The sequence below is a fragment of the Peribacillus sp. NPDC097284 genome, from assembly GCF_044761765.1.
In the GTDB taxonomy this organism is placed as follows: Bacteria; Bacillota; Bacilli; order Bacillales; family DSM-1321; genus Peribacillus.
This window is the reverse complement of record NZ_JBIWCZ010000002.1, coordinates 1-57,671: the sequence shown is the minus strand read 5'-3', so window position 1 is coordinate 57,671 and position 57,671 is coordinate 1. Positions and strand designations below refer to the sequence as shown.

General features: G+C 40.3%; 59 protein-coding genes, 1 tRNA gene and 1 pseudogene (1 of these 61 running past the window's edge). 23 read left to right on the top strand and 38 right to left on the bottom strand.

Annotated elements, in window-relative coordinates; genetic code table 11:
* On the top strand, nucleotides 1–212 hold the final stretch of the coding sequence (locus ACIQXU_RS06025) for an MBL fold metallo-hydrolase (protein ID WP_402987515.1). It extends 760 nt beyond the left edge of the window; the window shows 212 of its 972 coding nt (coding positions 761–972); the start codon falls outside the window, past its left edge; the stop codon is at nucleotides 210–212.
* A 188-nt stretch (nucleotides 213–400) separates the two neighbouring features.
* On the opposite strand, the gene ACIQXU_RS06020 is transcribed toward ACIQXU_RS06025, so the two are convergent.
* Both ACIQXU_RS06020 and ACIQXU_RS06015 read right to left on the bottom strand, forming a co-directional pair.
* The gene (locus ACIQXU_RS06020) at nucleotides 401–1,354 is read right to left on the bottom strand and encodes a TRM11 family SAM-dependent methyltransferase (protein WP_402987512.1); all 954 of its coding nucleotides are present in this window, start codon (nucleotides 1,352–1,354) and stop codon (nucleotides 401–403) included.
* Between the two features lie 205 nt (nucleotides 1,355–1,559).
* Complete coding sequence (locus tag ACIQXU_RS06015; RefSeq protein WP_402987509.1) at nucleotides 1,560–2,651, bottom strand: CotH kinase family protein; 1,092 nt, start codon at nucleotides 2,649–2,651, stop codon at nucleotides 1,560–1,562.
* 152 nt (nucleotides 2,652–2,803) lie between these two features.
* Between ACIQXU_RS06015 and ACIQXU_RS06010 the strand changes: the two are divergent.
* A pseudogene (locus ACIQXU_RS06010) lies at nucleotides 2,804–2,881 on the top strand (CotG/ExsB N-terminal domain-containing protein); the annotation flags it as partial.
* A gap of 88 nt (nucleotides 2,882–2,969) precedes the next feature.
* Entirely contained in the window at nucleotides 2,970–3,425 is a 456-nt protein-coding gene (locus ACIQXU_RS06005) for a hypothetical protein (protein ID WP_402988027.1), read from the top strand.
* A 180-nt stretch (nucleotides 3,426–3,605) separates the two neighbouring features.
* On the opposite strand, the gene ACIQXU_RS06000 is transcribed toward ACIQXU_RS06005, so the two are convergent.
* Genes ACIQXU_RS06000 through ACIQXU_RS05990 form a run of 3 tightly spaced genes read right to left on the bottom strand, consistent with a single transcriptional unit; the run spans nucleotide 3,606 to nucleotide 6,347 of the window.
* Nucleotides 3,606–3,917 (bottom strand): DUF3870 domain-containing protein, encoded by a 312-nt coding sequence (locus ACIQXU_RS06000; RefSeq protein WP_402987507.1) that lies wholly within the window; start codon nucleotides 3,915–3,917, stop codon nucleotides 3,606–3,608.
* 22 nt (nucleotides 3,918–3,939) lie between these two features.
* Entirely contained in the window at nucleotides 3,940–5,145 is a 1,206-nt protein-coding gene (locus ACIQXU_RS05995) for an acyl-CoA dehydrogenase family protein (RefSeq protein WP_402868543.1), read from the bottom strand.
* Between the two features lie 14 nt (nucleotides 5,146–5,159).
* Complete coding sequence (locus ACIQXU_RS05990) at nucleotides 5,160–6,347, bottom strand: CaiB/BaiF CoA transferase family protein (protein WP_402987504.1); 1,188 nt, start codon at nucleotides 6,345–6,347, stop codon at nucleotides 5,160–5,162.
* Nucleotides 6,348–6,769: 422 nt separating this feature from the next.
* Between ACIQXU_RS05990 and ACIQXU_RS05985 the strand changes: the two genes are divergently transcribed.
* Nucleotides 6,770–7,708 (top strand): DHH family phosphoesterase, encoded by a 939-nt coding sequence (locus tag ACIQXU_RS05985; RefSeq protein ID WP_402867837.1) that lies wholly within the window; start codon nucleotides 6,770–6,772, stop codon nucleotides 7,706–7,708.
* Between the two features lie 61 nt (nucleotides 7,709–7,769).
* Here the strand turns inward: ACIQXU_RS05985 and ACIQXU_RS05980 are convergent, their stop codons facing one another.
* The 7 genes from ACIQXU_RS05980 to xylA form a co-directional block, all read right to left on the bottom strand.
* Nucleotides 7,770–8,783, bottom strand: coding sequence for an aliphatic sulfonate ABC transporter substrate-binding protein (locus tag ACIQXU_RS05980; RefSeq protein ID WP_402867836.1), 1,014 nt, complete (start codon nucleotides 8,781–8,783; stop codon nucleotides 7,770–7,772).
* A 35-nt stretch (nucleotides 8,784–8,818) separates the two neighbouring features.
* Nucleotides 8,819–9,577, bottom strand: coding sequence for an ABC transporter permease (locus tag ACIQXU_RS05975; RefSeq protein ID WP_402867835.1), 759 nt, complete (start codon nucleotides 9,575–9,577; stop codon nucleotides 8,819–8,821).
* Nucleotides 9,510–10,352: an ABC transporter ATP-binding protein gene (locus ACIQXU_RS05970; protein ID WP_402955924.1), complete on the bottom strand. Its 843-nt coding sequence runs from the start codon at nucleotides 10,350–10,352 to the stop codon at nucleotides 9,510–9,512. The genes ACIQXU_RS05975 and ACIQXU_RS05970 overlap by 68 nt, the downstream gene beginning before the upstream one ends.
* A gap of 317 nt (nucleotides 10,353–10,669) precedes the next feature.
* Entirely contained in the window at nucleotides 10,670–12,772 is a 2,103-nt protein-coding gene (locus tag ACIQXU_RS05965; protein WP_402987501.1) for a YhgE/Pip family protein, read from the bottom strand.
* A gap of 203 nt (nucleotides 12,773–12,975) precedes the next feature.
* On the bottom strand, nucleotides 12,976–14,478 hold the full coding sequence (xylB, locus tag ACIQXU_RS05960; protein ID WP_402987498.1) for a xylulokinase: 1,503 nt from the start codon (nucleotides 14,476–14,478) through the stop codon (nucleotides 12,976–12,978).
* Between the two features lie 87 nt (nucleotides 14,479–14,565).
* Entirely contained in the window at nucleotides 14,566–15,954 is a 1,389-nt protein-coding gene (xylE, locus tag ACIQXU_RS05955) for a D-xylose transporter XylE (protein WP_402987496.1), read from the bottom strand.
* Nucleotides 15,955–16,130: 176 nt separating this feature from the next.
* A complete protein-coding gene (gene xylA, locus ACIQXU_RS05950) occupies nucleotides 16,131–17,453 on the bottom strand; it encodes a xylose isomerase (protein ID WP_402987493.1) in 1,323 nt (440 codons plus the stop codon).
* Nucleotides 17,454–17,624: 171 nt separating this feature from the next.
* Here xylA and ACIQXU_RS05945 point away from each other — a divergent pair, with 171 nt between their 5' ends.
* Entirely contained in the window at nucleotides 17,625–18,788 is a 1,164-nt protein-coding gene (locus ACIQXU_RS05945) for an ROK family transcriptional regulator (RefSeq protein WP_402987491.1), read from the top strand.
* A 56-nt stretch (nucleotides 18,789–18,844) separates the two neighbouring features.
* Here ACIQXU_RS05945 and ACIQXU_RS05940 read toward each other — a convergent pair whose 3' ends face one another.
* The 3 genes from ACIQXU_RS05940 to ACIQXU_RS05930 all read right to left on the bottom strand — a co-directional run bounded on the left by ACIQXU_RS05940 (nucleotide 18,845) and on the right by ACIQXU_RS05930 (nucleotide 20,844).
* Nucleotides 18,845–19,369, bottom strand: coding sequence for a type 1 glutamine amidotransferase domain-containing protein (locus tag ACIQXU_RS05940; RefSeq protein ID WP_402867828.1), 525 nt, complete (start codon nucleotides 19,367–19,369; stop codon nucleotides 18,845–18,847).
* A 163-nt stretch (nucleotides 19,370–19,532) separates the two neighbouring features.
* Complete coding sequence (gene murB / locus ACIQXU_RS05935) at nucleotides 19,533–20,441, bottom strand: UDP-N-acetylmuramate dehydrogenase (RefSeq protein ID WP_402867827.1); 909 nt, start codon at nucleotides 20,439–20,441, stop codon at nucleotides 19,533–19,535.
* A 331-nt stretch (nucleotides 20,442–20,772) separates the two neighbouring features.
* Nucleotides 20,773–20,844: transfer RNA gene (locus tag ACIQXU_RS05930), tRNA-Val, on the bottom strand.
* Nucleotides 20,845–21,059: 215 nt separating this feature from the next.
* On the opposite strand from ACIQXU_RS05930, the gene ACIQXU_RS05925 reads away from it, so the two are divergent.
* Nucleotides 21,060–21,281 (top strand): hypothetical protein, encoded by a 222-nt coding sequence (locus ACIQXU_RS05925; RefSeq protein WP_402867826.1) that lies wholly within the window; start codon nucleotides 21,060–21,062, stop codon nucleotides 21,279–21,281.
* Nucleotides 21,282–21,320: 39 nt separating this feature from the next.
* Here the strand turns inward: ACIQXU_RS05925 and ACIQXU_RS05920 are convergent, their stop codons facing one another.
* Nucleotides 21,321–21,878 (bottom strand): phosphatidylglycerophosphatase A family protein, encoded by a 558-nt coding sequence (locus tag ACIQXU_RS05920; RefSeq protein ID WP_402867825.1) that lies wholly within the window; start codon nucleotides 21,876–21,878, stop codon nucleotides 21,321–21,323.
* 175 nt (nucleotides 21,879–22,053) lie between these two features.
* On the opposite strand from ACIQXU_RS05920, the gene ACIQXU_RS05915 reads away from it, so the two are divergent.
* The 5 genes from ACIQXU_RS05915 (at nucleotide 22,054) to ACIQXU_RS05895 (ending at nucleotide 24,931) form a co-directional block, all read left to right on the top strand.
* The gene (locus tag ACIQXU_RS05915; protein WP_402987488.1) at nucleotides 22,054–22,776 is read left to right on the top strand and encodes an alpha/beta hydrolase; all 723 of its coding nucleotides are present in this window, start codon (nucleotides 22,054–22,056) and stop codon (nucleotides 22,774–22,776) included.
* 78 nt (nucleotides 22,777–22,854) lie between these two features.
* Complete coding sequence (locus ACIQXU_RS05910; RefSeq protein ID WP_402867823.1) at nucleotides 22,855–23,370, top strand: YjcG family protein; 516 nt, start codon at nucleotides 22,855–22,857, stop codon at nucleotides 23,368–23,370.
* Nucleotides 23,371–23,374: 4 nt separating this feature from the next.
* Nucleotides 23,375–23,803, top strand: a complete 429-nt coding sequence (locus ACIQXU_RS05905; protein ID WP_402987485.1) for a GNAT family N-acetyltransferase — start codon at nucleotides 23,375–23,377, stop codon at nucleotides 23,801–23,803.
* Between the two features lie 143 nt (nucleotides 23,804–23,946).
* Nucleotides 23,947–24,210 (top strand): hypothetical protein, encoded by a 264-nt coding sequence (locus tag ACIQXU_RS05900; protein ID WP_402987482.1) that lies wholly within the window; start codon nucleotides 23,947–23,949, stop codon nucleotides 24,208–24,210.
* A gap of 229 nt (nucleotides 24,211–24,439) precedes the next feature.
* A complete protein-coding gene (locus ACIQXU_RS05895) occupies nucleotides 24,440–24,931 on the top strand; it encodes a spore coat protein (RefSeq protein ID WP_402867820.1) in 492 nt (163 codons plus the stop codon).
* A gap of 54 nt (nucleotides 24,932–24,985) precedes the next feature.
* On the opposite strand, the gene ACIQXU_RS05890 is transcribed toward ACIQXU_RS05895, so the two are convergent.
* Entirely contained in the window at nucleotides 24,986–25,282 is a 297-nt protein-coding gene (locus tag ACIQXU_RS05890) for a hypothetical protein (RefSeq protein ID WP_402955906.1), read from the bottom strand.
* 149 nt (nucleotides 25,283–25,431) lie between these two features.
* Here ACIQXU_RS05890 and ACIQXU_RS05885 point away from each other — a divergent pair, with 149 nt between their 5' ends.
* On the top strand, nucleotides 25,432–27,705 hold the full coding sequence (locus ACIQXU_RS05885) for an ATP-dependent helicase (RefSeq protein WP_402987479.1): 2,274 nt from the start codon (nucleotides 25,432–25,434) through the stop codon (nucleotides 27,703–27,705).
* Between the two features lie 56 nt (nucleotides 27,706–27,761).
* Here the strand turns inward: ACIQXU_RS05885 and spoVIF are convergent, their stop codons facing one another.
* The 9 genes from spoVIF to ACIQXU_RS05840 form a co-directional block, all read right to left on the bottom strand.
* On the bottom strand, nucleotides 27,762–28,016 hold the full coding sequence (gene spoVIF, locus ACIQXU_RS05880; RefSeq protein WP_402867817.1) for a sporulation-specific transcription regulator SpoVIF: 255 nt from the start codon (nucleotides 28,014–28,016) through the stop codon (nucleotides 27,762–27,764).
* A gap of 112 nt (nucleotides 28,017–28,128) precedes the next feature.
* Nucleotides 28,129–28,293: a YjcZ family sporulation protein gene (locus tag ACIQXU_RS05875; RefSeq protein WP_402987476.1), complete on the bottom strand. Its 165-nt coding sequence runs from the start codon at nucleotides 28,291–28,293 to the stop codon at nucleotides 28,129–28,131.
* 108 nt (nucleotides 28,294–28,401) lie between these two features.
* Complete coding sequence (gene spoVAE / locus ACIQXU_RS05870) at nucleotides 28,402–28,758, bottom strand: stage V sporulation protein AE (RefSeq protein WP_402987473.1); 357 nt, start codon at nucleotides 28,756–28,758, stop codon at nucleotides 28,402–28,404.
* Between the two features lie 16 nt (nucleotides 28,759–28,774).
* A complete protein-coding gene (gene spoVAD / locus ACIQXU_RS05865) occupies nucleotides 28,775–29,800 on the bottom strand; it encodes a stage V sporulation protein AD (protein ID WP_402867814.1) in 1,026 nt (341 codons plus the stop codon).
* Between the two features lie 3 nt (nucleotides 29,801–29,803).
* A complete protein-coding gene (gene spoVAC / locus ACIQXU_RS05860; RefSeq protein ID WP_402867813.1) occupies nucleotides 29,804–30,274 on the bottom strand; it encodes a stage V sporulation protein AC in 471 nt (156 codons plus the stop codon).
* A 19-nt stretch (nucleotides 30,275–30,293) separates the two neighbouring features.
* A complete protein-coding gene (locus ACIQXU_RS05855; protein WP_402867812.1) occupies nucleotides 30,294–30,791 on the bottom strand; it encodes a YhcN/YlaJ family sporulation lipoprotein in 498 nt (165 codons plus the stop codon).
* A gap of 293 nt (nucleotides 30,792–31,084) precedes the next feature.
* Nucleotides 31,085–31,450 carry a DUF1360 domain-containing protein gene (locus ACIQXU_RS05850; protein ID WP_402987470.1) on the bottom strand — a complete coding sequence of 122 codons (366 nt, stop codon included), beginning with the start codon at nucleotides 31,448–31,450 and terminating at the stop codon, nucleotides 31,085–31,087.
* A gap of 18 nt (nucleotides 31,451–31,468) precedes the next feature.
* Nucleotides 31,469–32,044 (bottom strand): hypothetical protein, encoded by a 576-nt coding sequence (locus ACIQXU_RS05845; RefSeq protein WP_402987467.1) that lies wholly within the window; start codon nucleotides 32,042–32,044, stop codon nucleotides 31,469–31,471.
* Between the two features lie 10 nt (nucleotides 32,045–32,054).
* Nucleotides 32,055–32,366, bottom strand: a complete 312-nt coding sequence (locus ACIQXU_RS05840; RefSeq protein ID WP_402987464.1) for a hypothetical protein — start codon at nucleotides 32,364–32,366, stop codon at nucleotides 32,055–32,057.
* A gap of 225 nt (nucleotides 32,367–32,591) precedes the next feature.
* Here ACIQXU_RS05840 and ACIQXU_RS05835 point away from each other — a divergent pair, with 225 nt between their 5' ends.
* The 3 genes from ACIQXU_RS05835 to ACIQXU_RS05825 are packed head-to-tail and all read left to right on the top strand — an operon-like array spanning nucleotide 32,592 to nucleotide 36,386.
* Nucleotides 32,592–33,725: a GerAB/ArcD/ProY family transporter gene (locus tag ACIQXU_RS05835; protein ID WP_402987461.1), complete on the top strand. Its 1,134-nt coding sequence runs from the start codon at nucleotides 32,592–32,594 to the stop codon at nucleotides 33,723–33,725.
* The gene (locus tag ACIQXU_RS05830; protein WP_402955896.1) at nucleotides 33,685–35,208 is read left to right on the top strand and encodes a spore germination protein; all 1,524 of its coding nucleotides are present in this window, start codon (nucleotides 33,685–33,687) and stop codon (nucleotides 35,206–35,208) included. The genes ACIQXU_RS05835 and ACIQXU_RS05830 overlap by 41 nt, the downstream gene beginning before the upstream one ends.
* Nucleotides 35,205–36,386 (top strand): Ger(x)C family spore germination protein, encoded by a 1,182-nt coding sequence (locus ACIQXU_RS05825; protein ID WP_402987458.1) that lies wholly within the window; start codon nucleotides 35,205–35,207, stop codon nucleotides 36,384–36,386. The genes ACIQXU_RS05830 and ACIQXU_RS05825 overlap by 4 nt, the downstream gene beginning before the upstream one ends.
* Before the next feature lie 116 nt (nucleotides 36,387–36,502).
* On the opposite strand, the gene fabI is transcribed toward ACIQXU_RS05825, so the two are convergent.
* Together fabI and mgtE are read right to left on the bottom strand one after the other, a co-directional pair.
* Nucleotides 36,503–37,276: an enoyl-ACP reductase FabI gene (gene fabI / locus ACIQXU_RS05820; protein ID WP_402867805.1), complete on the bottom strand. Its 774-nt coding sequence runs from the start codon at nucleotides 37,274–37,276 to the stop codon at nucleotides 36,503–36,505.
* Nucleotides 37,277–37,408: 132 nt separating this feature from the next.
* Nucleotides 37,409–38,770, bottom strand: coding sequence for a magnesium transporter (mgtE, locus tag ACIQXU_RS05815; protein WP_402868540.1), 1,362 nt, complete (start codon nucleotides 38,768–38,770; stop codon nucleotides 37,409–37,411).
* Between the two features lie 120 nt (nucleotides 38,771–38,890).
* Between mgtE and prpE the strand changes: the two genes are divergently transcribed.
* Complete coding sequence (gene prpE, locus ACIQXU_RS05810; RefSeq protein ID WP_402867804.1) at nucleotides 38,891–39,634, top strand: bis(5'-nucleosyl)-tetraphosphatase PrpE; 744 nt, start codon at nucleotides 38,891–38,893, stop codon at nucleotides 39,632–39,634.
* A gap of 53 nt (nucleotides 39,635–39,687) precedes the next feature.
* Here the strand turns inward: prpE and ACIQXU_RS05805 are convergent, their stop codons facing one another.
* From ACIQXU_RS05805 to yjbM, 3 genes are read right to left on the bottom strand one after another with little or no spacing between them, the layout of a single operon-like run.
* On the bottom strand, nucleotides 39,688–40,587 hold the full coding sequence (locus ACIQXU_RS05805; protein ID WP_402987455.1) for an RluA family pseudouridine synthase: 900 nt from the start codon (nucleotides 40,585–40,587) through the stop codon (nucleotides 39,688–39,690).
* Between the two features lie 17 nt (nucleotides 40,588–40,604).
* Complete coding sequence (locus tag ACIQXU_RS05800) at nucleotides 40,605–41,399, bottom strand: NAD kinase (protein ID WP_402867802.1); 795 nt, start codon at nucleotides 41,397–41,399, stop codon at nucleotides 40,605–40,607.
* 51 nt (nucleotides 41,400–41,450) lie between these two features.
* The gene (gene yjbM / locus ACIQXU_RS05795) at nucleotides 41,451–42,071 is read right to left on the bottom strand and encodes a GTP diphosphokinase (RefSeq protein WP_402867801.1); all 621 of its coding nucleotides are present in this window, start codon (nucleotides 42,069–42,071) and stop codon (nucleotides 41,451–41,453) included.
* Between the two features lie 315 nt (nucleotides 42,072–42,386).
* Here yjbM and ACIQXU_RS05790 point away from each other — a divergent pair, with 315 nt between their 5' ends.
* The 4 genes from ACIQXU_RS05790 (at nucleotide 42,387) to ACIQXU_RS05775 (ending at nucleotide 45,159) form a co-directional block, all read left to right on the top strand.
* Nucleotides 42,387–42,965 (top strand): CYTH domain-containing protein, encoded by a 579-nt coding sequence (locus ACIQXU_RS05790; protein WP_402867800.1) that lies wholly within the window; start codon nucleotides 42,387–42,389, stop codon nucleotides 42,963–42,965.
* Between the two features lie 24 nt (nucleotides 42,966–42,989).
* Nucleotides 42,990–43,652, top strand: a complete 663-nt coding sequence (locus ACIQXU_RS05785; RefSeq protein WP_402987452.1) for a lytic transglycosylase domain-containing protein — start codon at nucleotides 42,990–42,992, stop codon at nucleotides 43,650–43,652.
* Nucleotides 43,653–43,861: 209 nt separating this feature from the next.
* Nucleotides 43,862–44,266: a globin domain-containing protein gene (locus tag ACIQXU_RS05780; protein ID WP_402867799.1), complete on the top strand. Its 405-nt coding sequence runs from the start codon at nucleotides 43,862–43,864 to the stop codon at nucleotides 44,264–44,266.
* On the top strand, nucleotides 44,263–45,159 hold the full coding sequence (locus ACIQXU_RS05775; protein WP_402867798.1) for a ClpXP adapter SpxH family protein: 897 nt from the start codon (nucleotides 44,263–44,265) through the stop codon (nucleotides 45,157–45,159). Before ACIQXU_RS05780 ends, ACIQXU_RS05775 begins: the two co-directional genes overlap by 4 nt.
* A gap of 1,307 nt (nucleotides 45,160–46,466) precedes the next feature.
* On the opposite strand, the gene pepF is transcribed toward ACIQXU_RS05775, so the two are convergent.
* The 6 genes from pepF to ACIQXU_RS05745 form a co-directional block, all read right to left on the bottom strand.
* Entirely contained in the window at nucleotides 46,467–48,284 is a 1,818-nt protein-coding gene (gene pepF, locus ACIQXU_RS05770; protein ID WP_402955883.1) for an oligoendopeptidase F, read from the bottom strand.
* A 185-nt stretch (nucleotides 48,285–48,469) separates the two neighbouring features.
* A complete protein-coding gene (locus tag ACIQXU_RS05765; RefSeq protein WP_402987448.1) occupies nucleotides 48,470–49,681 on the bottom strand; it encodes a competence protein CoiA in 1,212 nt (403 codons plus the stop codon).
* Between the two features lie 91 nt (nucleotides 49,682–49,772).
* Nucleotides 49,773–51,278 carry a cardiolipin synthase gene (gene cls, locus ACIQXU_RS05760; RefSeq protein WP_402987445.1) on the bottom strand — a complete coding sequence of 502 codons (1,506 nt, stop codon included), beginning with the start codon at nucleotides 51,276–51,278 and terminating at the stop codon, nucleotides 49,773–49,775.
* A gap of 111 nt (nucleotides 51,279–51,389) precedes the next feature.
* The gene (mecA, locus tag ACIQXU_RS05755; protein ID WP_402955874.1) at nucleotides 51,390–52,058 is read right to left on the bottom strand and encodes an adaptor protein MecA; all 669 of its coding nucleotides are present in this window, start codon (nucleotides 52,056–52,058) and stop codon (nucleotides 51,390–51,392) included.
* 427 nt (nucleotides 52,059–52,485) lie between these two features.
* Nucleotides 52,486–52,881, bottom strand: a complete 396-nt coding sequence (gene spxA / locus ACIQXU_RS05750; protein WP_402867793.1) for a transcriptional regulator SpxA — start codon at nucleotides 52,879–52,881, stop codon at nucleotides 52,486–52,488.
* Between the two features lie 563 nt (nucleotides 52,882–53,444).
* Nucleotides 53,445–54,011 carry a GNAT family N-acetyltransferase gene (locus tag ACIQXU_RS05745; RefSeq protein ID WP_402867792.1) on the bottom strand — a complete coding sequence of 189 codons (567 nt, stop codon included), beginning with the start codon at nucleotides 54,009–54,011 and terminating at the stop codon, nucleotides 53,445–53,447.
* A gap of 93 nt (nucleotides 54,012–54,104) precedes the next feature.
* Here ACIQXU_RS05745 and ACIQXU_RS05740 point away from each other — a divergent pair, with 93 nt between their 5' ends.
* Nucleotides 54,105–54,296, top strand: a complete 192-nt coding sequence (locus tag ACIQXU_RS05740; RefSeq protein WP_402867791.1) for a hypothetical protein — start codon at nucleotides 54,105–54,107, stop codon at nucleotides 54,294–54,296.
* A gap of 51 nt (nucleotides 54,297–54,347) precedes the next feature.
* On the opposite strand, the gene ACIQXU_RS05735 is transcribed toward ACIQXU_RS05740, so the two are convergent.
* Complete coding sequence (locus tag ACIQXU_RS05735; RefSeq protein ID WP_402867790.1) at nucleotides 54,348–55,526, bottom strand: putative glycoside hydrolase; 1,179 nt, start codon at nucleotides 55,524–55,526, stop codon at nucleotides 54,348–54,350.
* Nucleotides 55,527–55,979: 453 nt separating this feature from the next.
* Here ACIQXU_RS05735 and trpS point away from each other — a divergent pair, with 453 nt between their 5' ends.
* Together trpS and ACIQXU_RS05725 are read left to right on the top strand one after the other, a co-directional pair.
* Nucleotides 55,980–56,966: a tryptophan--tRNA ligase gene (gene trpS / locus ACIQXU_RS05730; RefSeq protein ID WP_402867789.1), complete on the top strand. Its 987-nt coding sequence runs from the start codon at nucleotides 55,980–55,982 to the stop codon at nucleotides 56,964–56,966.
* A 118-nt stretch (nucleotides 56,967–57,084) separates the two neighbouring features.
* Nucleotides 57,085–57,671, top strand: a 587-nt coding sequence (locus tag ACIQXU_RS05725; protein ID WP_402987998.1) for a transposase, incomplete at its 3' end; no start/stop codon positions are given.

Genomic DNA, 57,671 nt, shown 5'->3' with positions numbered 1-57,671 from the left:
ACATTGAAACAAAATCCAAGAAAATCCTCGCTTTAATTGAAGCTGGAATAACAACAGGGAATGAGTTAGCAAAAAACTATTACAAAGAAAAATATTTAAAAGAGTTCCCACTTGTCATGTCGGAGATCATCGGACATTTAGATTACTTGGAGTACCAAGGAAAAATCGACAAATACTCTAGTGGAAATGTGATTCACTATACCGCTAGATAAGGGTAATATCCTGGTCATCCGGTCTTGGCAACCTAGAGCACCGAATGCAAGGATGCTTTCGGCCGTTTTCGATTGATGGCTACCGATTCATATAAAAAAGGAAGAGTATGCACCACTCTTCCTTTTCTTATTCATTACCTTCTATAGACAACTTGATTAGGAATCCTTCTACATCTCCAACGAGGCTCTTAGACGCACACAACGATCTGCCTAGAAAATACCCCTTTTTTCGCTAGACAACGATCAGCAATTTCAAAGCCCGCTTCATGAATCATATCATCCATCGTATCGATGGTTACTACAACCACCTTGTCCGCAAAACGACGAGCATGTTTTAGAATCGAAAGTTGGTCTTCCGGCGTTGCATGTGTATAAAGATTATACGGCATATCTATAATGGCCACGTCATAGTGCTCCATAACCTCTGAAATCGGTCCTGTTGTAACATCGCCTTCCAGTCCGAAGAAAGCAATATTTTCCCTTGAACCATCCGTGACTAGAGGGTTGATGTCACGGCCAACGATATTGATTCCCATGGATAATGCCTCCACCAATACCGTCCCGATTCCGCAACATGGATCAATGGCTTTTACCCCCTCTGGATGTGGTACCGCAATATTGGCAATCGCTCTTGCGACCCGGGTACTAAGTGCCGTTGAATACTCACGGGGTTTCTTCAAATGGTGTAACCAAACCGGTTCGGGTTTGACGAATTCCCCAAAGTACCAACGTCCTTCGAATGGCACAATGCCATAAGTTAAATCCGGATTGCGCACATCTGCCTTGCTCTGGATATGCCAGCCAATTTCCCTCTCAATGGCACGTTGTCCCTCATAATCAATTTTTTCTTCTATATTTAAATCATTTATTTTAATGAATAGGACTTTAAATGTTGAATCGGTAATCGGAAGTTGCTTTACCTGTTCAACGATTTCAGATATGCTTTCCCCTTCGTACATAATATCGACGCGTCCCTTGATAAAAGGGCTTCTGCTCGGATCAATTTTGATGTCACTTTTTAAAATATTGACTTCGGTCTTACAACCAAAGAGCGAACGCGTTTCCATATTACATAATGAACGTTCGTCTGGAGTGCACGTAAAAGTATATATATACGCCGGTATACGGCTTTCATTGTTCAAACTATTCCCATCCTTCATCACTTAAGATTATATCTTTCTATCAAACATAGCCGTAAGTGGATAGAAATGCAAATGAAAAAAATAGCAGGAATACTGATTTTTCAGTGTTCCTGCTATTTTAATAAATACGTTACCATTCCACTTGCTGTAAGAATGGAAGGTGGAAAATAACCTTGCCTAACCCCAACAAATTTACACTATCCATTTAATCTAACTTATGCAATTGACTACGAATATATTTTGCCCGAGCCTCTATATATTTTAAAATAAAATTAGGTTCATTCTCAAATGCCTCGATATTGTCCCTGACATATCTATCTCTTGGAACATACGGTTTGATCAGGCTATGCATTCCCTGAATGATGGGTTCCATATATTCAACATTGAACTGGTTGTTCATGATCTCTTTTAAAAGGCTTTGGTAACGTTTACGGAATGTATTTATATCAAGAATTCTTGCGGTCAATGTATTGAAGCCTCTAATTCCAACATAATCTTCTTCCATCACTTTACCATTTACATCCCTGCCCCATGTCGCATCGTAATCCCAAGGGATGATTTCGAAAAGTCCGGTTTCTCCATTCCGGTATAAAGCATAATTATGGACAAATCCATCGTAGTTCTGTGTAAATACGACACCTGCCAACCAGCGGAGATACTTTTCCACATTGACGTACTTTCCAATTTCCTTCTCAAAATCCGCTCTTGGTATCGTATTGATTTTTATTATTAGCTCGTGTAAGTACAAATCATCCTGAGCTGTCCCACATTTTCTTTCATACCCGATATCCAGGGATTTCTTAACTTCCTTATCCAAATCACTCATCAATGAAAAATTAGCATCGCCATCCACTGCATAAAAAATGGATCCTTCAGGCAAATTGCTGTTCCTCAAGTAATGTTCATCCACAGATTCCAATTCTAAATAAATCCCTTCATCCTTTCCATTAAGATTAAGGAAAACGAATTGGGACCTCGGTGATAAAGTTCCGATATCTGCGAAAAAGTCTAAAGATAGTTTATTCCTCAGCAGAGATTTATCCTTATATTCAGCATTCAGATGAACTTCTTTAGCCTTTCGGTACATACTCGGTTTATAAAAAGCCACATGATAGGACTTCTTCCGGAAACCCCGGATGTGGGAGCCACGATAAACGATATCGACATCCAATTTTTTCTTTTCTATCGATAATTTTGCAGGGACGGGGTCATTACTCCAAATATCCCTACGAAGCTCGATTAAGTTTACAGGGGGAATAAAAAGATGGTAAACCGGTAGATTCTTGTCAGTATTCATTAAAACCTTCCCTTTCATTTTCATTTTACTTTATGAAAAAAAACGAAGGATGCCACTAAAGCCATCAATTTATTTTGGAAATATGTGTGTTTACCATAAGCACTTTTCGTACAAGCCGCATATTTTAGCTAGTGAAAAGGGGGAATGAATGTATGTCAACTAAATTTATAGAAATTCAAAAAGCGGTGGAAATGGTGAATTCGTTTGGGTTAGATGAATTCCTATTCCAAGACCCACGTTCAAAAAACCGGTCATCACGGAAGAAGAATAAGAAAAACAAGAAAAATAATAAAAAGCGTAGTACTAGACGTTCAACACGTGGTACCCAACGCCGCACTAGCCGGAACCGCTCTACTTGTGGTACTCGTCGTCGTACTAGCCGGAATCGCTCTACTTGCAGCACTCAACGTCGCACTAGCCGGAATCGCTCTACTTGCAGCACTCAACGTCGCACTAGCCGGAATCGCTCTACTTGCAGCACTCAACGTCGCACTAGCCGGAATCGTTCTACTTGCCGCTCTACACGTCGTTCTAGCAGAAATCGTTCTACTTGCCGCTCTAACCGTCGTTCTAGCCGGAACCGTTCTACTTGCCGCTCTACACGTCGTTCTAGCCGGAACCGTTCTACTTGCCGCTCTAACCGTCGTTCTAGCAGAAATCGTCGTTCCACTAGGAACCGCAGATTCCATGGCAAAGGTTCTTTCGATTTCCACAAGAACTGGAAATGGAAATTCTGATTACAGGCAATTAATCAGAAGTAATATAGATCATTGAGACCCATTTTTGAAAGGTGATAGATTTTTTATCACCTCTTTTTACATAGTCATACAGCTCCATGAATGTTTTATATGTAGCTGAGTGAAAGCATGAACCTAAACATTGAATGTGCCATACCCTTACATTAAAAAAAGATGGATTCACCAGATTACTAACCTGGAAAACCCATCTCATTCCTTATTTAACGGAGATCAATTCGAACTGAACATAAACATCTTTCAGACCTGCTTGAATGGCTTGACCTGCCTTCCCCCGATAATACAATTGCACGCGTTCAATCAATTCATCAATTCCATCATTTAAACAATAACCACGAAGTAACTGGCGGATGAATTCCCTGCCATGTTCTGTAGCAAGCGTACAGGAGGCATCGACAATTACGCCATATTTAAGGTCCAGTTCTACCGTAATCGTGATGGAGTCATAGAGATTTCTTGCCGCCATACCTTGTGGGAGTTTAGCATGCCCTGCAATAAAATATGTGTTCATCATCTGATCTCCTTATTTGTAATTAATGGACAGAAACCTGCTCAAATGGCCATGCAGGCAATTGCTTGCGAAGTTCTTTATCCTGTCTGTATCCCAATGCATATTCTCCTTGCATGACCGTATGGATTTCTCGTGTTCCTTCATAAATGACCGGAGCTTTTGAATTCCTTAGGAACCGTTCCACTGGATATTCATCTGAATAACCATAGGCTCCATGGATCTGCACCGCATCATTCGCCGCTTCATTTGCTGCATCACATGAAATCCATTTAGCAAGTGACGTTTCTTGTGTATTTCGCTTTCCTTGATTTTTTAAAGTCCCTGCTTTAAAGACCAATAATCTAGCAATTTCTAAATTCGCTGACATTTTGGCTATCATCTGTTGTACAAGCTGATGCCTGCCGATCTCTTTACCAAATGTACTGCGCTCATGGCAATACTTTAAGCTCGCTTCCAGACTTGCGCCAATCAGGCCTACTGCGCCGGCAGCTACCGTAAACCGTCCATTGTCCAAGGCAGACATGGAAATTTTAAACCCTTCCCCTTCTTCGCCCAATCTATTGGCAACCGGAACTTTAACATCCGTTAAAAAGACTTCACCTGTATTACCGGCACGAATCCCTAGCTTTCCTTTGATTGCTTTCGATTCAACGCCATCAAACGTACGCTCAACGATAAATGCCGTAATTCCTTTGGAGCCTAGGTCATGATCCGTTTTCGCAAAAATGAGGAAATGGTCCGCATAATCGCAAAGAGAAATCCATGTTTTTGATCCATTTAAAATGTAATAATCACCATCTCGTTTAGCCGTTGATTTCATGGCTGCAACGTCTGACCCAGCATTAGGCTCAGTGAGGCCGAAAGCACCAATCTTCGTGCCTTTTGCTTGTGGCACTAAATACTTCTGTTTTTGTTCTTCGGTTCCCCACTGCAACAGTGTCATGCTATTTAACCCGGTATGTACGGACACCGCAGTCCGGTAAGCCGTGTCGCCACGCTCCAATTCCTCACACACGATGGCGAGTGTATTATAATCCATGCCGACTCCGCCATATTCTTCAGGAATGCACACACCCATCAATTGCAATTCAGCCAATCTCTTTAAAATATGTGGTTGAAACTCTCCTTGTCGGTCCCATTCTTGAATATATGGAATGATTTCCTTATCAACAAATTTCCTTACCACTTTTTTTACACTTTTCTGTTCTTCTGTTAATTCGAAATGCATCATCTAAATTCCTCCTAAATAATTTTATTTTGTTTGAATTTGGTTATGTCTTCCGGGTTATACCCCAATTCGGCTAAAATGGATTCTGTATGCTCCCCATACAGCGGTGGATGCTTTCTCATCGTGACCGGTGTTTTTGAAAGTTTTAAAGGCGACCCAGTCATTCTAAGGTTGTCAACTTTTGGGTGTTCCATCTCCACTAACATTTCCCTTGCCTGTATTTGAGGATCCTCGAACATTTCGGCAATGGTTTGAATAGGGCCATTAGGGATCCCGGCTATATCCAATTGCGTTTTCCACTCATTCTTCGTCTTGCTTTTTAATAAAGCTTCTATAATCGGTATTAATTCCTCTTTATTCTGCAAACGATCTTTATTGTGCATAAAAGGCTCATGATCCGCCAATTCCGGCCTTCCTAAAACCGTCGTGAATCTCTTAAATTGCTCATCATTCCCAACAGCGACGACTAGTTCCCCATCACTTGCGTGGAAAACTTGATAAGGGACGATATTGGGATGTTGATTTCCCATTCGCTTAGGAGATATATCATTGAACAAATAATTGCTGGCGACATTCACTAAGGAAGCTACTTGACAATCCATCAATGCAATGTCGATCTCCTGACCTTCCCCCGTATTGTTCCGATGATGCAAGGCTGATAAAATTCCAATGCAAGTATATAATCCGGTCAATACATCGGCTATCGCCACCCCCACTTTCATGGGGCTTCCATCACTCTCGCCCGTGATGCTCATCAGGCCGCTCATCGCTTGAATGATATAATCATAGCCTGGTAAATCTTTATAAGGACCGGTTAATCCGAATCCTGTGATTGACGCCATAATCAAATGAGGATTCACTTCTTTTAATTGTTCATATCCCACACCCATTTTTTCCAGTGTGCCTGCCTTGAAGTTTTGAACGACAATATCCCCTGTCGATACTAGCTTACGAAATATTTCTTTCCCCTGTTCAGACTTTAAATTCAATGTCATACTTTCTTTGTTGCGATTGGCACATAAATAGTAAGCGCTTTCTCCCCCGGCGAAAGGTGGACCCCATCCTCTCGTTTCATCTCCTGATTCATGATGTTCCACTTTGATAACTTCCGCTCCCAAATCACCAAGAATCATCGAGCAGAACGGTCCCGCCAATACACGAGAGACGTCAATGATCCTTATTCCTTCCAAGGCCCCTTTCATCACCTCACCCCTTTCCGATTGTTGAAATATACAAAAAGAGCCAGTAAAACAAACAATGTGATTACATTGTACGTTTCACTGACTCTTATCCATGGCTTGTCTTCCGACAAAGGAAGATCAAGTGAACAAAGTCAATTTTATAAATACTCTTTTAAAACAAGCCGGCCATGCAGCAAGGTAAGTCACTGTCATCGGTTTGGTAAATTAAGTATAAGATAGTTATTTGAATTTTGCAATGATTATATTCAGATTATGGATATTGATCGTTCGCAAATTTATCATGATTGTTGTTCTCCTCCCCCTTTACACTAAAGGTATGGAGAATGAAGCTCTGGCCTTGCTTCTTTCCCCTTCTGTCTATAAAATTTAAAGATATAAACGCTTAGTTCGACAAGTCCATTAATGGTAAGGGGGATTTAACAGTGGACGATATAAAGAAAGAAATCGTTGAAGCCATCAAGCAATATTCAACGATTATCATTCACCGCCATCTTAATCCAGACCCGGATGCACTGGGGTCTCAAATCGGACTTCTACACGTGATAAAGCACTCATATCCATCCAAGGTTGTTCATGCAGTGGGAGAAGAAGTAGGTCGGCTCCAATTCATTGGAAGGATGGATGTTATCCCCGATGATGTTTATAGAGATGCATTAGTGGTTGTGTGCGATACCGCTAATCTTTCACGCATTAGTGATTCACGATACAAAATGGGGAAAAGGTTGATTAAGATCGATCATCATCCCGATCAAGAGTCCTTCGGCGATCCTTCGTGGGTGGATCCTTCTTTCAGCTCAGCAAGTGAGATGCTTGTTGACCTATGTTTGGGTTTCCCTGATGACCTTAAATTAAACAAAGAAGCTGCCCGTGCCTTTTATACCGGCATCATTGGTGATACCGGTAATTTTCAAAAAGGCAAAATATCTCCCGGGACTTTAGAAATCGCATCGATATTACGGTCGTATAATTTTCAGCCAGAAAGAATCCACAACTTCTTGAATATAAAAACCAAGCATTCTTCCCATCTTCAAAGGGATATTATGATGAGCTATAAGAGGACCGATAAAGGGGTAGCCTACTTCGTCATGACTGAGGAGATGTTAAGCAAGTATGATATAGACCGGACCGAAGCCTCGAATTTAATTAATACTCTTTCCGGGTTAAAAGGAGTGAGGATTTGGGTGTTCTTCATAGAATATCCCGAAGAAATCCGGGTCAGGATCCGTTCACGAAACACCCCGATTGATTCAGTTGCACGCATGTTTAATGGGGGAGGGCATCCCTTTGCGTCCGGAGCGAACATCCCTACTTGGGAGGCAGTTGATCAGGTCATACACGCTTTGAACCAAGTTTGTCCCTGAGTTGGTTGGTGAAAGAAGCGTAAGAGAAACGCCCGAGCCATATGGCCCGGGCGTTATGTTTTTATTTCGATACTTCTTCAAGAGTCGATAAATCGATCATCCCTTTAATATCGGCGCTAGGAATGTATCCAGCCTCTTTACTAATATCAGCCATTTCCTGAATGACGTCCTCATTAACATTCGTTGTCACTTCCAAGCGTGAAAAGGCAGCGGCCACCTCTTCCTTGCTTAATTCTTTTCCAGTCAAGTCCTTAAGATGCTTAATGACTAGATCTTGGCTTTCTTCCGGATTGTTTTGGATGAAATCAACCGCTTTTTTGTGGGCTTTCAAATAGGCAGTGGAAAGACCTTTTTTATCTAAGAACTTCTGGCTTGCAGCCACCACTGTGTTTGGTGAATCTTTGCCCCAAGCAAATTCATCCCAGTTAAGCAATAGCTTCCCGTTTGCTTGATTTTCCAAAACGTATCCCCAAGGTTCCTGAGTAGCAGCTGCATCCACTGTTTTTTGGACAAAAAGTGCTGCTGTGTCAGCAGGTGCTGATGCAAATAACTCCACTGTACCACCATTTGTAGTCGGTTTAAGGCCAACATCTTTAAGGGCCTTTCTAAGCATGACATCCTGTGTGCTTCCGATGACAGGAATCGCAACTTTTTTACCGTCCAGATCTTTTAAATCCGAAATTTTACTGCTTTCACCTGACACAAGAACTGCTCCACCGTTTACAGCCCCGGAAATTAAGTGGTATTCCGGATTTTTCACGTAAAAGTTAAGTAACGGACCAGGACCGGTTGTTCCGACATCGATAGCTTTCGTAGCCATCGCTTCCATAAATAGCCCACCGTTGGCCACTGTTTTCGTTTTAATGGTTACATCTTCACCGAATTCTTCTTTAAAGTAGCCCTTTTCAAGCGCAATGATTGTTGCACTATGAGTCAAGTTAGGGAAATACCCGATATTCACGGTTTGTTTTTCTGAATCTTTTCCTTCTTCGTTATTCGAAGATTCTGTGCAACCACTTACTATCCCAATTAACAATACGGACATAATAAGAGTAAATAATGATTTTTTCAGCATCTGTCTCTCTCCTCTTAACCTATTATTTTATTAACCTACCTTTGATTAACTCCCCATTTAACTTGAACATTACGTTCCAAGCGGGAGAAAACAACGTTATCTACAATGGTTCCAATAATCGCAATGATGATCATGACGGAAATAACCAGGTCCATTTGACCGAGCGATCTTCCCATTTCCAGAAGCTGCCCGAGACCTCCGCCTCCTCCGAGTAACTCACCTGCCATTAATGCACGCCAAGAGAATGCCCAAGCGATTCGAAGACCAGAAATGATTTGTGGGACAGATGCGGGCAGAATCACGGTTCTCAAGAAATGAAATCCGCTTGAACCATAAGTTTTAGCCACTCTTTGATATAGCTGGGGCACATTTTTGAACCCGCTTGTTGCATTGACTGTCATCGTCCAGGTCGCGCCGATGGTAACGATAAACAGGATGGAAAAATCATTCAAGCCAAACCAGATGATCGCTAACGGGAACCATACGATACTTGGTATCGATTGTAAGGCTGTTACAACAAAACCAAGCGTATCTTCTACAAGCTTATAACGCCAAATGAAGTATCCTAAAATAAGACCGATAATGATGGCGATGGTGAACCCAATCAAGATGCGTCCCATGCTCTTTCCGACAGCTTCGGTGATTTGTCCACTCACTATTCCATTAAACAGGGTTTCAAGGACCTGAGTCAGGCTAGGAAACATGAAATCCGGAAGGCTTGATAATCTAGATGTGACTTCCCATATCCCCGCTATCATCGCGATGAATATGATTCGTCTTAAAGCTGTAATCATTCCCCATTTCCTCCTTCAGCACTTTTTCAATTTCCTCCTGTAAAATCGATAATACCCTTTGTTCGGTGTTCAACGTCACACTATCCGGCATGACCCCATCTTTCATGGAAGGAACGGAAATCGTCTCTTTGATTTTTCCCGGGCGGGTTGCAAAAACTACGATTTTCTCCGAAAGCTGAACTGCTTCACGAATATTATGCGTGACAAAAAAGATCGTCACTTTTGTTTTTCTCCAGATTTCAAGTAACTCTTTATGCAATACCATTCTCGTCTGCTCATCAAGTGCAGAAAATGGCTCATCCATCAATAGAATATCCGGTTCCATCACAAGTGCTCTGGCGATGGCGACTCTCTGCTTCATTCCACCTGAAAGCTGATGTGGATAGGAGTCTACATAGCGACTAAGATGAACCATTTTTAAAATATCCAACGCCTTTTCTTTCGCTTTTTCTTTAGGCATTTTCTTCAACTTCAACCCGTACGTGACATTTTCAAGCACCGTCAACCAGGGAAATAACCCTGCTTCTTGAAATACAACCACTCGTTCGGGTCCCGGCTTCGAAACCTTTTTTCCAGCCACCCGGATGTCGCCTGAATCTGCTTTATCGAGACCGGCTATTAAATAAAGAAGGGTCGATTTGCCACAACCTGACGGCCCAACGATTGAAACAAAGCTTCCCTTTTCAACCTCTATATTGATATCATCGAGTACCTTTATACTTTCTTTCTTTTCATTCATAAAGCTTTTTTCAATTCCGTCTACTGTTAAATACACTGAGACACCCCACTTTTAAATCACACTAATTGACTAGACATTATTCCTTAATAATGATTAATCCAATCGTTTTTGTCAACTATAAAAATGCAAGAATTCTAACTTTTTTGTATTTTGTTCTCGCCCGCCAAATAATGGAGATATACTACAATACTACATATTTTAGTAAAATCTATTTTTTAATATGATGAGCAAGGAAAAACAACTTCCCCTATAGGTAAATCGACTATTTTAAAATAATAATCCACTGCCTATGTATACAAAAAAAGGTTCCTGCGTCCAGAAACCTTTTCTTTATTTCATATGCAAAGGATGATTTAAAAAAGTCTGCTTCGATATAATTTATCTTTCATTTTTTGTGTTCGACGGTGAAAAGGCTTCTTCAGGATCACACCCAATAAAAGGGTGACCAAGATAAAGAGTAACAACACCAGAATATCTTTTGTAGCAGTAGTCCAAGTGATTCCACCGACAGCTTCACGAAGTAAGCTAACGGCATAGGTAAATGGCAAGAAAGGATTGATATGTTGAAAAAAAGGCGGTGTCACTTGAATGGGGAAGGTCCCACCGGAACTTGAAATTTGAAGGACCATCAAAATCACGCTGATCCCTTTGCCTACATTTCCAAGAACGGATACAAATGTGTATACAAGTAGTGTAAATACTGCACTAATCAATACAGAAAACAAGACATACTCCCATTTATCCGAAACATATACTTCGAGAAGAAGAAGATTCCCTATGGATACGATTAATGCCTGCATGCATCCAATAATTAAGAAAATTAGGTACCTTCCTATATATATCTGATATGGACTATACACTTGTTGAGAAATATCCACGCTCAGTATCGAGATTAATACTGTCCCCCCTACCCAAAGCGAAAGAGCTGTGAAGAATGGCGACATCGCCGAACCGTAGTTAGGAATTGGGAAAAGACTATGTTGATTAAGAAGGACGGGTTCTGAAAAAAAGTCACTTTCTTTCTCAATATCATTTCGCAAAAAGCGAATGACCTCCTCGATATTATAACTCTTGTCTATCTCTCTCATTTTATTAGCAAGCCCTCGGATTTTGTTCTCAACCTCTGGAAAGTTATTCTGTAACCTATCGATTTCCTCTGTCCGTGATAATAAGGTTTGATTGCTCTCTCCCAATAGTGCTTTAACCTCAGGAAGGGCTTGTCCCCCTTCCTCCAGTGTCATTTCCACTTTTTCTAAAAGTGCATGTGCTTCATTCCCTAGCTTTTCAAATTTCACCCCTGTATCGTCTTGATAATCGGTTTGCAGTTCGTTCAATACACTAAGGTTGCTTTCCCCATGACCAGTAAGTGAATCAAAGGCTTGTTCATTCAATGCCTGCAGTTGGTTTGACGTATTTTCGCGCAACTCATTTACGGAATATATCTCTGGTTGTAACACGTTTTTCCCATTGAACTGATTGACCCTCACCAATAGATTATAGATACTTTCTAATAAGTACCTATCCTTTTTCAGTCTACTTCTTCCTTCTTCTGTCAGTTCATATACTTCATCGTCGGTTAAACCTTGCTCCTTCAATCGGTCGGCTATTCCTATAACCGATTCATTATCACTCCTTACTATTGCAAGGTCATCTTCTAGGAGTGGATTAATGGCATGAAAAGCCGCTTGGGCTGAATCAACATAAACGGAAACATTGGATACCATTTGTTCTTTTTGTGATGTAATATTTTCTACCGCTTTCAGACTATCGTTGACCTTTACAATTATGTCCTCAGCTTTAGTCACATGCTTATGGACTGTGTTAATACTTTGTTCAAGCTCGGGCAACTCCCCTTCTAAAACGTACACCATATTCTTCATTTTTTGGATCGTCGGAAGCTCGTTTTGCAACGTGATTCCCAGTTCATTAAAAATGGAGAGTATACTTCCACTGGCCGTCTTAACGAAGCTTTTGCTGACATTGTCCACAATGCTATTGGCTCCTGCCGCCGTCATTTTCGGTGCGATGCTATTGATTTTTTCGTTTACGTAATAATCGATTTCGGCCTTGATGGGATCCTCCGTCATGATGGTCGCTATATGCTCAGAGAAGTTTTCTGGAATGATGATAGATGCGTAGTAATCCCCATTCTTCACTTTTGAAATTGCTTCCTCCTCCGTCGTGAATCTCCAGCCAAGGTCTGAATTTCCCTTTAACCCTTGCACCACTTCTTCTCCTATATTTATCGATTCACCATTCAACTCCGCTCCCCTATCGTTATTGGCAACCCCTACGAGGATTCCTCCCGTATTTGCGTATGGGTCCCAAGAAGCAACAATATTAAACCAAGCGTAAATGGAAGGAATCAACATAAGAAAAATGATAACGATACACACAAATAAATTTTTATAAATACTTTTTATATCATCTATGAAAATTCCCCAAATCTTTCTCAAGACAGACCTCCGGTATTCATTTTCCATAGTAGTATGGGGGTAGGAAGATGCTTCAATACCATGTAAACATATCCATCCTTTCACATAAAAAGAAGTAGCTATCAAATGACAGCTACTTCTTTCAGGATTATTCATTTTTTCTTCTATATAAAGCGAAAGAATACCTCTTCCTGGAAGAATTGACCTCGTTCGCTCATTCTGGACTAATGATTGCGGAAAATCTTCAGCTCTTCATTCAGTTCCTTTGTCTGATTATATACCTTTTTGTACACATCAAATAGCAAGGCATACTTTTCGACATTAGCCGTTATCGGCTTATAGGACTTTTCTTCTGAAATGAATACCTCTGCACATGCTTGCAACGAATCATACCAGCCGCTACCATATGCAGCAAGCATTGCAGCACCAACTGCCGGGCCCTGTTCACTTGATAATTTAACGATAGTCGCATTGAAAACATCAGCCTGCATTTGTAGCCACGTTTCATTTTTTGCTCCTCCACCAATGGATATGACCGTATCGATCAACTTCCCGTTTTTTCTGAATATGTCGATGGATTCATTCAAAGAGAAAGTAATGCCTTCAAGGACAGCCCTAGCAAAATCAATTCGCTTATGAGAAGAATCCATGCCAATAAAGCTTCCACGAATGGTCGCATCGGGATATGGTGTCCTCTCGCCCGATATATATGGGGTAAATAATAGACCATTTGCCCCTATTGGAACGTTAGCAACACCCTCCAGAACCGTATCGAATTCTTCCCCACTTGCAAAAGTATCCTTAAACCAGCTTAAGCTATGCCCTGCAGATAAGGTCACACCCATTGTGTAAAAAGTATTTTCTTCACCATGATTAAAATAATGAACTTTTCCTCCAAAATCACGGTCATTCTTTTCTTCATAGGAGAGAACCACACCAGAAGTACCGATACTGCAAAGCGTTTTCCCCTCGGAAAGGATGCCCGACCCGATTGCACCACATGCATTGTCGGCCCCTCCGGCAAACACTTTTGTTTTTTTCGCCAAACCCGTTTGGACTGAAAAGTCTGCTGTGATTTCTCCGACACACTCACTCGATTCTACCAAAGGCGGACATAGTGTTACGTCGACACCGACAAGTTCACAGATTTCACCGCTCCATTGTTTTTTTGCCACATCCATTAGAAGAGTTCCGGCAGCATCGGAATATTCACTATGTATTTTTCCTGTCATCGCATAACGAACATAGTCTTTTGGTAGCAGGAAGACATCTGCTTGATGATAGATTTCCGGTTCATATTGCTTGACCCAAAGCAATTTCGGTAGGGTAAATCCTTCAAGCGCCTGATTTTTTGTGATTTCCAATAGCCTTTTCTCGCCAATACATTCATAAATTTGACGGCATTGTTCCGTTGTTCTTGTATCATTCCATAGAATCGCATTTCGAAGGACATTCCCCTCTTGGTCCAATAAAACAAGACCGTGCATTTGCCCGGAAAAACTAATTCCTTCAATGTCATTTGTGTCCCCATCGAATTTCCTGACTAACTCACTGAGCGCTTCTGTCGTCTTATCAACCCATCCCTTGGGATCTTGTTCATTGAACCCTGGTTGTACCTGTATGAGGGGGTATGACTTTGAAATCTCGTCGCACACCTTTCCTTGTTGATTCATCAATAAAACCTTTACCGCACTCGTCCCTAAATCCACGCCGATGACATATTTCATGTTCCACCATCCTCTACTCAATTTAGAAAAATGTGCTGGAAATCCTTTTGGGACCCAGCACATCATAATGAAACGTATTCTTTATTGTCAAGCCGATTTCGTCCAGATATTTTCCATATCCTCCAACGTCTTTCCTTTCGTTTCCGGTATGAACTTCCATACGAAAATGGCCGAAAGAACACTCATTAAACCATAGAACCCATATGTTAAAGCACCACTGTACTCCATCATCATAGGATATGTGGCAGATATTAAGTAATTGGCGATCCATTGGGCTGCAACAGCGATGGCAACGGCCTGGCCTCGAATTTTGTTCGGGAATATTTCTGAAATCAATACCCAGCAAATAGGTCCCCACGACATCATGAATGAAGCCGTATATACAATAATGAATACTAACGTGCTAATCCCAATCACATTGGCGTACGCTATTCCTGCTACTCCAAACATTCCTATGGCCATTCCTATGGAACCGACTACGAGTAATGGTTTTCGTCCCCATTTATCCACGTTCATGATGGCAATAACAGTAAAGATAACGTTTACAATTCCCATAATGATGGTTTGCATCATCGAAGCATCTTTTCCTGCTCCCATGCTTTCAAAAATGCGCGGAGCATAATACAAAGCAACATTAATGCCGACAAATTGTTGGAAAACAGATAGGAGAATGCCTATGACGATTACTAGTTTACCGTAAGATAATAATTTCCCACTGGATACATTCACCGTTTGTTTAATATCATTAAAAATGGACTTTGCCTCAACAGCTCCATTAATCTTTGTTAATATTGCCAGTGCTTTATCATTTTGATGTTTCAACGCTAGATATCGTGGTGTTTCTGGAACAAATATCAGGAGTAGACCAAACAATAGAGCCGGAATTGCTTCCGAAGCGAACATGTATCTCCAACCGATGTCATTGATCCATTCTACTGATTGCCCATTAGCGATGGCCCAGTTAACGAAGTACACGACTAACATCCCAAGAATGATGGCAAATTGATTAAAGGATACCAATTTACCTCGGATATCAGCAGGAGCAATCTCCCCTATATACATAGGGACGATTGCTGAAGCCAAACCCACTCCAATGCCGCCTATAATCCGATATACGTTAAACGTGAGCAATAACGCTAGCGTCGGTTCGCCTTTTGTGAAAAATAAAAACTCCGGATAAGCGGACCCTAAAGCAGAAAAAAAGAATAACAGAGAAGCTAGGATTAATGAATTCTTACGCCCGAGTCTACTTGAGATCATCCCGGACAGCAAACCTCCGATGATACACCCAATCAATGCACTTGAGGTCGTTGCCCCGTGGGCTAAAGACCCGAGACCTAAACTCGTAATGAAGTAGGCTTCTAGGGATTTTTCCGCCCCGGATATTACAGCCGTATCATATCCAAATAGCAATCCACCAAGTGCCGCTACTAGTGTAAGTGAAAAAATATAAAGTGAGTTACGATTTTTTTTCATAGTTTCATAGAGTTAGAATAAACCCGTAAAAGAAAAAAGCCAAGGTAATTCCAGCAGTTTCTTTTCTTTCACCAATTAAACTCCTTCTCCATAACCCCCTCTACTTGAATTAGAAGATATGACTATACATGAATCCAATCATAAATCGTATGCTAGTTCCTCCCTCCATTCACCTTTTATTCTGCAATTGCTTTAAGAATGTATTTGTTCAATATGCCTTTTAAGTATTCTTGTCTGCCCGATTTATTTTGGATTTCATCAAGACCCAGTGCATAGTCTTCCAACTTACGAAAATCTGTTTTCCCTTCAACAATTTCCAAGCCGATTCCGGCGGTGTAACTGCTGTAACGATCCGCAATGAAATCTTCCAATACTTTGTCTTCAAGTAACTTTTTCGCAACCTTAGTACCAATCGCAAAGCTATCCATTCCAGCAATATGCGCATGGAATAAATCTTCGTAATCGAAAGATCCCCGTCTTACTTTCGCATCAAAATTCAGACCGCCTGTTCCAAGACCCTCATTTTTAAGGATTTCGTACATCGCCAACGTCGTTGAATACAAGTCAGTCGGGAATTCATCCGTATCCCATCCAAGCAACGTATCACCTTGGTTTGCATCGACGGAACCAAGCATCCCGTGAGTACGGGCAACATGCAATTCATGTTCGAATGTATGGCCTGCCAATATTGCATGGTTTGCCTCGATATTGAATTTGAAATGATCCTTCAAGCCATACGTCTGTAGAAAAGAAAGACCCGTTGCGACATCGAAGTCATATTGGTGCTTCGTCGGTTCCTTTGGTTTTGGTTCAATCAAGAACTGGGCATCGAAACCAATCTCTTTGGAGTAATCCAGGGCCATATGGAAGAAGCGGGCCAAGTTATCCAGTTCTAACTTCATATTCGTATTAAGAAGCGTATCGTAGCCTTCACGTCCGCCCCAGAATACATAATTTTCTGAACCTAACTCCTTCCCTACTTCCAATCCTTTCTTCACTTTCGCAGCCGCATAGGCAAATACATCCGCATTCGGTGAAGTTGCTGCACCGTGAACCCAGCGAGGATTAGAGAACATATTCGCCGTATTCCAAAGTAATTTCGTCTTGCTAGTCTTCAAGTATTCCTTGATCATGGCCACAATTTCATCCATGTTCTTATTTGTCTCCCTCAATGTGTCTCCTTCAGGAGCGACGTCGACATCATGGAAACAGAAGAATGGAACGTCCATTTTTTCAAAAAATTCAAAGGAAGCTTCCACACGTGCCTTTGCTAGGTCCATTCCCGTAAATTTATTATATGGACGGAGCATTGTTGGTTGTCCAAATGGATCTGTACCATCTGCAGTGAATGTATGCCAGTAAGAGACGGCAAAGCGCAAAAACTCTTCCATCGTCTTTCCGTTAATCATTTCTTTCGGGTTGTAATATTTAAAGGCGAATGGATTCGAAGATTCTGAACCTTCATATTTTACTTGATTGATTGTTTCAAAATAACTCATAGTTATATTTCCTCCTCAGATAAAATTAAATTGGAATCGCTTTCATAATTTATAAAAATAATAATACCAGCAAAAACTTAGTTTGTCTAATGAATATACTAAGTTTTTTTGAATTTTTTTGTTATAATAAAACTTACCTAAAATCCATTATTATTAAAAGGAGGTAGAAAGATGACCTGGAGCCAGCAACTAATGAAAGTGAATAACAAGCAGGCCATTTTAGAAACCATCCTGGAATGTGCACCGATATCTCGGGCAGATATCTCTCAGCATCTCGGACTCACTAAGGGGACTGTTTCTTCTCTCGTCAATGAATTATTGGAAGCTAATCTTTGCATTGAATCAGGGCCAGGAGAGTCTAGCGGTGGAAGACGTCCAGTCCTGTTGTTGTTTCAAGAAAAGGCCGGCTACTCGATTGGAATAGATCTTGGAGTAAATTATATGTTAGGTATACTTACTGATCTCAATGGTGACATTATAGGGGAAATTAGTAGGAATACGAATAATGCAAACTACCAAGAAACTTTTGATCGTATGAAAGAAATGATTCAATCTTTAATAAAAACTGCCCCCGAAAGCTATTACGGAGTGGTAGGAATCGGAATTGGTATTCCTGGAATCGTTAATAACAAAGGGGAAATTTTGCTTGCTCCGAACTTAGGTTGGAAGAATGTTGACCTAAAAAAAGACATGGAAGAAGAGTTTGGTCTCCCTGTCATCATAGAAAACGAAGCAAATGCCGGGGCCTATGGAGAAAAGAAATTTGGCGCCGGCAAAGGCCATGAACATCTTGTTTACGTAAGCGCGGGTATGGGCATTGGGGTCGGCATTATCCTCCAAAATGAACTGTACCGCGGAGCGAATGGATTTTCCGGAGAAATGGGCCACATGATCATTGACGTTCATGGAAAGCCCTGCAAATGTGGAAGCAAGGGTTGCTGGGAATTATACGCATCCGAAAAAGCATTGATTGAACGGGCATCATCACTTTTCCAGTTGGAAGAAACCACGCTTGAATCATTGGTTGATCAGGCAAGCCATAATGAAGGAATCCGTGACCTTTTCAAAGAAATTGGACAATATCTTGGGATTGGCATTAGCAATATTTCCAATACCTTCAACCCTCAGCAGATTATTATCGGAAACCGCCTAGCTATGGCCAAGGACTGGTTAAGGGATTCCATAGTGAAGGTAGTTGAAAGCCATGCCCTCCAGTTCAATCAAGAAAAATTGCATATCAGCTTTTCTGATTTATCTTCCTATTCCCCTTCATTAGGGGTATCGGCCCATGTAATCGAAAATTTCTTGAAAACAAATTTGAATCACATAAATTAATAAGTTTATATGAAACAAAAAGTGATTTCTCCCTCAGGAAAAACCACTTTTTTGTTTCATTTCTCTTCAATTACCCGAATCAATTCCCGTAAATAATCGGGAAGATCCGGTGGACGTCTGCTCGATACCAGGTTTCCGTCCACCACAACAGGTTCGTCCATCCAATGTGCCCCGGCATTCTCCATATCATCTTTGATTCCGGGCGTACTTGTCACCTTCTTCCCTTGCAAAATTCCTGCCGAAACCAAGACCCAACCCGCATGGCATATTTGGCCAATCGGCTTCTTGCTTTCTTCCATACTCTGAATCAGAGAAATTACTTCAGGAAACCGACGAATCTTATCAGGTGCCCAGCCTCCTGGAACAAGAATCGCATCATAGTCTTCCGCTTTGATGCTGCCATAATCAAAATCTGAATCGGCTGGCACACCATATTTACCAATATACGTCTCATTTGCCTTTTCTCCGGCAAGATGGACGATGGCCCCTTCTTCCCTCAATCTTAAAATCGGATACCAAAGCTCCAAATCCTCGAAATCATGATGCACAAGACTGATTACTTTCTTTCCTTCTAAGCGCATATATCCCTCTCCTTCTATAACTTGTTCCCCTTAACTTAAAGGTATACTTCCCCCTTTTGGTAACTCGTACACTTTTATCTTTAAGTGCCTTTTTAAATTTCATCCTGGGATCTGATAAAAAGAAAAAAAGACTTTCTAATGAACGAAAGTCTTTTTTAGGATATTAGTCTTCTCCAATTATTTTCACTTCGGTTTCAAGCTCCACGTCGAATTTCCTTTTAACGGTGTCTTGAACATATTGAATGAGTTCCAAATAATCGGTGGCTGTTGCGGAACCAACATTTACGATAAATCCAGCATGTTTAGTGGAAACTTGAGCTCCACCGATTTGCTTTCCTTGCAAACCGCTATCCTGGATTAATTTACCTGCAAAGTGTCCAGGCGGACGTTTGAAGACACTTCCACAAGACGGAAATTCAAGCGGTTGTTTAGATTCCCTCTGGAAAGTAAAATCATCCATTTTACTTTTAATGTCTTCGTATTCTCCCTTTCTTAATAAGAAGGTAGCTTCTAATACCAGTAGTTTTTCTTTTGAAAAGCGGCTAGAACGATAGCCCAGTTCTAATTCATCCTTTTTCAAAGTCTGCAAATCTCCAGAACGGGTGATGACCAGGGCTTCCTGTAGTACATCTGAAACTTCTCCACCATATGCCCCTGCATTCATATATAAAGCCCCTCCAACAGAACCGGGGATCCCGCAAGCAAACTCTAAACCAGTTAGACTATTTTGTAACGCGTATCGAGAGGCTTGAATGATAGCAGCACCACTTTGAACGGTGAGCTTATTACCCTCCAATTCCATGCTTGCTATATCAATAAGGGTCATGACGATACCTCGTATGCCCCCATCTTTAATAATCATATTAGAACCATTCCCCACGATGGTTAAGGGTAAATGGTTGTTAAGCGCATAAACATATATCGCTTGGACTTCTTGATAGTTTGTAGGCATTACGAAGAAATCTGCCTTGCCACCTGTTTTTGTAAACGTATATTGATGTAGCGGTTCATTCATTCTCACATTACTTGGATGTACAATTCCCTGAAGATCTAAAAAAATTTGTTTACTCATTTATACAAACTCCCATTAAAAATTTTAGAAAAAAGAACAAACATTTCATTTCTTTTTGTACACATTAATCGTTAGATATTTCATTCTATGCTTCATATAAGCGAAAAACAACGATTTACACTTATTTATAACCTGCCATTTATTCCAATAACCACACTTTTCAATATTTAGTTATGGCTACATTCCCCGGTTCACCATTAATGAAGGAAAGAGGAGCTCATCCCCACCAGTAGAACTCTAAAAAGAATCCTATATGTTTCTCAGTATCATCCAGTAAAACCATAATAAAAAACGGCGAAAACATTGATTGTACAATGCTTACGCCGTTGGATGACCTGTGAGGGATTCGAACCCACGACCCCTTCCCTGTCAAGGAAGTGCTCTCCCACTGAGCTAACAAGTCGTATGTAATAGTTGGCTTGCTCTGTTACTTAAGTACATAATTTATTATAAGTTCTTTTCGACAAAAGTCAACGAATTATTTAAAAAAAGTTTAGCGTTTGCCTTTAAATAAAAGATATGGAACAAGACAAGAACAAATGTTCTTTATTTCCTTGCATAACAAACGTACGTTCGCATATAATATAAACAAGAAAGATAGAAACGGAGGCCAGCGGAATGAAATATATCATTCGGAAACATATGGATGAAAAGGTTCCTTTAGAAATCATTTACCTATCTGAAAATGGAAAGATTACACAGCGCAGAATTGAAGTTCTTGAAGTATATTCAGGTTATATCCGTGCCTTTTGCTTTCTTCGGCGGACAAAACGAACGTTTAAAATAGAAAACATCCTCTCTGCCCGCCTTATTAAGTCCAGGTATGATAGGTCAGGATAATCCCGATTACTACCTAACGCATCATTGATTGTTCCAAACTTATCCGATTAATTCCTCTTCTTCCTGTATATCCTTTTCTTGTTCAGTTAAAGATTCTTCATCATCTCTTAGACGGTGTGCCAATCTTGAGGCAGCGCTTGCTGCAATGCTTGCAACAATATCATCGAGGAAGGTATGCACGACTCCCTCTTGCTTCTTATCCAATTCGTGAATGACGCCTATTTTATTCTTATCCAAATGTCCAAAGGTTGTCACGGCAATGCTTCCATAACCAAGTACGGCACCAAAGGCAATCGTTTCATCCACTCCAAACAGACCTTCATCCGATTCGACAATGGATTGAAGCGGTTCCGATAGCTTCTTTTGTTCTGCCAGTCGATCAAGTTCAACACCAACTAAAATGGCATGTTGAATTTCTCTCTTTAAAAGCACCCTTTCAACACTTCTAATACATTCCTCTAATTTCAAATCAGCTTTATAAGGGAATTGTAGTTCAAAGACAATCTCTGCAATAGCCTCCACACTTACACCACGATCTAGTAATGTTTGTTTAGCCGCTCTTGTAACTTCCCTGCTATGGACGCGTACATCTGCCATTTTATCTGCCTCCCCTTTTTTTGATATCTTTCCATTATACCATTAAATATTCTAAATATTTGGAAAATAAAAGAAAAATCACTTTTCTATATCCTTCAGACAGGAAAAAGAAGGATGGCTATGCTAAAATAACTAAGAACATTATTTTCATTATAAATTCATAGAGGTGCGGTAAATGAGTTTACGCAAAGGCACGATAAAAGAATATATGTTTAGAAGTGAGGCGTTATCTGAGGAATTAGAGCTACTTGTATATTTACCGGCTAATTTTTCACCACTTTATAAATATACGCTTGTCATAGCTCAAGATGGTCGAGATTATTTTCAAATGGGTCGAATAGGTCGTGTGACTGATGAACTTTTAGGAAATGGCGAGATTGAGAATATTATAATCGTCGGCATTCCCTATAAAGATCGGTTTGACCGTAGACGGAAATATCATCCTGATGGTGAACAGCACGAAGCCTACATACGATTTCTGGCCCATGAACTTGTTCCATTTTTAGATGAGGAATTCCCAACCTATCAAATGGGACATGGCCGGGCATTAATGGGGGATTCTCTTGGTGGCACGGTTTCCCTGCTCGCTGCACTTAAATATCCACATACATTCGGTAAATGCATCATGCAGTCTCCGCTTGCCAATGAAGAAGTGATGAATGCTGTCCGTAGTTTTGAGAATCCTCATCTCCTCGAACTGTATCATGTGATTGGAACCGAAGAGACTGACGTTCCCACTACAGATGGGAACCGGGCAAATTTCATAGAACCCAACCGGGAACTGCATAAATTGTTAAAACAAAAAGGATTCCCTTGCTTCTATGAAGAATTTGAAGGGAATCATACGTGGAAGTTTTGGCAGGCAGATTTAAAAAGGGCCCTTCTAGAAATGTTTTAACCTCGGTTAGAATGGTAAAAAAATGCATTTGGACTAGAGTTTTCGAAAAATTAAATTATAATCTTAGGAGGTAACAATATGAAATATGGTGTTGCAATTTTCCCTTCAAAAAAACTTCAAGATTTAGCAAACTCCTACCGGAAACGGTATGACACAAAGTACGCATTCATTCCACCACATCTCACACTTAAACAACCGTTTGAAGCGACTGAAACGGAAATTTCAGCAATCGCAGAACGCTTGAAAGACATTGCACGGAAGTTCCAGCCTTTCTCCTTAAATGTGACGAAAGCGAAATCCTTCCAACCCGTCAGCAACACCATTTATTTTAAAGTGGAGCTGTCAAAGGAACTTGAAGACTTACACGAAATGCTTCATGATGAGAATTTCTTCAAAAATGAAACAGAACATGCTTTCGTTCCACATATAACGATTGCACAAGATCTATCTGATAACGAACATTCGGATGTTTTAGGTCAATTAAGCATGCTTGATGTAAGCCATGAAGAAGATGTCAAAAGAATTCATTTATTGTATCAATTGGAAGATGGAACATGGACTGTATATGAAACATTTCGTTTAGGAGCTGAATAATTTCGTGTTTGTAAAAATTGTTGAAAACGAGCAAGAACGTGGATATGCTTACACCATAAGAAAAAGAGTGTTTGTAGAGGAACAACATGTCCCACTTGAAGAAGAGATTGACCAATATGAAGAAGACTCCACCCACTTCGTTTTATATAACGAGGAAGAGCAGCCTATTGGTGCGGGGAGATTTCGAATCATTGACGGGATTGGTAAGGTCCAGCGCATCTGTGTACTCTCTAACTCCCGTAAAACTGGGGCTGGTGCCCTGATCATGAATGCCATTGAAGAATTTGCGATTTCTCATGACATCTCTCAATTGAAGCTCGATGCTCAATTACATGCCATCCCCTTTTACTCGAAATTAGGGTATGAAATCATTTCCGAGGAATTTATGGATGCAGGGATTCCCCATAAAACGATGAAAAAAAAGATTTCCTAATAAAAACGCTGTTCCCTTGGAATTTCCACAGGGGACAGCGTTTTTTTATATATACCATTCTCGTAAAAATCCCTTCCCATTCTATGTCAATATTCACAAATAAACATAGTCTATATATAGAAAGCAAGAAGGAGGGAAATTTTATGAGTAACAATGGATTCAACATGGATGAATCTCAAAAAAGGTTAATGGAACTACTCGTTTCAAGGACTTTGAGAAAGCATGGTGTCAAAAAGGATAAAGTTGATTTGAGTGATAAAGAAAGAAGTCACTTAAAAGAGACCATACAGTTTTTACAGAAACAATCTGAAATGCTTATCAATCAAGAGAAAAGCATTACAGAAAATGATGTGAATCCCGTCACAAATTCTCACCACACTAGTTATTCCGATACCAAAGACAAATAACTAACATTCCTCCTATTCAATTACGCTCTTTTCGGTATGAAGCGCAGACTGGACCTTGCTTCTTTACCATTCATTCTGAACACTTCATTCCATGATGCTTCATCCGTTCGCACAAACTCTTCAAAAAAATATTTGAAAATAAACGAATGAATTGATTTATTCGTCCAACCAAATTTACATGCATAGCATATTTTAATAGGGAATTAAACCCTAAGGAGGAAAAAACGACATGAACCAAAATGTATATCATAGCAACAATTGCAATACAACAAAACATTCTGAAAGATCATGGTCGGCTCTAGACAATAACACCAACCATCCCCTAACATCATTCTGTGAAGAATCCGCAAACGAAATTGAACAAGAAGCTAAACAGGATAATTCGCAACTCCAACTATCTGAAGAGCTTGTTTACATTAAAGATTCTTGTAATGTAAGAGTAATCTCTACAGATGTTAAAGCGGCCCTTTCTTTACAGACGGCAATCCAAGCAGCCATCGCTGTCATCGTCAGCATTTCCATTGCAGACACTGACCAAGCGGACCGCATTACTCAAGAATTGATTCAATCTTCTAATGTTAAACAAATTACACGTCAAAAAACAATTGTTGAAAACAGCCGTGATATCGAAATCACTACAACCGATGCTCAAATCGCCGTTAACATTCAATTGTTACTACAATTATTGTTAGCTCTAATTGTAGAATTAGACGTTCTTTAAGAGTGAACACAAAAAGGACACATAAATGTGTCCTTTTGTATTTCTATCGAAGTTTCAAACCATTTCGTTTACATATCCTCCTTTTCCTGTCATTTCAGCCGTGATTTCCTCTTGAGCCCTCATTAGTAAATGGTTCTTATACGCACCTGCTCCAGGTGATCTGTCCTGATTCATATTCGTGACATGGTCAAATTTTTCCGACCGCTTCGTTTCGTCTTCCAACACTTGGTCAAAACGAATTGGCTGAATGGGTGTCGTTCCATCAACGATTCTTGGCTTTCTCTCCGCTTCTACTGTCCGGTTTGCGTATTGAATGTATTCGAATTGCGTTACTGGCGCTATGTATCCCATCATTAACCCTCCTCACTATATAGGTTCTCTTGTCATTTACATACCCACTCCAGAATGAAACGAAACATCTTTTCCGGATTCTTTTTTTCTATTTCTCTGGTAAAATGGAGATTGCCGATATTTTTAATAGATTTGAGGTATCCATTTATATGAATCAAGCAAAATCGGGAAATGAAATCATACATCTACTTACTGTTTCGGCTAGTGAGCTGCAGACACTCTTTGAAAAAGGAAAACGTGATCAGCTCTCTTGTGTCATATGTGATAAGCCAGTGAAATTATTCATTGGCATTCATGAAACACCTTATTTTTATCACAGTGACCCTTCACGACCTGCTTGTGAAATGCCAAATCCTATATCAAAACCTGAAACTAAACCTTTAGAATACATGGAACAAAACGGATTCAGAATTCCTAAATCACGCACCATTACTGAAACGAAGACTGTTATCGAACCGTTTTTGAAAAGTCGGACCATTACAGGCAATCCTCCCTATTTGGATAAACCATCCGTCCGCACTGAACTTTTGGATCCTTACTTTCAGGAACTATCTGAAAAAGGGATCATGCTTGATGCCGAACAGTTAAAAGCAGTAAAAACGATAGAAGGTCCCGTCCTTGTTTTATCCGGGGCTGGAAGCGGTAAAACCAGAGTATTGACGGTAAGGACTGCCTATATGCTAACTGTAGAAAAAATAAATCCTAAAAGCATTATGCTTGTAACCTTTACAGCGAAATCTGCAAAGGAGATGCAGCAGCGGCTAATCAGCTACCCTTATATGTCCCCTTCCCTCGTCTCTCAAATTGTTAGTGGCACCTTCCACAGCATCTTTTATAAAATCTTGATCTTTCATGAGCCTGCAAAATGGCAACGGGACTTCCTGTTGAAGTGGAATTGGGAAAAAGAAAAAATATTGAAGCAGGCCGGTCGGGAGTTGGAGCTTGATGAAAAGGAATTTGCCTATGATCAGGCACTTCAGCAAATCGGCCTCTGGAAAAACTCGTTGATTTTTCCTGACGATGTCAAACCGAATGATGATTGGGAGAAATCCTGTCTATTCCTATATAAAAAGTATGAAGCGTATAAAGAACAAACAAGTAAATATGATTTCGATGATATGCTGGTAGGTTGCTACGTATTTTTGAAAAGCCATCCTGAATTGTTATTGAAATATCAACAACGGTTCCGCTATTTTTTAGTGGACGAGTTTCAGGATATTAATAAAGTTCAATATGAGTTGATAAAACTCCTTTCAGCGGAAACAAAAAATGTTTGTGCAGTTGGTGATGACGATCAAGCCATCTATTCATTCCGTGGGAGTGATCCAAAATATATCCTGAATTTCAACCATGATTTCCCTGGTTCCCAAGTCGTGAAGTTGACCGAAAATTACCGTTCTTCCCATGAGATTGTTGCTACGGCAAATAGAATGATAAAACGAAATCAGCATCGGATGGATAAAACGATGCGGGCACAACATAATCAAGGGAATCCAGCTGTGTTATTCTATCCGCATGATGAAGAGCTCGAAGCGACGATGATCGTGACCGACATACAAGAAAAGATATCCAAAGGTGCCAATCCTGGTGACTTCGCCATCCTTTACAGGACCCATACGATGTCGCGTGCCATTTTTGAAAGACTGGCATCTTCCAACCTTCCCTTCGTGATCGAAAAGGATGCGGATTCTTTTTATCAACGGCGGGTCATCCATGGCATGCTTGCATTCATGCGCTTAAGCCTGCACCCTCAGGATAGCAAGGCCGCTTCTGACGTCCTTTCTTCCTTGTTTTTAAAGCAGAGTGTCCTACAGGAGCTAAAAGCCCAGACGATCTTGCAAGATTGTGACTTTATCGATGCTTTTGCTTTTGTAAAAACGGGACATGCCTTTCAAGAACGTAAGTTAAAAGCAATACCGGCACAAATCCGTTCTATAAAGACCATGTCCCCGCTCGTGGCTTTAGAAGTCATCGAGAAGGATTTGGGCTATCAGGAGTATGTAAAGAAAAGGGGAAATGAAGCCCACTTGGAAAAAGGTTCGGATGATATTCGTGATTTGAAAGTGGCTGCTAATCGGTTTCCCACAGTCGCTTCCTTCCTCGACCATGTCGATCATATGACTGCCATGGTTCAGGAAGTGAAACAGCTATCCAAGCACTTTAAAGATGCCATTCAGCTCACGACGATTCACCGCTCTAAAGGCCTTGAATATCAATCTGTTTATATTCTGGCTGCGGTTGATGGCAGCCTTCCCCATGACTTTGCATTGGATTCGTATCGTAAGGGTGAACTTGGTCCTCTTGAAGAGGAAAGGAGATTGCTTTATGTGGCGGCGACCCGGGCCAAAAAGAATCTTTATATCTCTGTCCCGCAAACGAGACGTGGAAGGACGGCCCACCCATCCAGGTTCTTGAATCTTTAAAGATATCCAGGGAAACAGACAGGAGCCTGCAATACTGCAGGCTCCTGTTTCGCTTACTATTTTTTATTCATCATATTGGAAATTGTCCCGAAATCCAGTTTATTTCCCTCAGCAACGATAGAATGTACGATTTTGTCTTCCATTTCCTTGTTGACTGGTTTATTGGCTATTTGAGATACCCTTTTAATTACATTCCTGACAGTCGTTTCATCTTTAAAATTGGCACCCTGTAGTGAGTTTGCCAATTCCATAACATCCTTCATGTTTACACCCGTTTTTCCTTCTATGTTTTTAAACAAATTATTATCCATGCCTAAGCCCCTCCTTTTCTGTATCTATCTTATGGAAGGATGAGGGATATGTGCAAGGTCCATAAAAATCAATAAAAAAAGGAATAGGCTAATACAGCCTATTCCAATTACACTAACAGAAAGAAGCCCCGACAATAACTAATAGGATAAACAATACAACGATCAAGACGAACGTGGATCCAGCACCAAAGCCACCACCACTGTATGCTTCGCCTCCATATCCATAGCCATAGCCTTCATTGCAACCGCCACATCCGTAGCCACCATAACCAAACATATTACAATCACCTCGCTCTCAAATTGAGCTCACTGATAATATATGTAGGGTGGGACAATATGTATAGGCCATGCCCTAAACATCATGCCCATTTCCGCTATGTATGGATCATCCTTTCGGTCTGAAGACCAAAGCTCCGATAAATCCAAAGATGATAGCTGCAGAGATTCCTGAACTCGTGATTTCAAACATGCCGGTAAGGACGCCGACAATCCCATGCTTTTCTGCTTCTAACATGGCTCCGTTCACCAAGGAATTCCCAAAGGAAACAATGGGAATGGTTGCTCCTGCTCCTGCAAAGTCTATAAGCGGTTCATATAATTCGAAGCCTCCCAGTATGGCTCCTATTACAACGAATAAGCTTAGTGTATGTGCTGGGGTTAGCTTAGCCAAGTCGAATAAAAGCTGGCCGATTACACAAATCAAGCCTCCGATGACAAAGGCCCAAAAAAACATTGCTAACATCCTGATCTCTCCTTTTTCATGTATTTGTCCCATACTCAATGGCCACCGCATGGGCAATACACGGAATCGATTCTTTTTGCTGATACGTTAACGGTGACAATAATGCCCCTGTTGCAATCAATAATATCCGTTTATATTTCCCCTGACTCATTTCATTTAATAAATGACCGTATAACACGGCTGCGGAACAACCGGCACCACTTCCACCAGCTAAAACAGGCTGATCCTTTTTATAAATGATCAATCCACAGTCTTTGAATTTTTCCTGGTTGATCCTACATCCTTTTTCCTTCAAAAGATCCAACGCCGTGGACCTTCCTATCTGCCCTAAATCACCAGTGACAATCAAGTCATAATGGTCAGGGGTAAGACCCGTGTCTCTGAAATGAGCGATAATCGTATCTACGGCAGCGGGTGCCATTGCCCCCCCCATATTGAAAGGATCCTTCAACCCCATGTCAATGACTCTTCCAATGGTAGCGGAAACAACATGAGGGTATGCCTCCTGCCTCGTACCATTTGGAGTCACCAAAGCTACCCCCGCACCGGTTATCGTCCACTGAGCAGTAGGTGGTTTCTGTCCCCCATACTCTGTTGGATAACGGAATTGTTTTTCGACGGCTGCATTATGACTGGACGCCCCTGTCAGCACATAGTTAGCCCCACCGTAATTGGTGATGAAGGCTGCCAGGGCAAGACCTTCCATCGATGTAGAACAAGCACCGAACAAACCGAAGTACGGAATCCCATTGGTTCTAGCTGCCAGACTGGTGGGTGTAATCTGGTTGATTAAATCCCCTGCCAGAAAAAATTGCACTTGTTCCTTTTCAATTCCCCCTTTTTGCAGGGCAATCTCCACTGATTTTTCCATCAAATGACGATGGGCCTTTTCATACGAATCCTGCTCCATCCACAGGTCGCTGTACAGAATGTCAAAGTCACCCGGAATTTCACCATTTGCTTCAAAAGGTCCGCCCGTTACACCCGTACTTAAAATGATTGGTTTATTAGCGAACGTCCAAGTTTGTCTCCCCTTTAGCATCGATTAACCCCCTATCATCTGAATAATCGTTTTGATTAAAGCCACGACGAAAGCGGAAAATACACCAAATAGAATGACCGATCCCGCCAATTTAAACATATTGGAACCCACACCAAGGACGAATCCTTCCGTACGATGCTCGATGGCCGCTGAGATGACCGCGTTACCGAAGCCAGTAACAGGTACGGCACTACCAGCTCCAGCAAATTGCCCAATCCGGTCATAAAATCCGAAGCCCGTCATTAAAAGAGCAAGAAATACCATGGTTGCAGTGGTTGGGCTCCCGGCCGTCTGCTCCGTGAAATTAAAGAAGTAAATATAGAAATAAGAAATGGCTTGTCCCACTATGCAGAAAATACCGCCTACCAAAAAAGCCTTTAGACAATTGGTCAAGACAGGCCTTTTAATCTCGTGCTTGCCTTGAAGCTGTTTATATTCATCTTGCTGTGGGGTCGTCTTTTCCTTTCCGCTCATACTTTGAAACCTCGCCTTCTTATATTAATTCCTTATGAAGCTCAACTATTTCTTTGAATTTCTTTTTCGCTTTCTTTTCTGGTACATCTTTTTCCTTAAGCAATTCATCCAACCTTACTGACTCCAAAAAGATTTTATAATCGCTGGAAATGATAAATTTATACTTTGGATACTTGTCTTCCAATTTTTTTGTCACGTTTTTATCGATTTTTTTCATATGAAAACGCTGTAGATGCTTTACTTTATAGGCCACGAGGATTTTCTTACCATTTTTCACAACGATCACATCATAAATTTCGTCTTCATCACTTACCATCTCCTTAACTTTCGTAATGAGTCCTTTTTCATCTTCTTCATCTTCTCCGTGAATGATATCCATCGGTTCCGGATTCGTTCGCTTGATTAAAGCCAATCCTTCTGTTTTCCCATCATCTTTACTGCTGCAGCCAGTTAATAGGAGCATAATGACTGCTAGAGACATCCAGCTAACATATAAAATTCTCCGTTTTCTGAACATAGAATCACATCCTAATTTAACGTTCTATTATTATCTTCTTGTTTATCCCATTTTTTATGAATGGTAGGATTAGGAAATAAAAGAAACCCTTCCAAAGAGGAAGGGTTCCGTTTATTTAATAGGCTTTGTTTTTTTTGCTTTTATTACAGCCACAATCTTTTTTAATTTTGACAGGCTGATCTTTTTTGATTGGTTTCGCAGCATACTGCCAAGGATTCTGTTTATAATTCATTTGTGACCCTCCTTTATCATCTATACCATACTATATGATAAAAAAGACAAGTTGTACTCCGTCAAATATCCATAATTTTACTGATAATCACTTCAATTATGGAACCGACTGCAGCAACGGCAAGGACCAAGATCAATACTTGCCCCATGAACACATGCTCAAGATAAAGGATGACCAGAAAGAGGCTGGACCACACACCTACACACCAAAAACAACTAAGCAATTGGCCAATCCAACCTCTCAATCCCTTTTCTTTTGGAACTAGGTAAACTTCAGCCGTCCCATCTTCACCTTTTTCTTCAATTTCTTTAAAGAATGGACGACGCAAAGGTTCGGTTATTTTATCAAAAACGATTAATCGAGTAAGCCTAAATGAAGCCAGACCTAATAGAAGCACGATTGTCAAATCAGACTGCGAGAGAAACATGTATATTTTGCTCCTTCACTAATTGGACTCTTCGATAATAGTAGCATTCATTATATCCGGCAATCTGACGAACCGGATATGGTTCCCCCTTTTGATCTTTACCGACTCCCCCCTCATCCCCATGACTTGAAACCTAACCGTTTCACCATGGATAACTGCTTCACAAACTGGTTTTGGGTATCCTTTATGTTGGGAAAGGCGTGTTATGAGGTCAGTTGTCGAAACCTTCTCCACCCTTTTCTTCCTTTTGGTTTTTTTCTTTTCTGGTTCAAGATCTATAGGAATTTCCTCATTAGTTTCTACGGGCGCATGTTCTTGTTCTGGTTCAGGTACGTATTGGTCCGTTATTTTTTTTATTTCACTCAGTTCCGATTCAATTTCCTTCATTGCCTCGTACACACCGAACTCCTGTTTTATCTTTTCTATTTTTTGAGTCTTTCGGTCATCTTCGACTACTTCAGGCTCTGCTGACACTTCTTTCTTTTTTCTTTTTGTCCGGTAATCACTTTGCATGTTCCCTCTTTGGGCCTTCACTTCTACTTGATCGACATATAGTAAAGGTTTTGATTTTTTATCATTTTTATTTTCTGACATGCAAATCCTCCTAATATTTCAAGATAACCACGGATTGAAGCTGCTCTATATGGTATTTGACGACCTTTTTACCAAAATGATGCCTGATAAAAAGACTGGATTCCTGTTTTTGTTCCAACTTTCCGAATAGAGTGCGGCCATTAATGGTGAACTTACAAACAGGTTTAGGTGCAAAAGCAGGCAGTCTCCCCAATAATTCCAGCAATTCCTCCGTATTATAGGAACCATCTAGTCTCTTACTGGTAGGGTTTATCTGTTTGACCGGATGCTCACATACTGTTTGCACCCCATTGGTAAAAGACAGACGCTTTTTCACGTCCATAACTTTCCCTCCTTCACTCATTCAACAATGGATTTCAAAGGGGTTCCCACCGATTTTTCACACTACAGGCTTTTATCTGCTCTATGTATCATCTATATGAAGCACTCCGTTTTTTATGCTCGGTAAGTAACCTTCTTCCAAAAAAGGAGAATCGTCCTCTATTGGATATTCCGGAATGAAATGGAGATAACTAAACGAAGAATGATAGTAAAGGAGTAAACAAAGATGAGAAAAAACGGGAAAATTTCAACTGTACAACTATCTTTGATCATAATGACTGCTGTCGGTTTAAAGAATCATGTGACAATCCTCCCTCATTTATTACCGGCAGCAAAACGGGATGGGTGGATTACTGTCCTTATTTCCTTTTTTCTCATTGTGGGTTGGTGTGTGCTTTTGTACTTTATTCACAAAGCCACGGCACATGAAAATGTTTTCAAATGGGTCGAAATGAACATTGGCAAGCTGCCTGGGAAGGTACTAGCGATTTCCCTAAGCATGCTCTTCGTCATATTAGCGGCAGTCTCATTGAAAGAGATGGTGGTATGGACCAAGGTATCCTACTTACCGGTTACCCCTCCCTTTATTGAAATCATCCTTTTCACGGGATTATGTTTTTTTCTCGCAAATACAAACATACAAACGATCGCCATCGTGAATACCTTCGTATTGACTGCAGTCATTGCATTCGGATTGTTTGTCGCCTTCACCAATATTCAATTCAAGGACTATGCACTTTTGAGACCGGTGCTGGAACATGGGTGGAAACCCGTTTTTTCCGGTATCATCTACCCTTTATCCGGATTAATAGAATTGATGGCACTTCTGTTCATGCAGCAAAAGGTTCATGGACCGTTAAAATATAAGGTGTTTTTCTTCAATGCCTTAATCCTTACTTTACTCATACTGGGACCGCTTATCGGATCGATTACCGAGTTTGGACCGAAGGAAGCTGCCAGACAAAAATATCCTGCATTTGAGCAATGGGGTTTGGTCACATTGGGCCGCTTCATCGAGCACCTTGACTTTCTGTCGATTTATCAATGGTTAACCGGTGCTTTTATAAGGGTCTCCTTTTTACTATTTCTATCCATTGAAGTCCTTTCCATTAAAAAGAAGCGGAATAAAACGATTCTACTCATCATTTTTTCCCTGGTCTTGATCATTTCTAATTTATATAGAATCAGTGATATCGAGTTATATTTCATCATTAAAACATTTATCATGCCTGGAACTTTCTATTACTTTTTAGCGGTGTCCATTCTATTGAGCCTTTTCGTTTTTTTCAAAAATCGCCGAAAAAGGAGGACCAAATCCGATGTTCAACAAAAAGGAAAAGCAAGCATCCAAACCGATTAAGCAAGACTCGGTTACCAAAGAGCCTCTTCGTACAGATGAAGAATATTTGAAAGAGGTTTTCCGAAATTCTGAGGATGTTTTTTTTCAAAACGCTTTCTATCGTGATGATGCCCCTGTTAAAGTCACATTAATTGGCTGTGAAGGGTTAATCGACAATGAATTATTGAATAATCTTGTGTTCGAGAGGTTGACTCTTTTTTTCCAGAAATATAAAAAAGGAAAGATTACGGTCGAGGACTTAAAATCCTCCCTTCACCTCCCACAGTTAACAGAATTGACGACAACGGAACAACTATTTGCCGAGATATACTCGGGAAAATTGATCATCCATGTATTAGGTACGAATCGATTATTATCTTCCAATATAGCGAACCGTCCACAACGTAGTCCCGAGGAGACATCAGCTGAAGTTACCATTAAAGGACCTCGGGATAATTTCATAGAGGATTTATCAGTCAATGTCGCTTTGATCAGGAAGCGGATGCGCACCAATTCCTTAAGTGTGAAGCATTTTGAAGTAGGCAGACGTACCTTGACCAAAGTAGCTCTTTTATATATGGATGATATTTCTAATCCCGAGATGGTGGATCAACTTTCCAAGAAAATCGAATCACTTGATGTCGACGGAATTTATAGTGGGAATCAATTCATGGAATTAATCGAGGAAAAACCTGCTATCCTTTTTCCGAGGCATCACTACTCAGGAAAGCCTGATTTTGCGGTACAGTGCCTATTAAAAGGGAGGATATTGTTGCTCATCGATGGGATTGCTTATACCATGATCACTCCTATCAACCTTTTTATTATCTTAAAGACCTCAGAAGATAATGAATATACATCAACCTACGCCACCTTTGAAAGAGGACTTCGTATCTTCGGAATCTTTGTTGCTGCGCTTTTACCGGGTTTTTGGGTTGCCTTAACTACGTTTCATCAAGATCAGCTTCCTTTGATCCTTCTTGCCACTGTCGTTGAATCGAGGCGGGGATTACCGCTTCCCACTGCACTCGAAGCCATAACCATGGTCATCGTATTTGAAATCTTCAAGGAAGCCGGCATGCGCCTTCCAAGTTCGATTGGTCCAACATTAAGTGTCCTCGGCGCCTTAATTATCGGAGATGCTGCAATCCGATCTGGATTGACAAGCCCCGCCATGCTGGTCGTGATTGCAGGCTCAGCGGTAGCCACCTTCACGCTCGTTAACCAATCCATCATAGGGGTCATCAGTTTGGTCCGGCTTCTCTCGATTGCTTCTGCGTCCTTTTTAGGTCTGTTCGCTTTTTTCCTTCTTGCTCTATTTTTATGTGCATACGTGAGTAATATACGAATATTAGGGGTCCCTTACTTGGAAGTGACCGCTAACTTAAGCCCAACCAATATATTTAAAACCCTTTTTAGAGTTCCCCCCACTTTCGATAAAAGAAGGCCTACCGTCATTGCGCCAAAAGACTCCACGAGGAAAGGGGATGATGAAAAAAAATGAAGTACAAGTTCATCCCATTACTGGTGCTTGTCCTCATTCTTTCTGGGTGTTGGGATTCGAATGAACCGGAACGGCTTGTATATGCCCATGGGGTTGGAGTCGATTATAAGGACGGCAAGGTCGTCGTTTACCTTCAAATCATCAACTTACAGGGATTGGCTAAAACCGAAGCGGGTGGCGATCCAAGTTCACAAAATGCGAGTGATGTTGGAACTGGAACCGGGGATACACTGGAAGAAGCCATTTTCGATTTATATCATACGTCAGATCGTCGCATTTATTGGGGTCATCTTTCGTTTGTCATTTTTTCTGATGAAGCCCTTAATGCAGGGGGATTCAAAAAGACAGTGGATTTTCTGGACCGCTATCGTGAAACGCGTTACCGCATTTTCTTTTATATGACCAAGGAATCAGTTAAAGAAGCAATGCTGGTTGCTCCTATCGAAAATATTTCCCTGGCTTTTTCTAAATTAAGCGATCCCGAGGGGAACTATAAGCAAAGCTCATTTATACCACCCATAAACTTGAGGGAACTTATCATTGAAATGGACGAACCAGCTTATTTTGTTTCCATTCCCCGAATGAAAGTGACAAAACAATGGAGCGGCCAGAAAGAAAAAAAGAAAGACTTGCTGTTGGATAGCATTGCAGTCATTTCAGAAAATAAGATTAAAACCATTTTTCCTACTCGTGCAATGAAAGGGGCAAGACTGGTAAATAAGAACTTTGTTCGCGATAGTGTTACACTTTTCCCGGGGACCAGGCAGGACACTTCTGTCATTGTTTACGAAAAAAAGGTTAAAATGAAACCGGTTATAGAGAAGGATGGAAAGGTACGGTTTCACATCAAGATGAAACTTAAATCGAGCATCGAGACGATGAAGGTGGATTCATCACCTAAGGAATATGAAAGAGAATTAAAGCGTATTCTCAAAAAGGAAATCAAATACACCTATAAATATGCAAAAGAAAAGAAAGTCGATCTATTCAGACTTTCTGAAACCCTTTATCGAAAAGACATTAAAAAGTGGAAGGAAATTCAAAAAGACGGAGAAATTCCATTAGAAGATGACACGATTAAATCGATAAAGATCGAAGTGAACCTACAAAATACCGGGAAGGATAAATTGACTCCAATTTTTGAAGACCAAAAGGATAAGGGGCATATGGACCGATAAAAGGTTATCGTTGTCGAAAACATAAGAAAATAAAAAGCCAGAATGCTTATACATGAAAGCATCCTGGCAATATGGGGGCATCAATGACGAGATTGTCTATTGAGGCCCCCTATTCCTCATCCAATAATATGGTAACCTGAATCCACATGGATATTTTCCCCTGTGATTCCGCGTGACATGTCACTGAATAGGAAAACGGCAGTGTCCCCGACTTCCTCCGGAGTAGTTGTACGACGGAGCGGTGCTTCTTCTTCGATTTTCTTCAAGATGGTGTTGAAGTCACGAACGCCTTTGGCGGAAAGGGTGCGAATTGGCCCTGCAGATATGGCATTGACACGAATATTATCCTTACCAAGATCACTTGATAAATACCGTACGTTGGCTTCAAGTGACGCCTTAGCCACACCCATCACATTATAATTCGGCATGACTCTTTCGCCACCAAGATAGGTCATGGTGACAATGCTTCCACCTTCTGGCATGATTTCTTTCGCCGCCTTAGCCACAGCCGTTAACGAGAAGGAACTAATATTGTGTGCAAGCAAGAATCCTTCACGGCTAGTATTGACAAAATCACCATCTAGCTCTTCTTTATTAGCAAATGCCACACAATGAGCGACACCATGAATGACTCCCACCTTCTCCTTAATGGAAGCAAAGCACTTCTCGATATCTTCATCCTTTGTTACATCGCATTGCAGGATGATTGAAGGTTCGCCCTCCAAAGTGGAAGACAACTCCTTGACACTTTTTTCTGTACGTTCTTTCCCATATGTAAAAATCAGCTTGGCACCCGCTTTATGTAAGGAACGGGCCACTCCCCAAGCGATGCTTCTTTTGTTGGCGACACCCATGATGACGAACGTTTTTCCTTCTAATGAAAAAGTCATGTGTATATGATCCTCCTAAAATTAATACAAGTTATTAGTACCTGATACTAATTTCCATTATAACAAATAATAAGAAAGAAAAATACCGTTTTCTAACCTACTGAAAATGTAAGCGAAAGTCGAATCCTTCGCTTACAATAAATACCCCATCAATAAAGTGGCCAATCCGAAATAGATGAGAATACTGATGATATCATTAATGGTTGTAATGAAAGGACCAGATGCAACGGCAGGGTCAATTTTCATTTTATGCATGAGCAACGGGACCAACGATCCGGCTAGCGTCGCCACAATCAAGGTAATGAAGATCGAAATGCCGACCAATAACCCTAACATGAAATCGTGTTTCCAAAAGTAGACAATACCCGTTATAACGATTCCACAAGTCAAACCGGTAATAAACCCCGTCCCAGCCTCTCGGATGATCAGTTTCCATTTACTTTCCTCTTCCAAATCACCTGTCGCAATTCCTCGAATCGCGACAGCAAGAGCCTGTGTCCCCGTATTTCCGGCCATCCCGCCAATCAAGGGGATGAAAACGGCAAGGATGGCTTTTTGGCTAAGCGTCTCTTCAAACCTCCCGATCAGACTCGCAGTCAATAAACCTAGAAATAAAAGGATGACCAACCACGGCAATCGCTTTTTCGCAGCTGAAAAAGCACTTTTATCTACATGGTCAAGGTCGGATACACCTGCTAATTTGGAGTAATCATCCGATGCTTCTTCGTCCATGACATCAATGATATCATCGACGGTTATAATTCCTAATAGATGGTTCTGAAAATCCACAACCGGCACGGCTAGAAAATTATAATCCCTAATTTTACGCGCCACTTCTTCCTGGTCCTCTGAGACAGGGACGGAAACGACCCGTTCATCCATCAAATCACCAATCAAAGCATCTTCATCCGCAATGATTAATGTCCGCAGTGATAACACGCCAAGTAACTTTTTATCTTGGTCCGTAACAAACACATAATAAATCGTCTCTGCTTGCGGGGCTTCCCGTTTTAAAATCTGCATGGCCGAACGCGCCGTTTCGTTTGCTTCAATTGCAATGAACTCGGTGGTCATTATACTTCCGGCAGTCGACTCTTCATAATGCAGCAGTTCTTGAATCTCACTAGCCGCTTCATCATCCATGATCGTCAAATAGCTAACGGCTTGCTCATCGTTGATTTCGTTCAGGACATCGGCCGCATCATCTGCGTACATATGGGAAAGCATATCGGCTGCATAGGAAGGATCCATTTCAGCTAGAAGGTTTTCGTATTCTTCTTCATCTATTTCTATATTTTCAAAAAGGTCCGCCATTTCTTCCGGTGATAAGTAGCGATACAATACTGGCCGGTACTCTTCCTTTAAACTCGTATAAAATTGGGCCTGATCATAAGGATGCATATCAAGGAACTCTATACGGAACTGATCCAAATTTTCATGTTTAAGTGCGTTAACCAAAAGGTCTCTATTCTGTTTATTAATTTCTCTTTCCATCTTCTCTTCCAAGGTTACACCTCCCAAACATTTTTTTATTTTGTACTTAATATATTATTTTTTGAAATAATACTATACTAATACCATAAATATAAATAAAACAAACAAAGGACGTGTAGTATGAAGATTGATATCATCGGAGACATACACGGTTGCTTCACTGAATTTAAGGAATTGACGTTGAATATGGGCTATGGCTGGGAAAGCGGAATTCCAGTCCATCCCCACGGGAGAATATTAGGATTTGTGGGTGATTTGACTGACCGTGGTCCTGAATCACTCCGTGTTATTGAAGTCGTTTACGAATTGGTCATCAATAAAAAAATTGCGCTTTATGCACCAGGAAATCACTGTAATAAACTGTATCGGTATTTTTCAGGAAATAAGGTACAGGTATCTCACGGACTGGAGACAACTGTAGCGGAGTACCAGGCGTTGAATAACCGTGAACAGAAGAAAATCCGTAAACAGTTCATGGATTTATATGAACAATCTCCCCTATATCAATTAATCGATGAAGGCCGTTTAATTATAGCTCATGCAGGCATCCGTCACGATTTAATCGGTCAATCTGGCAGCAAGGTAAAAACCTTTGTCCTTTATGGCGATATCAATGGGGCCAAGCATCCTGACGGTTCCCCTGTCAGAAGGGACTGGGCCCAATCCTATAAAGGGAAAGCGTGGATTGTGTATGGCCATACTCCCGTTCCTGAAGCCATCTGTGTCAATCGCACCTACAACATTGATACCGGGTGCGTTTTCGGTGGGAAGCTCACTGCCCTTCGCTACCCGGAAATGGAATTGCAGAGCGTTCCCTCTTCTTTACCCTATGTAGCAGATAAATTCAGGTCCTCTTCTAAATAACCAAAAAAACTCGCCGGTTTTGGTGAGTTTTTTTGGGTTTGAGTTTTTTCATACTAATTCTTTTCTAGAAGAACCAACATATCCAGGGGTGGGTTTTCCTGGAACTTCAACACCTTTTTTGTAAAGGGATGCAGGAACTTCAATTCATAGCAATGAAGAGCCTGACGGTCAATCCTATCCCTGTGGCCGCCATACAGATCATCGCCTGCAAGCGGGTGTCCAATATGGGCCATGTGCACCCTTATTTGATGTGTCCTGCCTGTCAGAAGTTCCAGCTTAAGGAACGTATGATCTTCTGTGTGGGCTTGTACTTCAAAGAGTGTACAAGCATAACGGCCGTCTTCCCGTACTTCACGTTCAATAATACTTGTCGATTTCCGACCGATGGGTACCTCTACTTTTCCAACGGGGCCCTCGATTTGACCCTCAGCTACCGCTTGATAGCGCCGTTTAACTTGCCCCAACTTTTGCTGTTCACTTAAAAGATGGTGGATATGCCTATGCTTCGCAATCAAGACCAATCCCGAGGTATCGCGGTCAAGTCTAGTAACGATATGGATCGTTGCCTGTATATCCCTCTTTTTATAGTAACCAGCTAATCCATTTGCAAGGCTCCCATTCGGATGTTCACGGGAAGGGATGGTGTTCATGGATTGAGGCTTGACTACGACTAATACATAATCGTCTTCATAACGGATTTGAAGGGGAATATCTTCAGGTAATAGCCCCTCGCTTCCCTCTTCCGGTGGAAAAATGACGGTGATGCCATCACCAGTTTTTATGCGCTCCCTCACTGTCACCTCAAGACCATTGACCATGATGGAACCGCCTTTAAATTTAATATCCGTTAACGCCCGTTTTGAGATATCGCATTTGCCGAGAAAATCTCTCAATAAAGAGCCAGAATCCTCTTCAGAAACCGCCCAACTTAAAGAAAATTTTTGATTTGACATGAGGTAATATAATCTCCTTAATTGGCAATGAATGAATCATGGACCCTTTTCCAGAAAGGAAACGGCCGGAATCTTGCAAAACGGATCTTTTCATCCGCCACCCGACATTGAATGGATTTCACATCTTCTTGTAGTAGAGTCAGATGATCGATCGTGATTTGAAAATTGACAGCATTGACTGGCCTGAACATGCACGTATGATGCGCAGGCAGTAAAAGTGGAGATCCAACCGTCCTGAACACCCGGTTATTAATCGACGCCAATTCCGTTATTTGAATTGCATCTATCGAAGGGTGGACGATGGCCCCTCCCAGCGCTTTATTATAAGCGGTGCTTCCAGAAGGAGTGGCAATGCATAGTCCATCCCCACGGAATGTTTCGAAGTGCTGACCACGTATCTCTACATCCATGACCAATGTCCCTTCGACGCTTTTGACCGTTGATTCATTTAATGATAAGAATCTTGCTTCCCGTCCACCATGCTGATAGCGCACAATCGTTTCCAACAGAGGATATTCGACGACTTGAAAAGGAGTCTTTGCTAAAGCAATCACTAGTTTCTCTATTTCATCGGGAGTCCAATCCGCATAAAATCCGAGGTGCCCCGTATGCACACCGACAAAGGCCGTCTTATCGAGCCGATTCTTATATCGATGAAAAGCATATAACAGCGTACCGTCACCGCCGACCGAAATGACGATATCCGGCTGATCTTCATCATATTCCAATTGAAAGTCTTGGAGATACGTCCTCATCCTTTGCATTAACGTATTAGATTTTGCATCTCCCTTTGAAGTAATCGCAAATTTCATACAATACCACCTAACTCTGTTTGAATTCTTCCGTCTTTATCTTTACCACTTTCAGGAATCCTTTTTCCTTGAAAAAAGACGCTGTGCCTCCTGTATTTCAGTACGGATTTGTGACATTTCCGCATCAAGCAGGAACGCAGCCTCTGCAGCACGTTTCAATCGTAATTGGATATCTTCGGGGAAAGCCCCTTGATATTTATAATTTAAAGAGTGTTCAATGGTTGCCCAAAAGTTCATAGCCAAGGTTCTGATTTGAATCTCGGCCAATATGTTTTTCTCACCATGAATGGTCTGGACAGGATAGCGAATGACAACATGATAGGAACGGTAGCCACTTGCTTTTTTATGGGAAATATAATTTCTTTCCTCTACAATCTCAAAATCATTCCGGCTCCTCAGGAGTCCTACGACCTGTTCAATATCATCGACGAACTGACACATCATCCGAAGTCCGGCGATATCTTGTATCTCAGCCCCAAACTTATCGATGGGAATACCCTTCTGACTAGCCTTGTTCAAGATGCTGTCAATCGGCTTCACCCTACCCGTTACGAACTCTATGGGAGAATGAATATTCTCTCTCTCAAATTGTTTTCTTAAGCCTTTTAATTTAACTTTTAATTCCTCAACGGCCTGTATATAAGGCGCTAAGAAATCATCCCAACTTTCCATTGCCACACCACCCACTTCTTTCGAAACGCCTGTTCAAATCTGGTATGGGCAGAACGATTCGAATCATCTGTATGAGTTCCTCCAGCAGTTCTTACCACTGCTTCTCCCCAAGGATATGTATAGTGAAAAATATGTATAATTTTGATGTTGCTGTATACTGAACTAATTTATATGCTCAATGTTTATATTTTATCATATTCGGCAATTGATTCCTAAATATTCAAGTATGATAATGAAAAAATATTCATTCGATTTGACAGCTCGAATGGTTCTTATATGATTAAACTAAAATAACAGCTTGGAGAGGGATAAATCATGGATCAACATATCGAAATTGAATTTAAGAACCTTTTGAATGAAAAAGAATTCAAACAGCTTTTGGACCACTTTCAAGTACATTCATCAACCTTCAAAACTCAGCAAAATCACTATTTTGATACAGCAAAATTTCAGTTGAAAGGTCAGAACTCAGCCCTCCGTATACGGGAGAAAAATGGCCAGTACGAGTTAACCTTGAAGCAACCCGCAAGCGAGGGTCTATTGGAAACCAATCAAGCGATCACGAAGGATATCGCAAATTCCTTCTTAAAAGAAGGAATTTTCCCTGAAGGCCCTGTTCATGACCTGATTATAGAAAATAATCTAATTCCAGAGGATTTCACATGTTTTGGCACTTTACAAACGGACCGTTCAGAATTCCCATTCCAGGGAGGTTTGCTTGTTTTAGATCATAGCTCATATTTGGGACATGAGGATTACGAGCTCGAATATGAAGTGACGGATCGGGCCGATGGGCAAAAAAAGTTTTTTAAACTTCTAGAATCACTTCAAATTCCGGTACGGAAAACCGAAAATAAAGTAAAGAGATTCTATCGGGCGAAATTCAGTGATTAAATCCGACCAAAAATAGATATGGAGGTGGTACATTTGAAAGTTCAGGACTTTAGGACATTGATGGATTTACAAGCCATACAACAATTCTCGACAGGCACTATCACGAATACATCCTCGTCGCGATCAATGTTTCAGGAAATGCTGACGGGACTCATGTCAAGCGATACTTTGGAAAACACATCGCAATCATTGGGGTCCCTTCTGTCTAACGTAGAAACTGAGGCAAAGTCCATCCTTCAATCCAACACGATACATTCACTCAACAACCCGTTGACAACCGCTCTCCCAGAAAAAAAGACAAGCGAGACGGTCACGAACTTTGATGATATGATCAGCGAGGCCGCGACTCTATATAACCTTCCGGAAAAATTGATTAAGTCAGTGATTAAACAGGAATCCAATTTTAACCCATCAGCGACAAGCTACGCTGGGGCAGCAGGGCTCATGCAGTTGATGCCTGCGACCGCAAGAAGTCTGGGAGTAGAAGACATAACCGATCCCAAGCAAAATATCATGGGTGGGAGTAAATACTTAAGCCAGATGCTCTCCCGTTATAACGGGGATGTCCAAATGGCCCTTGCAGCCTATAATGCCGGACCGGGTAACGTCGATAAATACAACGGCATACCGCCTTTTTCCGAAACGCAAAATTATGTTCAGAAAGTGTTCAATAACTTTATGAGCTGAAATCATTAGCCGACCCTTCTTCTGGGTCGGCTATTTTTATCGTTGATATTTTTTCGAAAACAGCTTGAACAACTGCAAAATTCCCCTCCTCCATTTGTGAAAAAACATTATGGGGAAGTATTATTGAAGCTAGATATTTGTTATATGAGTAAGCGATTGTTAAAATATGATTAAATATCAAACATCTTTCTTTTAAAGGAGTAATCAACATGACGAAAGAGAACCCTACACCATATGAATTAATTGGAGAGGGACAATTACACAAGTTAATTGATGCATTTTACTCCAACGTTAGTCAACATCCGGAACTGAAACCGATTTTTCCTGACGATTTATCAGAGACAGTCCGTAAACAAAAACAATTCATGACGCAATATTTAGGGGGGCCTTCCTTATACACCTCGGAACACGGTCACCCTATGTTGCGGGCTCGACATATACCTTTTGAAATTACACCAGATCGTGCAAAAGCATGGCTTTCCTGCATGTATCACGCTATGGACGAAATTGGTCTTGAAGGTGAAATTCGCGAATTTTTCTACCATCGCCTCTATTTGACAGCACAGCATATGATCAATACATCCGGTATAGACGGGAAAGGAGAAGACAGTTGAGCACACAAAAACCAGTTTTCAATATTTCCGATTGGATAAAAACACAACATTGTTATGATGTAGGAAAGAAACCATTAGAAATCTATGTTTTTGTTGATCCACTTTGCCCTGAATGCTGGGGCCTTGAACCGATTATAAGAAAATTGCAGGTGGAATATGGCCAGTTATTCAGCCTACGTCATGTTTTAAGCGGAAAGATTAATTCACTAAATATCGGCAATCATAAAAACTTCGAAAACATCGCCCAAGTTTGGGAAAAGACAGCCAGCCGTTCTGGAATGTCTTGTGATGGAAGCTTATGGACCGAAAATCCCATTTCCTCTCCCTACGCTGCATCCATAGCCATTAAAGCGGCCGAATTACAGGGTAGAAAACTAGCCATTCGTTTCTTAAGGCAGCTTCAAGAATACGTATTCATTGGAAAAAAGGATATTTCCAATATCAAGGTACTGACCGAATGTGCTCAAAGCGTAGGGTTGGATGTAGAAGAATTTCTTCATGACATAAACTCCTCCAGTGCCTCCAAAGGCTTTCAATGTGACTTGAAAATCACAAGTGAAATGGAGGTCACTGAAATTCCTTCACTCGTATTCTTCAATCAAAATATTGAGGAAGAAGGAATTAAGGTTTCTGGGGTATATTCCTATGAGGTATACGTTCAGATATTGAGGGACATCTTAAATGGCCTCCCAGACCCAGCTGAGCCACCTTCTCTTGAGGAGTTTATACGTTGTTTTAAACTAGTGGCCACCAAAGAAATTGAAACGGTCTATAATATGAGTAAAAGTACCGTGGAGCTGGAAATGAAAAAGCTCGTTTTAAAACAAGTGGCAGAAAAAATACCTGCTAAGTACGGAACATTTTGGAGGTACACCGAAAAGCCGACGAAATGACGGTCTTATCGAACGCCCCCTCTCATCTACACAAAAAGCCCGGCAAATTGGGGAATTTGCCGGGCTTTGTCTTTTTATTCATATATTTGAACAAAAGGGGATGGGAAATTTACACGATCAAACAAAGGGGTATAAGTTTAGATGTGATTCACTTCATTTAGTACTATAACAGATTTTCCATCATTTCATCAACTGATTTGTGCATAAGTTCACAATATGTTCACTTTTTCTTTTATGAATTCGGAAATAATAGCTTCTTCCTCCATTTAAATACAAGAAAACCGGTGAATTGGGGAATTCACCGGTTTTCTGTATATTTATACGAACAAAGGGGATGGAGAAATTTCACGATCAAACAAAGGGGTATAAGTTTGGTGTGATTACTTCATGTTAGTAATATAACAGATAGCTAGAACATATTTCAATCACATTGTGCACAAATTCACATTTTGTTCACTTTTTTTCGTTGGTCTTTCATCCATCATTTTCGCAAATCACGAATGAAATCATTCAACAACAAGAAAACCCGGTAAATTGGGGAATTTACCGGGTTTTCTTATCTATTAATACGAACAATAGGGGATGGGAGAAATCTTCACGATCAAACAAAGGGGTATAAGTTTAGATGTGAATTACTTCATGTCAGTAATATACCAGGTGAGCGACCCACTTTCAACTACTTTGTGTCTTATTTCACAAATTGTTCACAAGTGAATAATTCAAATTTTTCGAGAATGAATCTCGTTTCATTCTATAGCCAAGTTAATTTTCTTTTATTTTTCCTTACTCACTTTTCTAGAGTTTGATAAATAGATAAAAGCCCGGCAAATCGCGAAATTTGCCGGGCTTTTATCTATTTATACGAATAAGGGGATGGGAGAAATTTCACGAATCAACAAAGGGGTATAAGTTGGATGTGATAACTTCTATATCTGTACTATATCAGATTTCATCTAAACAGTGCAAGTAGATTGTGCTTCATTTCACATTATTGTCATATTCTCCGAATAACCTCTTTCTTCAAAACATATTATTTAAAGAAAGTGTACCGACATCTTTCCATTCCATTTAGCGGAGGTGCTAGTTTTGAGAAGTACGATTTTACTTATCCTCCTGATCAGCTCCTTATTCATCCAACTACTTGGAATCATGCAGCTCATTCCTTTGTATGTCACTTCCCCCATCTTGTTTTTTGTTTTTTTCATTATTCTTCATAGCTTCAATCAGAGAAATCGATTTAAAGGTCTATAGCAACATACATAAAAGAGCCAACCGACTTTTCTTTAGGCGGTTGGCTCTTTTGCCATTTATTTTGTTAAAAGCTGTTCCAATTCATTTAACTTTTCTTCGAATACGTTCAACGCTTCTTGTACAGGTTCAGCCTTCGTCATGTCGACGCCCGCCTTTTTTAATACCTCAATCGGATAATCTGAACTTCCTGATTTCAAGAATTCCAAATATCGTTTGACAGCTGGTTCTCCTTCTGTGAGAATCTGTTTACTTAGAGCAGTAGCTGCACTAATTCCTGTCGCATATTGATAAACATAGTAATTATAGTAGAAGTGTGGAATACGTGCCCATTCAAGACCGATTTCCTCATCAATCACTACATTCTCTCCAAAATATTTCTTGTTAAGTTCATAATATTCCTTCGTCAACATATCAGCGGTTAACGCTTCCCCATTCTGTGCCTTTTTATGGATGGTATGTTCGAACTCGGCAAACATCGTTTGACGGAACAGTGTACCACGGAAGCCTTCTAAGTAATGATTTAATAAATAGATACGTTTCTTTTCATCATCTATCGTATTCAGCAAGTAATCGTTCAACAGGTTTTCGTTACAAGTAGAAGCAACCTCCGCTACAAAAATCGAATAATTCCCATAAGGATACGGTTGGTGTTTACGGGTATAGTAGCTATGGACCGAATGACCAAATTCATGAACAAGGGTGAATAGGTTATTCACGTTATTCTGCCAATTCATTAAAATATACGGATTGGTTCCATATGTTCCAGAGGAATAGGCCCCGCTTCTTTTCCCTACATTCTCTTGTACATCCACCCAGCGATTCTCAAACCCTTCCTTTAAGACATTTATATAGTCTTCTCCAAGTGGGGCAAGTCCTTTAAGTACATATTCCTTCGCCTCATCATACGTCACTTCCATCTTCACTTCTTTTACGAGCGGAGCGAATAAATCATACATATGAAGCTCGTCTAACTCGAGAACCTTTTTGCGTAAGTCGAGATAACGATGTAACAATGGCAAATTGTCATTGACCGTTTGAACGAGGTTATCGTATACACTTTCTGGAATATTATTATTACTTAATGCCGCCTGGCGCGCGGATTCATATTTACGTACTGTTGCGTTGAAGTTATGATTCTTCACTTCACCTGATAAGGTAGAAGCAAATGTATTACGGAACTCTCCATACTTGCTGTATATGCCTTTAAATGCGTCTTGACGGACACGGCGGTCTTCGCTCTCAAGGAAACGAATATACCTTCCATGAGTGATTTCCACTTCATTGCCCTCTTCATCTTTAATAACGGGGAACTTCAAATCCGCATTATTCAACATGCTGAAGATATTGCCGGAATTATCGAGTACTTCGGAGGCCTGAGCCAGTAATGACTCCTGTTCTGCATTTAAAATATGCGGTCTCTGTAGGTTGATTTCCTCCAAAGAATGTTTATATAACTTTAGTTCTTCTTTTTCCTCCAAAAATTCCTGGACTTTGTTTTCATCAATGCTTAACAGTTCTGGAACGATATATGAGAAGGCTGCGGCAGCCTGAGCATACAGTGCCTTCGCCCTGTCTTCCATTCCTTGATAAAAGGGATTCGTTGTATCCTGGTCGTTACGCATATGTGAATACGCATACACTTTACCCATCTTTTCAAATACTTCATCTTGGAATTGAAGTGCCGCAAATAGCTTTTCAGCGCTTTCACCCAATGTTCCTTTATATGCTTCCGCTTTCAACAGCTGTTCTTTTACATCTTTGAAGGCTGCTTCCCAATCTTCCTCCGTCGCATATATATCCTCAAGTCTCCATGTATCTTCAGCCGGAATCTCACTTCTTGAAGGTAATGTGTTCACTTTAGTTTCCTGTGTCATAATAAATTCCTCTCCATTCTAATAAAACTTACCCTTATTACCCTTATCTTTACCAGGGCATGTACGACTTATTTACTTCCTGAGCCATTTGCATTTCCCATGCAAAACGATACTTCTCTTACTCCATACTATTCTGCGTTCACCATCATAATCCTGCTACAACCCAGTCAAAAGGAATAGAGTGGTTATAACTCATTATAATGGATATATGCCTTTTCTATCATAATCTTGCTCTGTTGATAGAAAATTCTTTCTAAAGCCTCACTTTGATCACTTGTAATCGGCACAGTAAACGGAGTGGTAACCGTAAAGATTCCTTCTTTCCACTCTTTTAAATATCCCAGCTTTTCTAATAACTGAATATACTTTCTTACAGGGTTTCCCACATCTTTCTCCTTGATAAGTGGTAAAGGGCGCTGCCTGATATTCCCCAGCTTGATTCGTCTATTGAAATGACCGAGCACTTCATTCATTTCAATTTTTTCCCCGATTTTTTTCTTTTGAAACACATCCATGTATAGCCAAGCTTGCCATTCGATTGCCGGTGTCTCGATTAGGTGCATGCCTTGAATTGGAACACCGATTTCTATGGGAATCGTTGCAGGAGAAAGGTGATGGGTATAGAGGCCATAAAAGATAGGATCACTCCTTTTTGCTGTTCTTACCCGGTGGAGGCACCAGCTTTTCCGTTTCTTTCTCCAAGCCATCAAAAAAGGAAAGGCATCACAATATCGAGGTGTCATTTGATTGGGGGATAGAAGATTTAAAGGGGCTGTGGTCAGTTCTGCCAAAACGCTTCTTTTTGAGAAAGGGGTCATGTTTTTCAATGCGGATAGTTGATGAGATTCAGGACAATACATCCACAGAAATGGATGCTGATAGGTACCACTGACAAATAGCCACTGAAAGGCAGATAGGCTGAATTCATATTTACTCTTTCGTTTCAATTGCTTGGCGCCCATGATCCAAATGGGTATGATTTTCACACTTTGATAGGCTCTTGTCCGTTCATGGAAGTCAGCCTCGGAAATGATGGAGCACTGGAATTCTATCGCGTAGCGCTGATCATCGATTGTCAGCAATATATCCGTCCTTCTCTTGATTGCGGGAATATAGGCTTCTAACTTCGCATGAAACTTATGTGATACCAACCATTGATACAGGTTTCTTTTTCCCATTAAATGATAAGTGGATTCAGGTTCCGATGAAGCATGACACGAAGTATTATTCTTGTGGGCAAAATGAGGGATTTTTATCATTCCGGCTTTGATCATCACTTCTGTTTTACAGCAGGGACAGAAATATCCTGTTGATGCCTTCATTGCCAGGAGCTGGTTTCCCGTCAGTTTTTCAGGAAGGGTGATCCATGTCCCATCCTCTTTCATTGCACTAAGCATATTTCTCCTCCCCTCCTACTATATCCATTCTCCCTTGGCCTGGAAAATTCCTTTAAAATAAAAAAAATGCCGTGATGGCATAAATGGATCATCATAGGAGCGGTGACAATAGTCTGCAAGTGGATTCCAAAACTTTCAGACCAAAGTTGCGATTGGAAAATACTTTCAACTGTATTTCCTGTGATACCTTTAGATCCTTCAAATAATCATCTACTAGCGTCTGTGTACTCTCTGTACGGTAAAGGAAGGCATTGACTTCGAAATTCAAATGAAAGCTCCTCATATCGATATTAGCGCTGCCAATTGAAGCCAATTCGTTATCCACTATGACAATCTTGCTATGCATGAAGCCCTCATTATATTGAAATATCCTGACCCCTGCTTCCAAGAGCTCAGAAAAGTACGTTCTTGAAGCATGGAATACAATCCACTTATCTGGGTTCCTCGGGACCAGTATTCGCACATCCAATCCACTCAGGCCCGCCACCTTCAATGCCTGAAAAATATCCTCATCAGGGACGAAATAGGGAGATGCAATCCAGATGGACTTTTCCGCCGAATTTATCATGCTGAAAAAAAGGTTCTTAATAACCGTCCATTCACAATCAGGACCACCGGCTATCATTTGTACGCCACCAAGGTCCTGCAAAACTGGCTGACTTGTACCAATATAGGCATCCGACAAATAGCTTTGGTTTGTACTATAGTACCAATCCTGTGAAAAAATGAGCTGTAGCGTTCGGACCGCTTCACCTTCTACCAAAAGGTGAGTATCACGCCAAGACCCGTAATTCGCATTAAGCCCCAAATATTCATCGCCAATATTAAGGCCACCGATAAAACCAATGGTCCCATCGACAATAATAATTTTTCGATGATTCCGAAAATTGAACGTACTATTTATGAAAGGAAGATGGATGGGTCCAAAGGGAACAATCTCTACGCCTGAATCCCTCATTTCATCAATATAAGGGCGGGCCAGGGACCAACATCCCACCGCATCATATAAAAAGCGTACCCGCACCCCTTCTTTTGCCTTTTGGATCAAGATATCCTTCAAAGTGCAACCACTGTCATCATCCCGTACAATATAATATTCCAAATGAATATGGTGTTTAGCTTTCCTCAGTTGCTTCAGGATACTAGCATACGTCTCTTTTCCATTTGTTAGTATTCGGGTTTTCGATGCAAACGAAATGGAACTGTTTCCAAGCTTTTCAGCGAGGGAAAATAACCTTCGATGACGCAACTTCACTCCCCGTTTTTCCCAGGTATCTACTTCCGTGCCGCGTTTAAGGAACTCATGCTTATCCAAAAAATACTTCCTACGAAACTTTCTCTCTTTTCGAAAATTCCCGCCAAACAACAAATAAAAGATGAACCCGATAACAGGAAAAGCCCCAAATGCAATGATCCATGTGATCGTTTGAATGGGATGACGATTTTCGATGAAAATATTAAATCCAATGATCACCAACGAAAGGGCCAACAACAGACTTAGATACCCCCTAACCCCCACTTCTTCCAGTAGGAGATACCATGGGCTACCTAACATGAGTACAAGTACTAGAAAACTTAAACCAACCTTCCCGTTCATTTATGACTACCTCCAATTACAAAACGCAGGTGCACGTAAAAGCTTCTGTTGAGGTGCATGACTTATCAAGGGTAAAAAAAACCGATTTCTAAGAAATCGGCCTAAAAAATATTATGCGAAATATTTATCTACTGTGGAGAGTACATCATTTTCTATGACTACTTTTCCGTATTCTTCAAGCATGTGTACCGTTATTGGGGATTCCTCGCTGTATTCCAACAATAGACTTAAGACATTATCAATTTCTTCCTCGTCAATTTCAGCTTCGGAAAATTCAATATATAGATAATATTTATTTTGATAAGCATAAAGCTTCGTTGTCCAGGTATCCAAACCAGAACGCTTGCTTAAAGAAATGACATCTTCAAAATCCTCGAATATTGTGATGAATTCAATCATCCCATCTTCAAATGTCATGGTGCTCTCTTCATCTTTACCTTCAAAGTGTTGATCAAGAAGCGTATCTACTTTGTCTGTTACACTTAACTCTTTTAACTTATCATCCGATAGAGGCAACTCAAGTTTCTGACCATCTTTGGCAAGTTGGGCTTTTGTGACCAAGACTTCCAAGCCTTTTTCCAATGCTTGAACTTGAATCCATAACGGACCTTCAATCATGAATTCCTCTTCCTGATGCACTTCATCCATCATTTCCCAAAAAAGTTCTTCACTTCTCTCACGGCTATACCAAATTTCTTCCCGGTCGAAGCCTCTTTCCTCGATATCTATATAGGATATATAAAATTTTACTGTATCATCATTAATACGTTCGATTTCCATGATTCCCCTCTCCCTTCCTTTCTCATTTTGAAGGGATAATAACCCCCAAGCGAAAATTGCTCTTAAAAGCTCTTTACCCAAAAGTTCATACTGTAAATCATGCTACATTAAAACAGACTATTTTACCTCATTTTATGACAAAACCTTGAAGAAGGGAAATAAAAAACATCAATATCATAAAAACAATTGTTTGCCTAATATTCCATTCATTTTATAAAAAAAATCGTTCATATGCAACTTTCACGAAGACGGTGCCGTATTTCATTCATATTCTATATTGTATACAGTTAATGGTTATTTACATGCTTTATTTATCCAATCCCGCCCTGACCATTGTCACAAGAGCCTTGTCGCCCCAAGAAAAAGATATATGTATAAACAAAAAGCTCTGCACTATTCTCAGCAGAGCTTGGAAAACACTTATTCATTAATTTACCATACGTTGTGCTTCTAGCAATTGGAACGTACGTACTTTCCGTGGTAAGAAACGACGAATCTCATCTTCGTTATACCCAACTTGAAGACGCTTCTCATCAAGGATAATCGGGCGTCTTAGCAAACCAGGGTTTTCTTTAATCAATTTATATAACTCTTGTAGAGGCAAGCTCTCTAAGTTAACATTTAACTTTTGAAACGTTTTTGATCTGGTTGAGATGATTTCATCCGTACCATCTTCCGTCATACGTAGAATTTCTTTGATTTCCTCTATTGAAAGAGGTTCCGAGAAAATATTTCTTTCTGTATAACCAATCTCATGTTCCTCTAACCATGCTTTTGCTTTTCTGCATGACGTACAACTTGGGGATGTATATAATGTTACCATGTTTACCCACACTCCCTAAATATAGAATCGGTGATCTATGAGGAGAAATCTATTATCATTCACAACTACGATTCTAATTTGAAATAATTTTAAATAAGCATTTCTTTTAATTAATTATACACTAATTCATTTAAAATGAATACCCTTTTTCAAAATTGAAACTATCCTTTATAACTTCCTATTTCATCTGTACTATAGGCACTTCGTTTTTTTATGTAATACATTACAACGCTATTTTCTAATTGAAAATATGCACCTATTATTCTCATTTAAGTTGCAAATTGCCCCTCATTTTCCCTTTATTTTTTTCATTTGCTCATTACTTTTTATTTACCCCCTTTTTTTAGCTATAAACTAGTGATTATCATTTATAATTTCTTTAAGTATCCTTTAATTCCTTCTTCCTTCTTAAAAACCCTCCTTTTGACTGCTTAAATCAATTAAATTAAATGCATGCTCCATACAAATCACCATTTACAGGGACGGAAAATAAATATGCATTCCGCACCACGATATAAAAGAGCCGACGAATTTAGTCGGCTCCTGTGTCATTTCATATCTTTTTAAACCCTATCACTTTCCACTTCTGTTTCTATATTCAATACTTCGTCTACTGATTGATACGATTTTCCATATAGATGCTTATCTTTATGCGTATGAATTTCAGAGTAAATCTTTTTCATATAATTGAATACATCTTCTTCTTTAACAGCATCATGTGCCGGCCAATAAAGGATTTCCATCGGCGTATCTTCTTCAGTAGCCAACGATTTTCTATTATAGGCGATAGAAGAAGCATGTAAAAAGCCTTCTCTTTGATAAAATCTTAATCGTTTTGACGTGTCCACGTCATTTTCCTGCACTGGCTCGACTTCAAGGAAAATGGTCTTTTGTTTTTCTTGCAATTGATGAATCAATTTCTTTCCAAGGCCTTGACCCCGGGCATTTTTGCCGACGAATAAATAATCGACGAAAATAAATTCCTTACCTTCCACATATAGTAGAACATGGTCAGGCCCTTCATCCTTTTTATAGATGTCTTGTTTATCCTTCAATAAAATTTCTATATGTTCTTTTGACTTCATTTCTTCAATTGGAAAATATTGATTTAGTTTATCATACCAATTCACGATTTCATCTCCTCTTCAAATTTTATCTTTCCACGCTTTTGCTTATCGTTTACAATAGACTGTAAATAAATTGAAATTATTGAGGGGGTATCCATGCTTACTTACCTTGTTGACTTAATTTTAGTTGCTGTCTGCGTAATTGGGATCACAGCCATAAATGGTGTCCTGACGAATGCCATTGGGGAAAAGTGGTTTGGTGGTAAAACTCATTCCCACATTTTCAATCAATCGAAACGAATTCAGTCGGGATGGAATCAAGTCGGCGGGAAGAAACATAAGCGATGATTCTTCGGGAGTCCAGATGACCGCTTGTGTACATATCGGTCATCTGATGGTTTATGGGGTGTAGTCTACCCCTTTTGTATAGCGGTTTGCAGCATTCCATAATAGATATTCATCAATTCCATTATCATTTAACGCTTTAATTTGGGCTTCCACTTGTTCCTTACCATACTTTTGATAATTCCCCTCACCCAAGTATGAAGCAGTGAAGTCCTGAATCCAGGGTCTAGAGGTAGGCGGCGTTTCTAGTTCCTTCAATTTCTTGTTCTCCAATTTTGCATATTCCCGAACAAGTTCATACGGTTTTAAATCCGGCTTTTCGATTCCGAAATAGGATGTCCAGTGACTTGGATAAATCATCGAAGAGATGACATCTACATTTTCAGAAATCTTGGAGAAATTTTGCCCAATACCAGGAGCTTCAGGTAATGTAGCGGCATAGCCGAAAATATCGACTGATACTTCCACACCATATGGCTCTAATTGTTTTTTTGCGTAGGCCACAAAGTCGGTTACGGCCTGTACCCGTTTTTCAGTATGGGTCTTATTGCCTTTTTCATACTCTCCCATATCATATTTTAGGTCATCCTCTTTATTCTCGAACCCTTCAGGAAAACGGACATAGTCGAATTGAATTTCTTTGAATCCCATCTTCGCAGCTTCTATGGCAATCCCCACGTTATAATCCCATACCTCTTTCAGGAATGGATTCACGAAAGATTCACCACGTCCATTCTTCCAGACCTTATCGCCATCTTTAAACGACCATTGTGGTTTTTCCTTTGCAAGAAGGGTATCCTTGAAAACGACGACACGGGCAATCGGATAAATCTTCTTATCCTCAAGCTTTTTTAACATGTCCACCGGTTTCCTTATGTAATCCTTTCCAATATTCGAATAAGGGGAATCCTTGTCTTCCGGTTTATAGGTAACATTCCCCCTGTCATCCTTAATATCGATGACCATTGCATTCAAATCGGTTTCGTCCACATATTGTATGAGTTCATTTAACTTGTTTCCACCAGCTACATGTCCTGTAACATAAAGCCCTCGTACTGCATCAGGATAATCAAACTTCAATCCAGAATCATATACGAATCTAGGGGCCAACTTTGGTAGTTCTTTCTGCTCAAGCGCCACAGTTCTTGCTTGTTCCAAATCCTCAGCATGGACCGGTTGCTGAACCAAAAACAAACACATTCCTGCCACTATACATTTACTTAACGATTTCACATCTTCACCTCATTCGCCCTTCAAATCTACAACAGACTCTTTTGTTTAATACCACAACAGCAAAACTTTATTCCTATAAAATAAACTTTTTTTAAAAAAATGGTGTGTAACAATCTCCTATATCATTATCCTACCCTAAAATCGATTCCCCATTGATGGTTAAAAATCAATAAGTTACGAATCCTTCTTTTTTTACCCCATCGTATATATTAGTTGTAATAAGGGCATGCTGTTTGGATTACATTTCTTAAGAATAAATGCTAAAATACAGGTATAGTGGAAAATTCGTATCTCTAGGTAGACATTCCCTGGCGAGTACTGCCTTGCAAGACATAAATGAGCTCTCTTACACTTGCTGTACAGGAAGTGGATTACTTCCCTATTTATCCTTACAATAATGAAGAGCGAATATCCAATTAGTTAATTAAACGTATTTAGAGGAGTGACTAGCAGTTGAAAAGGATTTTCTCTGGCATTCAGCCATCTGGTTCTGTTACATTAGGAAATTATATCGGAGCAATGAAGCAATTTGTTAACTTACAGGATGAATATGACTGTTTCTTTTGTATCGTTGACCAACATGCAATTACAGTTCCGCAGGATCGACTTAAATTAAGAAAAAACATTAAAACACTCGCTGCCTTATATTTGGCAATCGGCATTGACCCTGAAAAGAATACGATCTTCATTCAATCAGAGGTTCCCGCGCATGCCCAGGCAGGCTGGATTTTGCAAAGCATCGCTTATATTGGCGAACTTGAGAGAATGACCCAATTTAAAGATAAATCAGCCGGCAAGGAAGGCGTTTCTTCTGCACTTCTTACCTACCCGCCACTGATGGCTGCAGATATTCTCCTGTACAATACAGATGTTGTTCCTGTTGGGGAAGATCAAAGACAACACTTGGAATTAACGCGAGATTTAGCTGAGCGATTCAATAATAGGTACAACGATATCTTTAAAATACCAGAAATCAGCCTTCCAAAGGCAGGAGCGCGAATAATGTCGCTTCAAGAACCGACTAAGAAAATGAGTAAATCCGACCCTAATAAAAAAGCTACGATTGCTCTACTTGACGATCCTAAACAAATCGAGAAAAACATTAAGAGTGCAGTAACTGATTCTGAAGGCATCGTTCGTTATGATAAAGAAAATAAAGCGGGCGTATCGAACTTAATGTCCATCTACTCCATCTTCAGTGGAAAAACATACGCTGAAATTGAAGAGATGTATGCCGGAAAAGGATATGGCGACTTTAAAGGTGATTTAGCTCAAGTGGTACTAGGAGAGATTCTACCCATTCAAGAGCGTTACTATAGCTTGATCGATTCCCCTGAACTTGATGAAATTTTAGATCGTGGGGCAGAGAAGGCAAATATCGAAGCCAATAAGATGATTAGAAAAATGTACAACGGCATGGGACTTGGAAGAAAAAGATAATGGAAAAAGACGATCCGCAACGGATCGTCTCAGACTGTAGACAAACTCGATGAAAATCGACTTTGCCTACAGTCTTTTTTATTTTAAAATAAAAGTATTAAAACTTGAGGTGATAAAGATGCTTTCGAAACATGATTCTATTCAGCGAGATCAACTTGAAATGATTACTTTGGATCAATTGGTGCCAGCGAACCATTTGGTTCGTAAAATTGAGGCGGCCATTGATTTCTCTTTCATTTATGATTTAGTGAAAGATATGTATTCTGAGGTAGGTCGCCCAAGTATCGATCCAGTTATTTTGGTTAAACTTGCATTCATTCAATATACCTTCGGTATTCGTTCCATGCGTAAAACAATTGAAGAAGTTGAAACAAATATGGCTTACCGTTGGTTCTTAGGTTACGGTTTCCACGATAAAGTACCTCATTTCTCAACCTTCGGAAAAAATTATGAGCGACGCTTTAAAGATAGTGACCTCTTTGAACAGATTTTCTATCGCATTTTAATCACAGCTGCCCAAAGAAAGTTAATAAGTGCAGAGCATGTATTCGTTGATTCCACTCATGTAAAAGCTAGTGCAAATAAACGAAAATTTGCAAAGAAAGTCGTCCGCAAGGAAACACGAGCATATCAAGAACGCCTTCAAGAAGAAATAAATCAGGATCGTGAAGATCATGGAAAGAAACCTTTTCCACCAGATAAATT

Bases quoted from the DNA above. Each gene is read 5' to 3' on its own strand.
- ACIQXU_RS06015 (WP_402987509.1), bottom strand. From the start codon at position 2,651: ATGAATACTGACAAGAATCTACCGGTTTACCATCTTTTTATTCCCCCT.
- ACIQXU_RS06000 (WP_402987507.1), bottom strand. From the start codon at position 3,917: ATGAACACATATTTTATTGCAGGGCATGCTAAACTCCCACAAGGTATG.
- ACIQXU_RS05995 (WP_402868543.1), bottom strand. From the start codon at position 5,145: ATGCATTTCGAATTAACAGAAGAACAGAAAAGTGTAAAAAAAGTGGTA.
- ACIQXU_RS05990 (WP_402987504.1), bottom strand. From the start codon at position 6,347: ATGAAAGGGGCCTTGGAAGGAATAAGGATCATTGACGTCTCTCGTGTA.
- ACIQXU_RS05980 (WP_402867836.1), bottom strand. From the start codon at position 8,783: ATGCTGAAAAAATCATTATTTACTCTTATTATGTCCGTATTGTTAATT.
- ACIQXU_RS05975 (WP_402867835.1), bottom strand. From the start codon at position 9,577: ATGATTACAGCTTTAAGACGAATCATATTCATCGCGATGATAGCGGGG.
- xylB (WP_402987498.1), bottom strand. From the start codon at position 14,478: ATGAAATATGTCATCGGCGTGGATTTAGGGACGAGTGCGGTAAAGGTT.
- xylE (WP_402987496.1), bottom strand. From the start codon at position 15,954: ATGAAAAAAAATCGTAACTCACTTTATATTTTTTCACTTACACTAGTA.
- xylA (WP_402987493.1), bottom strand. From the start codon at position 17,453: ATGAGTTATTTTGAAACAATCAATCAAGTAAAATATGAAGGTTCAGAA.
- ACIQXU_RS05945 (WP_402987491.1), top strand. From the start codon at position 17,625: ATGACCTGGAGCCAGCAACTAATGAAAGTGAATAACAAGCAGGCCATT.
- ACIQXU_RS05940 (WP_402867828.1), bottom strand. From the start codon at position 19,369: ATGCGCTTAGAAGGAAAGAAAGTAATCAGTCTTGTGCATCATGATTTC.
- murB (WP_402867827.1), bottom strand. From the start codon at position 20,441: ATGAGTAAACAAATTTTTTTAGATCTTCAGGGAATTGTACATCCAAGT.
- ACIQXU_RS05925 (WP_402867826.1), top strand. From the start codon at position 21,060: ATGAAATATATCATTCGGAAACATATGGATGAAAAGGTTCCTTTAGAA.
- ACIQXU_RS05920 (WP_402867825.1), bottom strand. From the start codon at position 21,878: ATGGCAGATGTACGCGTCCATAGCAGGGAAGTTACAAGAGCGGCTAAA.
- ACIQXU_RS05915 (WP_402987488.1), top strand. From the start codon at position 22,054: ATGAGTTTACGCAAAGGCACGATAAAAGAATATATGTTTAGAAGTGAG.
- ACIQXU_RS05910 (WP_402867823.1), top strand. From the start codon at position 22,855: ATGAAATATGGTGTTGCAATTTTCCCTTCAAAAAAACTTCAAGATTTA.
- ACIQXU_RS05900 (WP_402987482.1), top strand. From the start codon at position 23,947: ATGAGTAACAATGGATTCAACATGGATGAATCTCAAAAAAGGTTAATG.
- ACIQXU_RS05895 (WP_402867820.1), top strand. From the start codon at position 24,440: ATGAACCAAAATGTATATCATAGCAACAATTGCAATACAACAAAACAT.
- ACIQXU_RS05890 (WP_402955906.1), bottom strand. From the start codon at position 25,282: ATGGGATACATAGCGCCAGTAACGCAATTCGAATACATTCAATACGCA.
- ACIQXU_RS05885 (WP_402987479.1), top strand. From the start codon at position 25,432: ATGAATCAAGCAAAATCGGGAAATGAAATCATACATCTACTTACTGTT.
- spoVIF (WP_402867817.1), bottom strand. From the start codon at position 28,016: ATGGATAATAATTTGTTTAAAAACATAGAAGGAAAAACGGGTGTAAAC.
- ACIQXU_RS05875 (WP_402987476.1), bottom strand. From the start codon at position 28,293: ATGTTTGGTTATGGTGGCTACGGATGTGGCGGTTGCAATGAAGGCTAT.
- spoVAE (WP_402987473.1), bottom strand. From the start codon at position 28,758: ATGTTAGCAATGTTTTTTTGGGCCTTTGTCATCGGAGGCTTGATTTGT.
- spoVAD (WP_402867814.1), bottom strand. From the start codon at position 29,800: ATGCTAAAGGGGAGACAAACTTGGACGTTCGCTAATAAACCAATCATT.
- spoVAC (WP_402867813.1), bottom strand. From the start codon at position 30,274: ATGAGCGGAAAGGAAAAGACGACCCCACAGCAAGATGAATATAAACAG.
- ACIQXU_RS05855 (WP_402867812.1), bottom strand. From the start codon at position 30,791: ATGTTCAGAAAACGGAGAATTTTATATGTTAGCTGGATGTCTCTAGCA.
- ACIQXU_RS05850 (WP_402987470.1), bottom strand. From the start codon at position 31,450: ATGTTTCTCTCGCAGTCTGATTTGACAATCGTGCTTCTATTAGGTCTG.
- ACIQXU_RS05845 (WP_402987467.1), bottom strand. From the start codon at position 32,044: ATGTCAGAAAATAAAAATGATAAAAAATCAAAACCTTTACTATATGTC.
- ACIQXU_RS05840 (WP_402987464.1), bottom strand. From the start codon at position 32,366: ATGGACGTGAAAAAGCGTCTGTCTTTTACCAATGGGGTGCAAACAGTA.
- ACIQXU_RS05835 (WP_402987461.1), top strand. From the start codon at position 32,592: ATGAGAAAAAACGGGAAAATTTCAACTGTACAACTATCTTTGATCATA.
- ACIQXU_RS05830 (WP_402955896.1), top strand. From the start codon at position 33,685: ATGTTCAACAAAAAGGAAAAGCAAGCATCCAAACCGATTAAGCAAGAC.
- ACIQXU_RS05825 (WP_402987458.1), top strand. From the start codon at position 35,205: ATGAAGTACAAGTTCATCCCATTACTGGTGCTTGTCCTCATTCTTTCT.
- fabI (WP_402867805.1), bottom strand. From the start codon at position 37,276: ATGACTTTTTCATTAGAAGGAAAAACGTTCGTCATCATGGGTGTCGCC.
- mgtE (WP_402868540.1), bottom strand. From the start codon at position 38,770: ATGGAAAGAGAAATTAATAAACAGAATAGAGACCTTTTGGTTAACGCA.
- prpE (WP_402867804.1), top strand. From the start codon at position 38,891: ATGAAGATTGATATCATCGGAGACATACACGGTTGCTTCACTGAATTT.
- ACIQXU_RS05805 (WP_402987455.1), bottom strand. From the start codon at position 40,587: ATGTCAAATCAAAAATTTTCTTTAAGTTGGGCGGTTTCTGAAGAGGAT.
- ACIQXU_RS05800 (WP_402867802.1), bottom strand. From the start codon at position 41,399: ATGAAATTTGCGATTACTTCAAAGGGAGATGCAAAATCTAATACGTTA.
- yjbM (WP_402867801.1), bottom strand. From the start codon at position 42,071: ATGGAAAGTTGGGATGATTTCTTAGCGCCTTATATACAGGCCGTTGAG.
- ACIQXU_RS05790 (WP_402867800.1), top strand. From the start codon at position 42,387: ATGGATCAACATATCGAAATTGAATTTAAGAACCTTTTGAATGAAAAA.
- ACIQXU_RS05780 (WP_402867799.1), top strand. From the start codon at position 43,862: ATGACGAAAGAGAACCCTACACCATATGAATTAATTGGAGAGGGACAA.
- pepF (WP_402955883.1), bottom strand. From the start codon at position 48,284: ATGACACAGGAAACTAAAGTGAACACATTACCTTCAAGAAGTGAGATT.
- ACIQXU_RS05765 (WP_402987448.1), bottom strand. From the start codon at position 49,681: ATGCTTAGTGCAATGAAAGAGGATGGGACATGGATCACCCTTCCTGAA.
- cls (WP_402987445.1), bottom strand. From the start codon at position 51,278: ATGAACGGGAAGGTTGGTTTAAGTTTTCTAGTACTTGTACTCATGTTA.
- mecA (WP_402955874.1), bottom strand. From the start codon at position 52,058: ATGGAAATCGAACGTATTAATGATGATACAGTAAAATTTTATATATCC.
- spxA (WP_402867793.1), bottom strand. From the start codon at position 52,881: ATGGTAACATTATATACATCCCCAAGTTGTACGTCATGCAGAAAAGCA.
- ACIQXU_RS05740 (WP_402867791.1), top strand. From the start codon at position 54,105: ATGCTTACTTACCTTGTTGACTTAATTTTAGTTGCTGTCTGCGTAATT.